Origin of the sequence: Acidisoma sp. L85 (assembly GCF_009765865.1) — a bacterium.
Lineage (GTDB): Bacteria > Pseudomonadota > Alphaproteobacteria > Acetobacterales > Acetobacteraceae > Acidisoma.
Genome location: NZ_LMUQ01000006.1, coordinates 1 through 57,671, shown reverse-complemented (window position 1 = coordinate 57,671; position 57,671 = coordinate 1). Strand labels below are relative to the sequence as shown.

Here is a 57,671-nt window from a genome sequence, read left to right as displayed (position 1 = left end):
CCAAACCGATAAAGCGGCAACTCATGCCAGATGCCGCGCATCACCGCCGCGCTGAAGGCTGTATAGACGACCAGGATCACTGAGCCGCGATCGGTGAACTTTAAGATTTCGCGGTTCCGCGCCGCCCAGCCGCCGATCCATGGCCGCAACAGCTGGCCCAGGACGAAGGGCAACAGCAGCTCCAGGAAAATGCTGCCGACAGACTCCAGCCCGCTGCTGCCTCCGGTGCCGTGCGTCTTGAGCAGCAGCGTGGTCAGTAGCGGCGTCACCACCACGCCAAGCAGGGTCGAGGCGGTCGCCGCACAGATCGCCGCCGGGACATTGCCATGCCCGATCGAGGTGAAGGCGATCGAGGATTGCACCGTCGACGGCAGCAGGCAGACATAAAGCAAACCGATCAGGATCGTCGGGCTCAGCGCGTGCGGAAACAGCGCCTGGAAACCAAAGCCGAGCAACGGGAACAGCAGAAAGGTCGAAGCCAGGATCAGCACATGCACGCGCCACTGCGCGATGCCCGCGATCACCGCCTCGCGCGACAGCCGCGCGCCCTGAAGGAAAAACATGATGGCGATCGCCAGCGTGGTCAGCGCATTGAAGATCCGCGCGCCGACCCCGTGGCAGGGCAACACTGAGGCAACCCCCACGCTCGCGACAATCGCGAGGGTAAAGCCGTCGGGAAGGTATCCAAAAACACGACGCATGCGCGAGCGTATCGCAGCGCGAGACAGAGGGCGATCCCACCATCCGCGCATCTTCCCTTCGCCCGTCGCTTGTCGGCCAAGCCCCCTTCGGATACCGTTGAAATCCAAAAAAAGAGGCTAGCGATCGTGGTCCTTAGTCGCCGCTCCGCGCTGCTCATCCCCGTCCTCGGAGCAGCCAGCGCGCTGCTCTCACCGGCCTTCGCACAATCCGCCGGGACAGCGCCCTCGCCGGTCGCAAGCTGGCCGCATTCCATGACTGTGCACGGCGCCACCATCACCATCTACGAGCCGCAGGCCATCGAATGGCCCGACCGGACGATGCTGCGGGCGCGTGCGGCGATTTCCATCACGCCGCCAGGCGCCACCCAGGCAATCATCGGCACGATCGAATTCCAGGGTGCGACCCAGGTCGATCTCGACACGCAGCTCGTGACCTTCTCCTCCCCGACAGTGCTCTCGTCGAAATTCCCCTCGCTCGACACCGATCAGGCCGTCCAGCTGGAAGCGCGCATCAAGGCTTTCGTCTCCACGATGCCGGTGAAGGAAGTGCCGCTGAACACCATCCTGCTCAGCCTCAACGAGAAGCCGGTGGATGTGCCGGTCGACAACACGCCACCGCAGATCTTCTACAGCGCACGTCCCGCGAGCCTCGTGGTCTTTGACGGCTCGCCGACCTTGGCGCCAATCGGCTCGACCGGCCTCTCCTTCGCCGTCAATACGAATTGGGACGTGGTGTACGACGCCGACGCGGGCGGCACCTGGTATCTCCTGAACAACGGCAGCTGGCTCATCGCGCCCGCCGCGACCGGACCCTATGAGCCCGCCGGTGCGCTCCCCGCCGCCTTTTCCCAAATCCCGTCCGATGAAAACTTCGCAACCCTGCGCAAGAACGTTCCCGGCCGCCCCTTCACGGGCACCAGCATTCCGACCATTTTCGTCTCGACCAAGCCGGCGGAGATCATCGTCACGGCCGGGGCGCCAGCTTTCAAACCGATACCCGGCACGGCGCTGCAAGCGGTGACGAATACCGGCGCCACGCTGATCAAGGACACGGCCGACGGGAATCTCTACTACCTCGTCTCAGGCCGCTGGTTTTCGGCCCCCTCGCTCTACGGTCCCTGGACCTTCGCGACACCCAATCTGCCGACCGATTTCTCGCTGCTGCCGCCGGACAGCGCCTATGGCAATCTGCTGCCTTCGGTTCCCGGCACGGCGGCGGCCCAGGCGGCGGTGCTGAAGGCGCAGATCCCGGTGCAGGCCTCGCTGTCGCGTCAGACGGCGAAAGTGACAGTGACCTACGTCGGCGCCCCGCAGTTCAAGCCGATCCCCGGCACGGCGCTGCAATATGCCGTCAACACGACCTTCCAGGTCATCCAGACCGGCGGCCGCTATTACGTCTGCTACCAGGGCGCCTGGTTTACCTCGGCCAGTCCGACCGGTCCCTGGGTGCTGGCGAGCAGCGTGCCGAACGAGATCTACACGATCCCGCCCTCGAGCCCGCTGTACAACGTCACTTACGTGAAGGTTTACAGCTCGACGCCGGCGGCAGTGACCTACGGCTACACGGCCGGCTATCTGATGGGCTTCGTGACCGCTGGCGTCCTGGCTTACGGCACCGGCTATTACTACCCGCCGGTCGTCGTCGCAGCCCGTATTCCGGCCTATCTGCCATATCCCTATTCCTACGGCGGCAACGTCTATTACAGCTCCGCCACCGGCACCTGGGCGCGCGGCGGCACTGTCTACGGCCCGTATGGAAGAGCGGCCACCGGCGGCACCGCCTACAATCCAGCGACCGGAGCCTATGCGCGGGGCGGCGCGGTCTATGGCCCCTATGGCGGCGCGGGGGCTTGGTCCGCCTATAATCCCAGCACCGGAACCTATGCCCATGGCAGCGCCGCCTGGAATGGCAGCAGCGGCACGGCGCATGCGTCCTTCGCCAATCCGCGCTACGGCGTCGCGGGCAGCACGACGCAGAACGCCAACGCCTATGGGCGCTGGGGATCGAGCACGGTGTCAGGCCCGAACGGCACGGTGAACACGGCGAGCGCCAGCAACAGCCGAGGCTCGGCCGGCGCCTTCAACGCCAGCAATGGCGCTCAGGGCGCGGCGGTCCATGGCGCCAACGGCAACAACGCGGCCGTCGTGAAGGGTTCGGGCGGCAACGTCTATGCCGGGGCAAACGGCAATGCCTACAAGAAGACCAACAGCGGCTGGCAGACTTACAACAATGGGTCCTGGCAGTCGGTCAACACGCCCAAGACCAACTCCACGGCCACGCGCAGCCAGACGACTCAGCGCAGCACCACCTACAACCAGACATCCACCTCGGCGCGCCAGTACCACGCCCAGGCCCCGGCGACGCGCCAGAACTACGCCAGCACCGCGAGCCGCCCCACCATGGGCACCCAGGAATACGGCCAGCTCAACCGCGACTATCAGGCGCGCCAGTTTGGCGGCGGCTACAATCGCGGCGGCGGTGGTTATGGCGGCGGCGGTGCACGCAGGCGCTGGTAGTTTCAGCACCAGCCCTCAGGCCGCCTTCGCCTCTCCCGCGAGCCGCGCCAGATTGCCCAGCACGTCCTTCGCGACCTTGATCCGCCGCCCGACATCCATCTCGCCCGGCACGACCAGCTTGTGATCCGGCCGCAGCTTCATCGTGCTGCCGCGTGACCCCATCCACGGAATGAGCCCCGCCGGATTGCGGAAGGAATTGCCCCGGAAGGTCAGCACCATCCCCTTCGGCCCAGCCTCCAGCTTCTCCACCCCGGCCTCCCGGCAAACCCGCTTGAGCGTCATCACCTGGAGCAGGTTCTCGACCTCCTCGGGCAGCGGCCCGAAGCGGTCCACTAGCTCCGCCGCCATCGCCTCGGTTTCCTCGGGCGAGGACAGCGCGCCGATGCGGCGATACAGCCCAAGCCGGACCGGCAGATCCTTCACGAAGGTCTCGGGGATGAGCACCGGCAGCCCCAGCCCAATCGTCGGCGTCCAATCCCGCTCGGACGCCCGCCGCTTGCCGCGCTCGGCCCGCAGGTCGGCGACCGCATCCTCCAGCATCTGCTGATACAGCTCGATGCCGACCTCGCGGATATGTCCGCTCTGCTCGTCGCCCAGCAGATTGCCGGCGCCGCGAATGTCGAGGTCGTGGGAAGCGAGGGTAAAGCCCGCGCCTAGCGTATCCAGCGTCTGCATCACATCCAGCCGCTTCTCCGCCGCCGGCGACAGCCGGTGGTTCGCTGGCCAGGTCAGATAAGCGTAGCCGCGCTGCTTCCCGCGCCCGACGCGCCCGCGTAGCTGATATAGCTGGCCGAGCCCGAACATGTCCGCGCGATGAATGATCAGCGTATTGACCGCCGGCATATCGAGTCCGCTCTCGACGATATTGGTCGAGAGCAGCACGTCATACTTGCCGTCGCCGAACTCGGTCATGACGCGTTCGAGTTCGGTGGGCGCCAGCCGCCCATGCGCCATCGCGACCCGGACATCCGGCACGATTTCCGACAAGCGCTTACCCATGCGGTCGAGATCCTCGACGCGCGGAACCACGCAGAAGATCTGGCCGCCACGGAACCGCTCGCGCTGGATCGCTTCGCGGATCACCAGCCCGTCGAACGGCATGATGAAGGTCCGCACCGCCAGCCTATCCACGGGCGGCGTCGCGATGATGCTCATCTCGCGCACCCCGGTAAGGGCAAGCTGCAGCGTGCGCGGAATAGGCGTCGCGGTCAGCGTCAACACATGCACGTCGGCTTTCAGCGACTTAAGCCGTTCCTTATGCGCGACGCCGAAATGCTGTTCCTCATCGACGATGACCAGGCCGAGATCGTTGAAGGTGATCGACTTGGCGAGCAGCGCGTGGGTGCCCACCACGATATCGATCGAGCCATCGGCCACACCGGCCCGCACCACCGCCGCTTCCTTGGCCGTCACCATCCGCGAGATCTGCGCGACCTTCACCGGCAGCCCGGCGAAGCGCGCCGAGAACACGCGGAAATGCTGGCGCGCGAGCAAAGTCGTCGGCACCACGACCGCGACCTGACTGCCCGACAGGGCCGCGACGAAAGCGGCCCGCAGCGCCACTTCCGTCTTGCCGAAGCCGACATCGCCGCAGATCAGGCGATCCATCGGCCGGCCGGCGGCCATATCCTCCAGCACATCGGCAATGGCGCGGCTCTGGTCCTCGGTCTCCATGAAGGGAAAGCGGGCGCAGAATTCGTCCCACATGCCCTCGGCCGGGGCGAGGCTGGCGGCCTCGTGCAACCGCCGTTCGGCGGCAATGCGGATGAGACCGGCCGCCATGTCGCGGATCCGGCTCTTGGCCTTGGCCTTGCGATTCTGCCAGGACACGCCGCCGAGCTTGTCGAGCGCCACGCCGCCGGTCTCGGCGCCGAAGCGCGACAGGATCTCGATATTCTCGACCGGCAGGAACAGCTTGTCGCCGCCATCGTACAGCAGCCGCAGACAGTCATGCGGCGCCTCGTTCACCTTGATGGTGACGAGCCCGTCATAGCGTCCGATGCCGTGATCCTCATGCACCACCAGATCGCCCTCGGCGATGTCGGTGGCTTCCGCGATGAACTGGTCAGCGCGCTTGCGCTTGCGCGGCGGACGGCTGATGCGCCGGCCGAGCAAATCCTGTTCGCCCACCACCGCGATGCGGTCGCCGATGAAACCACGCTCGAGCCCAAGCGTGACAAGCGCCACCGTGCCCTGCGGCAAGGCACGCACCGCATCGGCATCGGCGGCGACGCCCACGCGATCGAAGCCATGCTCGCGCAGCAGCGCGCCGAGGCGCTCGCGCGAGCCGTCCGTCCAGGCCGCGACGACCAGCCGCTTCTTGTCCTTCGCCCATTTCTCCTGGCTCTCACGCAGCTTGTCGAAGAGATCGGGCTGCAACTCGCCACCCGGCGCGAAGATCGGAGCGGGACGGCCGCCGCCATCGACGCCGGCGGCGCTGCCGTCCGGTTTGGCGAACGGGCTGAAGGCGAAGGCGGTGGTCTGCGCCAGCATCCCGTCCCATTCGGCACGGTCGAGGTAAAGCCGCTCGGAGGGCAGGGGACGATACGGCGTCTCGCCATCCCGTGGCGGCACCTGCCGCGCCTGGAAGTGGTCGGCGATCATCTCCAGCCGGGACTCCAGCACCTCCTCCGCCTGATGGTCGAGCGAGATGGTGGCGCCGGGCAGGTAGTCGAGCAGCGTTTCCATGGCGTCATGGAACAACGGCACCCAATGCTCCATGCCCGGATGCCGCCGCCGGTCGGAGATCGAGTGGTAGAGCGGGTCGTCCGCCGCCGCCTGGCCGAAGATCTCGCGCCAGGCCGTGCGGAACCGCGCGACGCTCTCGGGATCCAGCGGCACCTCGGACACGGGATGCAGTTCGAGGCCCTTCACCGCCTCGCCGCTGCGCTGCGTATTGGGGTCGAAGCGCCGCATGCTCTCGATGCTGTCGCCGAACAGGTCGAGCCGGATCGGCTCGGGCTCGCCGGCGGGGAACAGGTCGACGATGCCCCCGCGCATGGCGAACTCGCCCGGCTCCATCACCGTCGCCGCCCGCGCATAACCATGCGCTTCGAGATAGGTCGCGAGCACCTCGGGCTGCACGACGCCCCCCGGCTTCAGCGAAAGGCTGGAGCCGCGAAACATCCCGCGCGGCGGCACCCGCTGCACCAGCGCATTGACCGTGGTGAGCACCACGCCCTGACCCAGCCCGCCCGCCGCCAGCCGCGCCAGCGTCGCGATACGCTCGGAGACGATGGCGGGATTGGGCGAAACCCGGTCGTAGGGCAGGCAGTCCCAGGCCGGAAAACGCAGCACCGGGCGCTCGGGCGCGAAGAAGGCGAGGGCGTCTGCCATCCGCGCCAGTCGGGCGTCATCGCGCGCGACATGGATCAGCGGCGCGTCGCTTTCCAGCAGCCGGCGGATGAGCAGGGCGGCATCCCATCCCTCGGGCGCGCCATAGACGGTGAGGAGGCTCATTTCCCGGCGGCTTCCACCATGGCGCGGAGCATGGGATGATCATGCGCCACGGGGATGGGTTGACGCCGCGTCAGCCACTCGGCCAGATCGGGATCGGGCAGGTCGAGTAGAGTCTCCAGCGCGCTCACCTCGGCCTCCGAGAAGCCGGCGAGCCGGGGCGCCACGAAACCGCCGATCAACAGATCGTTCTCATGGGTTCCACGATGAGTGGCGCGAAACAGGAGCCGCCGGCGGCGCGTCTCGAGGTCAGGTTGAGGCTCGGTCATGGATAAGGCGTCCTATACTGACCGACCCGGCCGGTGTCAGCCGCCTGCCGCCCAGACGCTGGCACAAATTCGCGCGCCGCTGACCAGCCTCGCCGGCATAGGCCCGCGACTGGCCGATCCGCTGAAGCGTTTGCTGGGCGGCGCTGAGGTGCTGGATCTGCTCCTCCACATGCCCGACAGCTACATCGACCGCCGCGAACGGCCAAGCCTGAAGGCCGCGAGGCCGGGCAGGGTGGTGACCCTGGCTGTGCAGGTCATGCGGCACGACGCGCCGCAGGGCCGCAACCAGCCTTGGCGGGTCATCGTGACCGACGGTACCGCCTTCGCGGATATTGTGTTGTTTCACCAGGCGCGTCTGTCACAGATGCCGGTGGGCGCCAAGCTGGTGGTCTCCGGCAAGCTGGAAGCCTTCGGCAACAAGCTGACCCTGCCGCATCCCGATTATGTGCTGCCCGAGGAGCGCGCGGGGGAAATGCCGGCGATCGAGCCGGTCTGGCCGCTCACCGCCGGCGTCACCAACCGGGTGATCGGCCGCGCCATGAACGATGCCATGCGGCGTCTCCCGCAACTCCCCGAATGGATCGACCCGCCCCTCGTTGCCCGCGAGCGCTGGCCCGGTTTCGCGACCGCCCTCCGGCTGGTGCAATGCCCGTCCGCCGAGGACAAGGCGCCCGAGCGGGAAAGTGGCCGCCGCCGCCTCGCCTATGACGAGCTTTTCGCCGAACAGCTCTCGCTCGCCCTTGGCAGACAGGCAATGCGGGCGCGGCCCGGCCGCTCGCTGACCGGCGACGGTCACTGGCGAGCGGAGGCGCTGCGCCGCTTCGGCTTCGAGCCCACGCCCTCCCAGCACCAGGCCCTCGCCGAAATCGACCGCGACATGGGGGAGCGCCGCCCGATGCTGCGCCTGCTCCAAGGTGATGTCGGCTCCGGCAAGACGCTGGTAGCCCTGCTCGCCATGCTGCGCGCCGCCGAGGCCGGAACCCAATCCGCCATGATGGCCCCGACCGAGCTTCTGGCACAGCAACACTACCGCACCCTCTCGGCGCTATCCCCCGTCCCGGTCGGCTTGCTCACCGGCTCCGTCTCTCCCTCGGCGCGGCGAGAGGTGCTGGCGGGGCTGGCGGATGGCAGCCTGCCCATCGTCATCGGCACCCACGCGCTGTTTCAGGCATCGGTCACCTTCCAGGATCTCGGCCTCGCGGTGATCGACGAGCAGCACCGTTTCGGTGTCAAGCAGCGCATCAGCCTCGGCGACAAAGGCGACGGCACCGATGTCCTGGTGATGACCGCGACCCCCATACCCCGCACCTTGCTGCTGACCCAATGGGCCGAGATGGAAGTCAGCCGCCTCACCGAGAAGCCGCGCGGCCGTGGTCCGCTCCGAACCACCATACACCCGACCGCCGCCATGCCCGAGGTGATCCGCGCCCTCGCCCGCGCGCTGGACGGCACCGCCCGCATCTACTGGGTCTGCCCGCTGGTCTCCGAAAGCGAGGTGCTCGATGTCGCCGCCGCCGAGGAGCGCTTCGCCCTGCTGCGCTCCCGTTTCGGCGATGTGGTCGGCCTCGCCCATGGCCGGCAGGAGACGCGGGTGCGCGAGGCGGTGCTCGCCGATTTCGCGGCGGGACGCATCCGTCTGCTGGTGGCGACGACCGTGGTCGAGGTCGGCGTGGATGTGCCCGAGGCCACCGTCATGGTCATCGAACATGCCGAGCGCTTCGGCCTCGCCCAGCTCCATCAGCTGCGCGGCCGCGTCGGTCGCGGCACCGCCGATAGTTTCTGTCTTCTGCTGCATGAGGACGAGCTCAACCCCATCGCCCGTGAGCGCCTGACCTTGCTGCGCGACACGCAGGACGGCTTCCTCATCGCCGATGCCGACTTCCGGCTGCGCGGCTCCGGCGAGGCGACCGGCACGCGGCAGTCCGGCCTTCCCGGCTATCGTCTGGCCGATGTGCCGGGCGCGGATGATCTGCGCGAGATCGCCAACAAGGATGCCGCCGTGCTGCTGGAGCGCGACTCCCGGCTGGTCAGCGCGCGCGGCCTCGCCGCCGGCCGCCTGCTCGCGATCTTCGGCAAGGAGGACGGCCTGGCACGGCTGCACGCCGGATGAGCGGCCGCGAATACCCGGCCCGCCCGCTGGTCGGCATCGGCATCGTCGTTCTGAAGCCGCCGGACGAGGTGCTCCTCATCCGCCGAGGCCGCGCCCCGATGATGGGCGCCTGGGGCCTTCCCGGCGGCGGCCAGGAACTCGGCGAGACGGCGGAGGAGGCGGCAAGGCGGGAGCTGCTTGAGGAGACGGGCCTGACCGTGGGCGAGATGCGGCTCGCCGGCGCGGTGGACAGCATCCATCGCGATGAGGCGGGGCGGGTCCGCTACCACTACACCATCCTCGACTTCGCGACGCTCTGGACGGGCGGCGAGCCGGTTGCCCTGTCGGACGCGGCGGCGGTGGTTTGGGCGAGGCTCGATGCCCTGGAACCCTACGCCCTCTGGCACGAGGCGCATCGCATCATCGCGCTGGCGCGGCGGGATTGGGGCGTTTAGCCGCCGTGGTTGGAACGGGCGGGCGGCATCGTCGGCGGTCACGGCGAAGGGTATTGGTGCGAGAGGGGGGACTCGAACCCCCATGGCTTGCGCCGGTCGATTTTGAGCCGACTGCGTCTACCGTTCCGCCACTCTCGCGCCGCGCCGGCTCTAGCACGCGCCCGGCCTCGGGAGAAAGCGTCTTTGCCGTCTGTGGTGCGCCTGCGTCTAGACGGCGTTGCGCGCCCGAAGTTGCTCCGCTATAGACCGCGCGCCCGATGGTCCCGGATAGCTCAGTTGGTAGAGCAAGCGACTGTTAATCGCTCGGTCGTAGGTTCGAGTCCTACTCCGGGAGCCAGGGTTATCAACGGAATAGAGCACGTCATCGACGCTCCTCGATGCTTAGAGAAATCTCGGGCCAATATCTGGGGCAACAATCGACAAACTTCCGGTCGCGGGAGTTCTAGACGACTGGCAGCTGTCGGTCAGGGTTTATTCACCCATGGATAGGCGTCCCCGGTTTCCGATATCGCTTCGGGTGGGAGGCCGGTCCTGACAGCGGTCTATTGCGTCTATGCGCCGCAATGGCCGCGCTGCAGGATCGATGGAACCGGCCCGTCTGGCTGGACATCAGTGCTCGCTACTGGACGGGCGCCGGCGCGTTTATGGCCCTTCGCCCCCAGACGATCGATGGCCTTCAGATAAAGGTTCTCATCGCCCTCGACATGCTGATGAACGAGTCGGCGCGAGCTGGATAATCAGCGAGAAGGGCGTCGCTATGTGGGGTGGGTGCGTCAGCGTCGTTAGAGACGTTAACAGGGGGCGTCTCGGCATGACTAGCGTCGGGAGAGGAGGCGCTGGTTGATCCAGCGCTTGGGGCTACTCGCGGCGGCGGGCGTGCGCGCTTGTTGGCATTGAACCCAAGACGTTCCGCTATGCGAGCCGACGACCGGACGACACGCAGGTCCGGCAGCGGCAGCGGCAGCGGCTGCGGGCGTTGGCGGCAGAGCGGCGGCGGATCGGCTACCGGCGGCTGCGCATCCTGTTGGCGCGGGAAGGCATCGCGCTGAACCACAAGCGGCTGTTCCGGCTCCGCCGCCAGGAGAAGCTCGTCGTTCGCAAGCGCGGCGGCCGGAAGCGGGCGCTGGGCACGCGATCGCCGATGGTCTTGCCGAAGGCGCCAAACCAACGATGGTCGCTCGACTTCATGTCGGATGCCCTTAACAGCGGCCGCCGGCTTCGGTTGCTGGCGGTCGTCCTCAGACAACGTGCGTCGTCTTGGCGCAGCCGTGGAGCACTTGGCCCATAGCTCCTCCCTCCGCAATTTGTCGTATGATTAAGCACCACGATCCGGGACTAAACGGCCAGGTCATCCTGCGCGCTGGCCGCGACCAGCCGCCCAGCTACCGCCAATACGGACCTGGAGCGGGCATTCACTCGAAGCTCCGATTGCGGCAGCATGGCGCTATGAAGCAGGAACCTCGGCTAGCCACCTGCGGCGATCTCCTGGCCGTCGAGGAGATCGTCCAAACCGCATACTCTCATTACGTCTCCCGTATCGGTCGGGAGCCAGGACCGATGCTTGATGACTATCGCATTCTCATCGAAGAGGGCCGCGTCCACGTCGTGGAGCGTGATAGCGTCGTGCGCGGCATTCTCGTGCTCATCCCGCAAGATGATGCGGTGCTCCTGGACAACATCGCTGTTTGTCCTGGCGCGCAAGGTTCGGGCCTGGGTCGCAGGATGCTGGAGTTCGCCGAACGCACCGCGATTACTGCAGGCTTTCGTTCGATCAGGCTCTACACGAACGAGACCATGATCGAGAACATCGAGTTCTACTCCCGCTTAGGCTACTCCGAAACGCATAGGGCGGAGAAGAAAGGGTTGCGGCGGGTCTACATGGCCAAGCCTCTCGCCTGAGCCCGGCCCACGTCATGGTCAAAGTCCGAAAACTGGTGCGGACCGGCTTGCCGCAGCGCTCGAACACCATGTTTAGGGCTTCGGCCAGGATCTCCTGAATATCCCGGTCCTGCTCGACCGCGATCAGCTTGAGGGTTGGGCGACATCCGCCTTGGAACGCCCGGGCACTTGGCGCGTATCGGTCCTCGTCTGGGCGGTGCGGTAAGCCGGGGCGCCAGACTCTGCTACTTTGGCCGGTTCGATTGCGGCAGCAACGGGCGCGGGCGCAGACCGGTAGGCAAGGTCTTTTAGGGAGGCGCGGCTCATGCGGCGGTCTTTCTCTTGCGTTGTGGAGCTGTCGTTTTGTGATGTTGCTTCATTGTACCAACACAAGTTGTCCCGAACCCCATTTGTAGAGGACGGCGATCTCCTCGGTAGCGGCGCTATCCGGCTCGGTTTCCTGGACGGAGCGGGCAGTGATGCTGGCGGTCGCATAGGCAGCGCGGTTGTGCATAACCATCGGGGCGATATCCCGCGCCTAGTCAGCCAAAGCCTCGCGGGCGTCCTTTTCGGCGCGACTCGCCCCCCGACCTCATGACGTTCAGCAGCAGGCAGGGTCGCTTGCTAGCGAGGTGGCACATATCGAGGGTCCGGTTCAGCGCCCGAAAATCGCAGCCCCCGGTCCGCATGGGGATCAGGGCGAGCTCCGACGCCGGGGCAGCAAGGTAACCGGCATTGTGATTGTCCCGGCCGCAATCGCTTGCTGGCCGAGCCACGCGACCCCAGCCGAGCGCACCAGATGTTCGGCTAGGACAACGCTGTTTCCAGCGTCATAAACTCCAACAAGTCCTCGACCAGCACGACGATGTTGCGCGGCGGATCGGCTACCCGCGACACCAGCATGGCGGCGATCACCTACTACCATGTCGAACTGCCGCATCACGACCTGCTGCTGGCGGAGGGGGCAGCGGCTGAGAGCTGGCTCGATACGGGCAATCGGGGAATGTTCGCCAATGCTCCGGGCGCGGTCGATCTCCATGCGGATCTGGAGCCCGATCTCGCTTCCGAGGCGTGGCAGACGCAGGCTTGGGCGCCCCTGGTGGAAGGCGGCCCTAACCTCGCCGTCATTCGGGCGCGGCTGGAAGGCCGCGCGATCACCCTCGGTCACGGTGCGGCGGCCGCGTGGACTTTGTGGCTCGAAACCGAGGGTAAGCACTCCGCCGTGCTGCGGGCAGGCGGCGGTCTCCTCCGCCTGGCTTCGGTCGCCGCCAAGGCGCCCGGCGACCAGCGCCGATTGGGGGCGGTCGTCGCGGAGGTGACGCTCGACGGGGTGGCGCTGGATCTCGCGGATCATCGCCTGGCCTTGGGTTTCCACGCGATCGAGCGGCAGGGCGGCGCCTGCTGGCGCTGGACAGATGGGCAGGCGCTGCTGGACTTCGGACCGAGCGAGGTCGAGCGCGTGGTGACAGTAACGGTCACCGTCATCGCGGCCGCACAGGACTGGGCCGTCGCGGCTTGAAATGTGGCGGAGCGCTCCCTGGTCTGGACACGTCGAGAGGCCGGAGCCGACCGCAGTCACGCCGTCAAAGTCGATGCACAAGTCGGCAGTTTCGATCTTGGTGGGATGCTCCACTGGCGCAACAGGCTGCCTACTGGCCGGGGTCCGTGTGGCCCGCTTTACCGTATTTGCCGGCGCTATGGAGCATCGCTAGGGACTAACGAGCGGCAATCATTGTTATTCGCGCATGCGTTTGGGTTACGCGCGGTGTCGGACGGCTGAGGAGACGTTCGGCGAGTCCGCCGACGCGGGCAGCAGTCATGGCAATATGGAGATCATTGAAGACCAGCACGAAATCATTGACATGCGGCATCCAATGATTTGTGAGCGGCTGCCAGCGCGCGCCCACGTCGGCGCCCGCGAGTTCGAGCCGCCAAAGTTGAAAGGACAAATATGATGAGCGGCGAAACCGGCCCAAACGAGACGATGCCGGCCTGCATGGAAAACGTGATCCTCCCACGAGCCCACGATATCGGCGGATTCGAGGTGCGGCGCGCACTCCCGGCCAGGCAGCGGCAGATGGTCGCCCCTTCATCTTCTTCGACCAGATGGGGCCTGGCGAGTTCCTGACCGGCAAGGGGCTGGACGTGCGGCCGCACCCCCATATCGGGCTGTCCACCGTAACCTACTTATTCGATGGCGCGATCCAGCACCGCGACAGCCTTGGCTCCGACCAGTCGATCGTGCCCGGCGACGTCAATTGGATGACGGCGGGGCAAGGTATCGCCCATTCTGAGCGGACGGCGAAGAGCGCCCGGGGCATTCGAACCGGCTGTTCGGCATCCAGTCCTGGGTGGCCCTGCCACGGCAGCATAAGGAGGTGGCGCCTGGCTTTCTCCACCACGGGGCGGATGCCCTGCCAGTCATTGAGAATGGCGGTGCCAAGCTACGGCTGATCGCTGGCTATGGCTGGGGCCTGCGCGCGCCGGTCCTCACGCCGTCGGAATTGTTCTACGCCGATGCCGTGCTTGCAGCCGGGCGCAGTCCTGCCGATGCCGGACAGCCATGAGGAACGCGCGGCCTATGTCGTGGAGGGCGGCGTCGAAATCGCCGGCGTTTACTTCGACACCAGCCGCATGCCGTTGTTCCGAGCCAATGACAGCATCGCACTGCGCGCGGGGCTGAGGGGGGCCCGGCTGCTGTTGCTGGGTGGCGCGGTGATGGACGGGCCGCGCCATTTGTTCTGGAACTTTGTCCCTTCGTCGCGCGAACGGATTGAGCAGGGTAAAGCGGATTGGAAAGCAGGCCGCTTCGCGAAGGTCCCCGGTGGCGACAAGGATTTCATCCCGCTGCCGGAAGAGCGCGTCCTTCGGATCCGGTGCAGGCGCAAGCCGGATCTCCGACGAGCTGAGGCTTCCGGCGCAGGCTCTGGTGCAAATATCTGATGCTCAACCTGCGCAACGTCAAAGTGATTCTGGCGGTAGTCCCGTCGTGCGAATTTGCGCGAGGCGAAGAGATTGTGTAGTAAATGACCCGCGATTCTGATCCGGTTCGTCTGGAATTTAGCTCATCACGTTGCATTAGATCTCTCCAAGTCACAGTCGATCGATAGGATGTAACATGTGCTCACCGCAGATTGTTAACGAAGCCATGAAGCTAAAGATCGCGGCATGGAACGCGAGTTTTCGGCAAGTCTCGACGAGCCCTTTCGGGCCAACAGATGAAGTAGGGATGCTCAATCTCATCGATGGCGCGTCTCGTGATGCAATCATGCGGCGGGCGGATGCCTCCCATGTTTACGATCTTTCAGTAGATAACTTCGTCGGGATGCCGAGTTGGACGGCCGCTGGCGATCCTTCCTATCAGATCTGGATGACCCATACTCCACCCGGAGAAAATGTCTGGAATTCCATGAAGCAGGACGACGCTACAAACGATCTGGTAGCTTATTCAGGCGATGCGGTCTCCATGTATACCCATTGCGGCACCCATATTGATGCGCTCAACCATTTTGGGTTTAGGGGACGGATATGGAACAATTACACTATCGATGATAATCTTGGCAGCCGCGGCTGGAACAAATGCGGCGCGGAGAAACATCCTCCGGTAGTGGCGCGGGGGATCATGCTGGATATCGCAAGCATGCACGGACTCGACGTCCTCCCTCCTAGCTACGGCATCGGCGCGAAGGACTTGGAGAACTGCCTCAAGCATCAGAAGACAGAGCTACGTCCAGGAGATGTGGTGCTTCTCCGTACTGGACAGATGAAGCATTGGCTCGATGCTGCAGCGTTTTGCGCCAATACTCCTGGGCTCACGCGCGAAGGGGCGGAGTATCTTTGCAAAGGGGGCGCGGTTATGATCGGAGCGGATAATTTGACGTTGGAGCAAGTTCCGTCCACTGAGCCGGGAAACTATCTTCCGGTTCATTGTTATTTGTTAGCAGAGGCCGGGGTGCCTATCTTGGAGATGGCCCAGCTCGATGAATTGAGCGCCAATGCGGTCTTTGAATTTGCTTTTATTGGCGCTTGCATAAAGTTGGCGGGCGCTACCGGCTCGCCAATGCGGCCCATCGCGATGCCATTGCGCGAGTGACATTTCGCCTTTCAAACCAAGTCGGATGTGGTTGGGCAAACGCGAATCTTCAGGCTGGTCTCGTTTGCAGGTGTTCTTCTACTGAGGTGATGGACCTGCCCCGCGCAGAGGCGTAACTCTTCTCCTTCCGGAGCTTAGGCTGGTCGTCAACGTCCTCTCGATCCTCGCCCTATACGATCGGGGCTTCTGGTCAGGTGTGGTTCGCCGCCTCTATAAGGTGATGTTGACGAGGGAGGTCGTATGCCGCGGCCACTGGACATTTGGCGGTGCGCGATCGTGAAGCAGACGGCGGAGGAGATTGTCCGCGACGGCGTTAGCCCAGGCTCTGCAATCTGGTTTCCGGATACGCCCCCATTTACCTTCTGGGCGGACCCCTTCGCGCTATGGCGGGATGGGCGCCTCTATGTGTTTGCCGAGGCATTCGATTACCGGACCCGGATCGGCCATATTGATCTGCTCGTTTACGATGGCGATCTCAAATTTCTCGAAACCAGGCCGATTCTAAGAACGCCTTGGCACCTCTCTTATCCATTCGTCTTCGAGGCCGAGGGCGACACATGGATGCTGCCCGAGGCCTATAAATCGGGTACGCTGACCCTGTATCGCGCGCGTTCTTTTCCGGACGACTGGGAGGCGGTCTACTCAATCCCGCTCGACAGCCCGGCGATCGATGCAACGCCTCTTTGGCACGGCGGCAGGTGGTGGCTGTTCTATTCGCCCTCTCACGATGCTTTGGCTCGTCGCAGCAACCTTCACGTGGCGTGGTCCGATAGGCTGACCGGCCCCTGGCACCTTCATCCGCTCAATCCCGTGCGTGCCGATCTGGCGAGTGCTCGTCCGGGCGGCAGACCGATGGTTTGGGGCGGCGCGATCATTCTGCCCGTTCAGGACTGCCGATTAACCTATGGCGGCGCCATTCGCGTCCTTTCAATCGAGACTTTGGACGGGACAGGATTCGTGGCGACGGATCGTGCGGGTGTGAGTGCGCCCTCCTGGATGGCGCCGTTCACGGAGGGTTTGCATACGCTCGCCTCCGCGGGCCCGGTCACGCTGATCGACGTCAAGCGGACAGAGGCGTCTTTCTACGGGGAGGCGGTCCGCATTCAAGGCGTGTTGCGACGCCGATGGAGAGAGGCTCGGTCTCTAAAGCGGTCGGCTGGTTGAGATGAAGAAGATAGCGTTCGTCTTCGTAGCAGAACCCTACCAGTGCTATCATGGGGCCTCTGTGGCTTTTGCAATGGCCAAGATGGCCGATGTCCGAGTGGCGATCTACTATAACGACCCGGATTCTGTTTATCATCTGGACCGCATAAGGGTGCTGTACAGCGCGGCGCCCATGAACTATATTCGTATGAAGCGCAGTCTGTTTACGACATTTGTTCAGAGACTCAAGATCTTTGGATTTCTCAAATACACCGTCTACCGATCAAACGAACGTGCATTCGCACAGTATGACGCGGTCGTTTCGGTGGAAGACACCGCTTACAGACTATTCGAGACATCCAACGCTGCTGATCGACCCAGGAAGATCTACCTGCCGCATGGGGCGGGTGATGGAATTGTAGGATTTTCCGGCCGGGCAAAACACTTCGACCTGGTGCTCCTGCCCGGGCCGAAGTCGGCAACGCGCATGATGGAATCAGGTTACGTTCGTCCGGACAATCATCGCGCGATTGGTCTGGTGAAGCTCGAAACCGCTAATTTGCTCTACGACGCTCAAGACACCTTTTTCGCTGTGAAACGTCCGACCGTGCTCTATAATTCTCATATCACGCCTGGGTTGCGATCCTGGGACACCTTCATAGAACCGATGCTTGCGGAGTTTACGGCGTCCGATGACTACAATCTCATCGTGGCGCCGCATGTTAAATTCTTCCGGCGTCGCAGCCGGCGGCTCCGTGCGAAATGGGAAGCGCGAAGCTCGGCAAATGTCATCGTGGATACCGGATCCGACCATTCCGTCGATATGAGCTACACACGGGCCGCCGACATTTATGTGGCTGATATCAGTAGTCAAATCTACGAATTTCTCATCGAGCCGCGGCCTTGCATCTTCCTCAATCCTCACCGGATTGCGTGGGAGACTAACCCGAGCTACGCGCATTGGCATCTTGGCGATGTCATCACCGAGCCGGAGCAGCTCATGCCCGCGATCCGCGCGGCAAAGGCGCGGCACCCCATCTATCTGGAGAGGCAGGTGGCGATGGCGGCTGCGTCCCTGGGTGACCGCAGTCCGGGCGCGTCCCGCCGTGCCGCGAAGGCGATCATGGAGTTCCTGCGCGAGCATGAGCGCTTGTAGCCATGTCATCTTCGCTCGCCCTATAAGATGCCGATGCTCCGACCGATGGACATCTGGCGATGCGCGATCGTGAAGCAGCCCGCCGAGGTGATCCTGCGCGGCGGCATCGACGCGTCCTCGGTCGTCTGGCTTCCGGATATGCCACCGGGTTCCTTTCGAGCCGATCCCTTCGCATTGTGGCGTGGCGGACACCTCCACGTTTTTGCCGAGGCCTTCGACTACCGCGACCGTGTTGGGCATATCGATCTCCTTATTTTTGATCGTGACCTGAATTTGCTGGAATGCCGCACGGTTTTGAAAACGCCCTGGCATCTGTCCTATCCCTTCGTTTTTGAGGCGGATGGTGAAATCTGGATGCTTCCTGAGGCGTTCCAATCTGGGGCCTTGACTCTGTATCGAGCCCGGCGGTTTCCGTTCGAATGGGAACCCGTCTGCGAGGTTCCGCTGGATGGTCCGGCAATCGACGCGACACCATTTTTCTACGGGGAAAAGTGGTGGCTGTTCTATGCCCCCTCACATAGCAAGCTCGCCAAAAAGAGCCATCTTCATGTGGCGTGGTCGGATAGCTTGACGGGTCCATGGAAACTGCACCCGCTCAATCCAGTACGCATCGATCTTTCCAGCACCCGCCCCGGAGGTACGCCGTTCGCGAGGAACGGCGTCATCAATCTTCCCGTGCAGGATTGTCGCGCGACTTACGGCGCCGCGATTTGCATCCTGGAGATTGATTGTCTCGATGAAACGCAATTTTCGGCGACCGTTGGCGAAATGCTCGTCGCGCCACCATGGATGGCACCTTTCACGGAAGGCCTGCATACGCTCGCGACGGCTGGATCGGTGACCCTGATCGATGTCAAGCGCATGGACGTCTCGCTCCATGGCAAGCTGGGGCGCGTTGATGGAATCATACGGCAGCGTTTGAAACGTGCGAATGTCTTTCGGCGATGAGGATCGGCTTTCTATATAACCACGATGCAAGCCATCAGGTGCCGCATACCATTCCCATCGCGGCAGCACTTGCGAAGCGAGGCATCGATGTCGAGATTTTGACGTCGAGCGAGGCGCAACGTGCGGTAGCGCAAGCACTTATTCCGCCGAATGTAACTGTCCACTTCAGAAGTCTGCGGATCAGCGCGGCAAGCCGCGCGGCGGACCACCTTCTTCGTCATGTCGCACCCTTTAAGCGAATCGCAATCCTCCGGGAGAATCTCGACCTGTTCAGGCAATTCGATGCGCTGATTGTACCGGAGACGACCTCGACATTGCTGAAGACGCGGTTCGGGCTGACCGCTCCAAAATTAATTTATGTTCCGCATGGCGCGGGTGATGGTGCGGCCGGATTCCAGCCCGCGACCAAGAGCTTTGATTTAGTGCTTCTGTCTGGACGAAAGGTGCGGGGCCGGATGCTCGCCTTGGGGTTGGTGACGGAATCCAATCATGCGATCGTCGGATATCCGAAATTCGATCAGCTAAACCTCAGGCCGCCCGCGCGTTTCTTTGACAACGACAGGCCGACAGTCCTTTACAACCCACATTTCAACCCGCTGCTGTCGTCCTGGTATTCGCTAGGCAGAAAAGTGCTGGAATGGTTCGCAGTCCAGGATCGCTTCAATCTGATCTTCGCCCCCCATGTGATGCTGTTCAAGCGACTGCTTCACACCTCGATTATCCACCGAAAAGCGAGACTACGGCCCCGTTTGCCGAGGCACCTTCGCGATAACGCCGGGATGCTGATCGACACAGGAAGCGATCGGTTGATCGACATGAGCTATGTGCAGTCTGCCGACATCTATCTGGGTGACGTATCGAGTCAAATTTATGAATGGATTCAAAGGCCGCGACCTGCCATCTTTTTCAACACCCACAAGTCTGGCTGGCAGGCCTCACCGGACTACGGACACTGGGCCCTTGGAGAGGTGATCGGCGGGTTCGATGCTCTTCCCGCAGCGCTTGATCGGGTGATCGCCCATCCGGACGCGTTCAAGGAACGTCAGGAGGCCGCGGCGGCAGAAACGTTCTCGATGACGGACCGTCGAGCGGGAGAGCGGGCGGCTGACGCCATTTTGGCATTCATGCGGCCGGCCTGAGGCTCGCGCTGTGACCCATGACAGGCACATGGTAGGATAGAACTGGCACAGCGGAGGCCAAGATGCGCTTTTCGAATTGCAACATCCCTCTCGCAGTTGCGCTGGTGCTCGCCGCGACCGTTGACGCCTGCGGGACGCCGCCACCACCGGCAGTTGTGACCGCGTCTACAGCAAGCGTCTCCACCGGTAGCGGCTTCGACGGCACATATCGTGGCGAGGCTTTTCCGGACCAGATCATCGAAGGATGCGGAGAAGCCTCGCACGCGATCATACTCGAGGTGAAGGGCAATCGAATCTGGGTGCGACACAGCCATGCGCTCACCGGCACCGTCGACCCCGCGGGCGAAGTCTCCATGCAGAATAGCGATGCAACCAGCAACCTGACCGGATCGATCCAGGGCGGTGTGCTCAAGGCGACCGAGACGGCGACCAGGTCGCCCAAGAAGCTGCAAGGTTTCTATGTGGACTCAGAATCGACATGCACCTTCGCGATTCAGGCGACCAGGGAGTCAGGCGGTGATTCGGACGGCGCGCCATAAGGTGACGCCGAACACCACGAGGGTGACGCCCGACGCGATGATGGTGGCATCGGCCGCACCGATCGTGCCGAACCACGGCACCAGAACGGCGAGCGATCCGAACAGGCAGATGTTTGCGCAGACCCGACCGAGGAGGACCTGTCCGGGCTTTCCCATGGCGGTGAGTGCCGGTGCGCAGACGACGCTCGCAAGATCGAGGGCGGCGGCCACACCGAGCAGAAGAAGCAGGGGATAGATGCCGGCGTATTGCCGGCCCGCGATCAGCCCCAGCAGCGGATGCCCAAGTACCAGAAGAATGAGGGTGATGATGATGCCCGCGAGCGAGGCGAGCCCGGTCGCACGCATCAGGAGTCGCTTGAAGTCGCCGCCCGCATTGGCCGTGTGGGCGCGCGCGAGCTCCGGAAATATCGCGCGCGAGACCATTTCGGAAATCCGCGCCAGCGCTTGGGCAAGTTGATTGGCAAGCCGGTAGTGACCAGCCCCAACCGGCCCCACCATGAGGCCTACGAGCAGAACCACCATTTGCTTGCCGCCGTAGTCCAAGGTGACGTTGAGATTGGTCATCCAGGTGAAGCGCCATATGCCAGCGTTCTCACGTAGGGCGAAGCGGATCGTGCGCGCAGTGGGGAAGGTCAAGGACCCCGGTGCCACGGCCCTGACGCAGACCCAGTAGACGATGGCGGTCATGATTTCGCCGGCAGCCCAGGCGACCAGGAAGCCGCGCACCGTGGCACCGATCGCGACCACCGTCAGGGCGCCCACGAAGCGCATGATGGGTGTCACCGTGTCAGCTGAGGCGCCGACCCCGAAGCGATCATGCAGACGCAAGATGCCAACGGCGGTGGACCTTCCCGAGAGGAGAATCACGAAGCTGAAGGCGAGGCCCGCATGCGACAATTGAGCGGACCAGCCGAGCAGCGGGCCGAGCACCATGACGGAGAGCGCAGCGATAACGCAGCCGGTGACAGCGCCTGCCATGTCCAGGGAGAGACAGAAGCCGGCGAGGCGGGCGGCGGCGGCGGCACGACCCTCCTTCACATGAGGCAGGCCATAGCGCACAACAATTTGCCAGGTTTGACAGCTGACGAGGGCGGAAATCGCCTGTGCGCCACCCAGGACCAGAGCGAACTGGCCAAAACCCTCAGGGCCGAGGGAGCGGGCAGCCAGCGCCAGGTAGACCAGGCTTAGGGCCGCGCCCATCGCCTTGCCCCCCAAAAGCCACCCTAGATTGGTGAAGACGCGCCCGAGCGAACCCTCGCGCCGGTCTCTTTTCTTCAAGACCGTTTGCCAAGCAGCCCGGGCAGTCCGTAGATGTCCTGCAAGATGAACATTGCCTTCCTCTATATCGCCGAGGCCTACCAATGCTATCACGGAGCGTCCATCGCACTCGAACTTGCGGCGCGCCCGGGCGTCAATGTTGTCAGCTATTACAACGATCCTGAAACGCCGCGACACCTTGAGCGCATCCGTATGGCTTACGGAACGCCACCAGTGGCCTATCGCAGGCTTCGGCGATCGCCGCCGACCCGGTTGATGCAGTCGATCCGCATTCTCGGCATGTTCAAAGAAATGGTGATGCGCGACAACGCCTCGGAACTCGACCAGTACGACGCCATCTTCACGCTCGAAGACACGGTCGCCTCGGCACGGCGTCTTGGTATCAGGAGACCGAAGCTCATTTACAGCCCACATGGTTTCGGAGATAGGGCGCGCGGGTTTGATGCCCGCGCCGCAGCGTTCGACTTTGTACTTGTCGCGGGTGACAAGAGCGCCACGCGTTTGTTGAAGAGCGGGCTTGTAACGGCGGCCGACCATGCTGTGATCGGTCCGGTAAAACTCGAAGTCAGTGCGCGATTGCGCGTTCAGCACCGGCCCTTTTTCAAGCATCAACGCCCAACGGTGCTCTATAACGCGCATAAGGCGCCGCGGCTCACGTCCTGGCACAAATTCATCGAGCCGATGCTCGGCCAGTTCGGCCGGCAGACCAGATTCAACCTGATTGTCGCGCCGCATGTAAAGATGTTCCGGCGGCGGTCCGTGTCGGTCAGATCGATGTGGGAGGCACGTAGTACTGACACCATCATAATCGACACGAGTTCAGACCGATTGATGGATATGACTTACGCAGACGCAGCAGACATCTATGTCGGCGATGTCAGTGGCCAGGTCTATGAGTTTTTGGCGGTGCCGCGTCCCTGTGTCTTTCTGAACGCACGCGGTGTGCAGTGGCGTGACGACCCGAACTTCGCGCATTGGCATCTCGGGGATGTGGTTGATGACCCAAAGGATCTTTTGTCGGCCATAGGTTCGGCGCCCGAGCGGCATGATTTCTATCGAGCAAGGCAGGAGATCTTTGCGAAGGCGTCGCTCGGTGACCGCAGCGCAGGGGCGGCGGAGCGGGGCGCCGATGCGATACTCGATTTCATGGGGCGGTCCGCAAGTGTCAGATAAGGCGGAATCTCATCTCGCCCTAAACCCTCAGATACCCGGCTGATTTCCACCATGCGACGGTCTCGGCAATGCCTGACTGGAGGGTGATGTGTGGCGCCCAAAGAGCGTCGGGCAGCCGCATCTTGCGGTCAGGTGCCCAGTCCCGGTGCAGGATTTCGCGCAGTTTGGCGCGGCCGAAGATGGCGGGCTTGCCAGAGAGGGTGGCGAGACCGTCGCTTGCAGCACCTGCAGCACTCAGCAGCAGATCAGGCACGTGCAGCATGCGGGGCCTATTTCCGAGGGCATCACCGATCGTTGCGAGAAGTTCAGCCCAGCCGTAGCCGTCAATCCGCTCGTCCGAGATTTCGAACACGGCATGGCTGGGTCCGCCGGGGCTCAGCGCCGCGATGGCCGTCGCTGCGTCTCGCGCATGAATTAGGGCAATGCGTAGCTCGGGCTTTGTCATGGCAGGCGCGATCGAGCGTCGTGCCATGCGCATCATGGCGAGACCCTCGATATCCCAAGGTCCGTAGACGACGCAGGGCCGGAGGATGACCCAGGACGTGGTGCCAAGGATGGCGATTATCGCGTCTTCGCCCGCGCGCTTGCTGGCGGCATAGGCGGAAAGATGCGGATGCCGCGCCGCCTGTGACGAGATCAGGACAAACCGCGCGGCCACAGCGTTCCGCGCCATTGCCTCCGCCAATCTTCGGGTTCCGTCAGCGTTGATCGCGAAGAACTCTTGGGCGCTTCGTGCTTTGACCAGTCCTGCCGCGTGGATGATCACGGAGGCGCCGGTTACCAGCCGGCAGAGTGCGGAGGAATCACCCAGATCCCCGAGCACGAGTTCAAGCGGGATCTCGGACAGAAGGGGATGCAGCGGGGCGCGGCGCGTCAGCAGCCGGACCTTCCAGCCTGAGGCCGCGAGGGCCGCGACGATGTAGCGTCCTAGAAATCCCGTGCCACCCGTGACGGCAGCGACGAGCGGCGCCGTCACGCAGAGACGACAACGCGTGGAAGTGCTTCCGCCAGGTAATGCTGCCGCGTGAGAGAACGGCTCAGTTTGCCAGACGAAGTATAGCTAAGACTACCAGGTGTTAACAGGATCACGCGACAGTCGAGCCCGTGCTGCGCCCGAATCGTTCCACTAACGTCCTCGATCAGCCGGCGACTAGCTGCCGGATCGGTGATGCTGCGCGATTCGACGGCAAGAAGGAGAATTTCCTGGCCATCTTCTTCCACGGAAAACGCCGCGACGTCGCCGGTCCTGACCTCGGGGGAAGTTCGTTCGACCGTCCACTCCAGATCCTGCGGCCAGATGTTGCGCCCATTGATGATGATGAGGTCCTTGGCGCGCCCGGTAACCACCAGTGTTTTCCCGAGGTGGTAGCCGAGGTCGCCGGTGGCGAGCCATCCATCGGCCGAGAGATTGACGCCCGTCTCATCGGGTCGGCCGTTATATCCCTGCATCACACTGGCGCCGCGCGCGAAGATCCGTCCCACGCGGCGGTCCGCCAAAACGGCGCCGTCTGCATCACGAATTTCAATCTCATGATTCGGTAAGGCGACACCGCACAGCACGACTGTTCGGACGCGGGAATTTTCGTCGGCTGGGGCTTGGATGATGCCAACCTGCTCCATCAGGTCGAGGTCGATGGTGTCCATCTCTATCCCACGCCCGATCGGTGCGAAGCTGATCGCGAGGGTGGCTTCAGCCATGCCGTAGCTCGGCAAGAAGGCTTCTGGCCGAAATCCGCAAGCAGCGAATAGTTTTGCGAAACCGGACAATACGGCTGGTCGGATCATGTCGCCGCCGATACCGGCGATGCGCCAGCTCGAAAGATCCAGGTCGGCCCTGCTGATGGACTGCTCGCGCCGCGCGCAAAGGTCATAGCCGAAGCTCGGACTGTAGGAGATCGTGCCGCGGCCGTTGGAGATGAGTGACAACCAAAGTTGTGGGCGTCGCGCGAAATCCTGCGTGGCGAGCAAATCGACCGTCACCTGGCCCGACACAGGGGTAAGCAGGAAGCCGACCAGCCCCATGTCATGATACAGCGGCAGCCAGGATACGGCACGGTCGTCCGGCCGAATCTCCAGCCCATGGCTCAGCATCGCAGACACATTGGCCATGAGGGCGCGCTGCTTGATCACCACCCCGATGGGAAAGCGGGTGCTGCCGGAGGAAAATTGCAGATACGCGGTATCGTCAACCCCGATCACCGGCAGTGCCACATCAGCGTCGGGGGCCTCAGCCAGATCAGCAACCGTGCTGCAAAGGGCCAGCCCCTGATCCTCTGCAAAGGGAGAGAGCCATCCGATCAATGCCTTGGGTGCGAATAACGCGGTCGCTTTCGCCTCTATGATCAATCGTCCGATATGCGCGACATAGGCCTCACGTCCCCCAAAGGCGAACGGCAAGGGCAACGGGACAGGGATGAGGCCGGCATATTGGCAGGCAAAGAAGATGCGGACGAAGTCGGGCCGTGTCTCCGCGATGATCGCCACTGGATCCTGGCGCTTCAATCCCCGCGCTAGTAGCTTTCGGGCGAGTGCAATCGCCTCGACCCGCAAAGTGCGATAGGGAAGCGCCTCTGTCAGTTCGCCCCGAACGGAATAAAAGTTGAGACCTGTCTCGCCGCTCGCCGCGTAGTCGAGCGCTTCCGGCAAGGTTAGGAAGTTGCCGAGGCGCTGCTCGATGCCGCTGAAAGTTGGCGTCGGCCCGGAGATGTAATTGAAATCCAAGATTTGTGATCCAGAACATGGTCGTGGGTTAGGCTCGGGTGCTGATTACGCCGCTTTGCGTTTAGCAAAGGTTTTGTCGACGAGCAGCAGGTCCGATGGTTTATCGACGTCGACAGCGGCATCCGCGAATGGCAACTCGACGATTGCGAGCTTCGCTCCTACGCGACGACCCAAAAGCCGAACCGCGGCCTGCATCGTCAAGCTTTTGAACAAATAACGGAACAGCGCGGTCAAGCCGATGATCCGCACCATGGCGACTGGGCTCTTGCGCTGCTGTTCCAACCGTTGCCAGAAGTCCACGGCTCGGCTGGCACTCGGTGTGCGCAGGAGGAACAGGTTGCAGCCGCTAAAGTCGCCATCGCGCATGCGTAACCAGGTGCGGCGGGTAGTTGGATAGGCTACGCGTATCACATCCGATCGCGCCACGCCGGCCGTGGCATCGGCCTCATCGGGCGTTTGGGAAAGAAAGGACTGCAGGATTTCGGGCGTTAGCAATGCGTGATCCGCCGTCGTGACGAGCAGCGGAGTTCCAAATTCTAGCAAGGAAGCAGCAACGCTCCGGCTCGGCGACGCGGCGGAGGGACGGACCAGGATCGTGCGTGCCTCCGCAAATGCGGCCAGAATATCCGACGGCTCGGTCGAGACGATGATACGGTGGACGGCAGGGCAGGCCTGGAGCGCCCTGATGACGTGCAGGATCATCGGCGTCCCGTCCACGGGGAGCAGCGCCTTATGAGAGACGCCGGCCGCCGCCGCCATGGGGTCAATTCTACCCCTGCGGTTCCCGGCGAGAATCAGCGCTGTCAGTCCGTCACCTGGCGTCATCCGGCCAGCGACTTTTCATAGACGCGATAAGTCTTGTAGGCGCGTCCACCGACGGCTTCGGCCAGATGGCGCATCGGCATATTGTCTTCCAGGACCCACGACATCTCAACGGCTGTGATGCCCTTGGCCAACGCTTCGCGCCGCAATGCCTCCACGATGTGAAGCGAAAGAAGCCGCCCCAAAATGCCATTGCCGAAACGTTTGCGCACACCCATCAGAGGTACGCGGGCCGTCGTTACGCCCGATACCTTCAATCGCCACAACAGTTTGGCCCAGCCGAAGGGGAACAGCTTACCCGAAAGATCGCGGATGGCCGCGTTCAGGTTGGGGAGGCAGAGGCCGAAGGCCGCCGGTTCGCCATCGACCTCGGCAAACCAGATCAGGCGCTCATGGAGGAGCGGCCGCATGGCCTTCGCCATATGGTCTACCTCGGCCTGAGTGATGGGTACGAACCCCCAATGGCCGTCCCAGGCATCGTTATAGATATCGACGAGGGCGGCGATATCGCTCTTGAGGTCCTTCAAACGCATCGGCCGCAGGACGACGTTCGATGGCAAGCCGCGTGCCACCATGGCGGCCGAGGCGGGCGGCAAGGCCGCGGAGCTATCGCAAATATAAGCGTAGAGATCACGGACCTTACTGTAGCCATTCGCCTTGATGTGGTGATCCGCATAGGGCGGATCATATGGCATCATGAGCATGGGATCTGTATCGAAGCCATCGACCAGCAGGCCCGTTTCTTCGTTGACCGACAGGTTGAAGGGGCCCGTTACGCGTTTGAGGCCCTTTTCGATGAGCCATTGTTCAGCCGTCGAAAGGAGGGCGGCGAAGACAGCCGGCTCGTCGATCGAAACCAGCATGCCAAAGTTGCCGACCGGCTCGGCCGGATCGACTTTGGCCAGATGATCACGCTGGGCACTGATTCGGCCAATATCCACGCCGTTGCGGACGGCTAGCCAGAACGCGACGTCAGCATGGCCGAAGAAGGGATTGCCCTTGGGGGTCAGAGCCGCCTGACGCTCCGAATGGAGAGGCGGCACATAGTGCGGCTCGGCGCGAAAGAGTCTGTCGGGCAGGCGGATGAAACGCTTCAGTCCGGCGCTGCCGATGACGGGTATGATCTCGATCGCGTCCAGGCGTGAAGTCGAACCGTTCACATCCATTGCTCCCGGCGGGGAGGGCCATCGGGTGGAGGGCTGTCCGTGTATGGACGAGCGCGCTTGCAACGCACCTGGTCCGATGTTTGGCTTCCGTGGACGTTGGATAAATCCCGCAGAATCATTCGTTCGAGATCGAAGCTCTGTCCGTATTTACGCCGGCGCGGGTACATCAACTCTCCTTAGGGCGGTGATTGAAACTTAAAGAGATCGGCTGTCAAGCAACCGGGAGGGGAGGCGCTGGGCAGGGCCAGACCGCCTAGTCACCCTCAGCCTGGATCAGGCGCAGGCCGCCATAGCCTGAAAACAGCACGAGTGCGGCCCATCCGGCCAGCCAAGGCGGCAAGGTCCCGGCCTCTCCCAAAGCGCTGAGAAGGCCGGCAGAGGTGAGGTAACCGAGGCCGAGAATGAGGCTGCTAGCCATGTAGACGCCGCCGCCTGAGGCTCTCGGGGGCGCCAGCAGAACCGGCACAGCAAACAGTATCATGAGGAGGGGATCGAACAGGGAGGCGATCGTCCCATGCAATTGGGTGCGGTAGAAATCCATGCTTTGCGAGCCAGCCCAGCGGCCGCGAAGCGTGGCAATCAGCCGGCCGAGCGTCATGCTGTCGACCGGTTGGGCGAGGTCAATCATATTGGCGGGTGCAGGGCCGTGGGGCCAGCCAAGGGTCGGGAGAAATCGGGCTTCGGCATGGTTCTGTCGCGCGACGCGGACGGCAAAGAGCGTCCAATGCCCATGTTCATAAAGGGCCGAACCCGCGTCCAGCCGGACGAGCAAGTCGCCCTGGTCGGAGCGCTGGGCGATCATGATGCCTTCCAGGCGCCGGCCCTTCAACGACACCCTATCGATCGAGGCTATGTCCCCATGTGAGGCCAGCCAAAGGCGCGGTGGCGCTGGGTCCGTGTTGCTTGGAGGTATCTTCACGATCCACCAATCGGAGAAGGCCCGTTGCGCGCGAGGCGAGATCTCCGTCCGCAGTGCGAAATGCACGATGGTGATGGCGAGGCATATTGGCAGCAGAAGCCCAAGGATCTGCCCTAGGCTGAGGCCCGCCCCACGCAGCGTCGTAGCCTCCTGAGTGCCGGCCAGCTGGCGGAACGCCAGCAAGGCGCCGACCAGCGTCGCCAATGGGAGCATCTCAGCCAGGGTGGTCGGCAACCTAAGGCCGACGTAGTGGCCAATGTCGGCCAGGCCGCCATGCGCCAATATGGTGCCAGCCTTGTCCAGCAGGTCGAGCAGTTGCAGCAAGGCTGCCAGCCCGAAAAGGGCACCGAGCAGGCGCGTGAGCAACAGCACTGTCAGGTAGCGGCGGATTACCAGGCGCGGATCTTTCGTCGGCCCATTGGCACGGGGCGACGCCAGGCGCGCGCGATACGATCGGACGCCCGCTCGAGCAGATCGAAGATGCGGTCGAAAGGTCCCTCACTCGTATGACGAACGGCACGCCGGAACATCCACAGGCAGAAGACAGTGAACGTCAGGAAACATCCCCAAAGGGGCAATCGCGGATCCATCAGGCCCGCGGTTCCGATGGCCTGAGCCAGCTGGACGGCGTGGTCGTAGAGCACCAGGATGATGACGCCGACCACGATTCCGTATTGGCGGCGGGTTCGTTTGGCGGCGAGACCAATCGAAATGGCCAGCAAGGGCAGCACCACGAGTGAAAGCGAACGCACCAGCCGGCTGTGGAATTCGCCGTCGAGACGGCGGACGGGCTGAGGCGGATGCGGATGGTTCCGCGCGTGCCACAGCTCCCCCATCGTCATCTCCCGTTCATCGAAACCCCGTGCGCGGAAGTTCGCGAAGTGCAGCAGGAACGGATGGTGCATTGTCGTGCTGTCGGAAGACACGGAATCGATCCGATTGTCGGGCAAGACATTCATCTGCTCGCCGTTTTTCAGACTGAGCATGACCTGCGTTCCGTCATCGGAAAGGACGAGCGTGCCGCTGCGGCCCGTGGTGAGCTTCTCCTTTCCATCGGGCGCCCGCTGATAGACAAACACGTGGCTCAGCGCGCCGGTCGCCGGGTCAGAAGCATCTGCCGTGACGATGAGGTTCTTGGAGACCTGAATGATCTGGCCGGGCGGAATGACCCCATTCCAGGTGCCCTCCGTGGCAGTCTGGTAAGCCGCGCGATAGGCGTAGCGTGACAGCGGCTCCAGGTAGCCATAGAGGCCGAAGCCCCCGGCGGCGGCGATGGCGCCAAGGAGCAGAAACGGCCGGCTGATCCAGGCCAATGAAAGTCCGGCATTTTGCATCGCCTCAAGCTCGCTGCCCGCGCTCAGGCGGGCGATGACGAAATGAATGCCGATAAAGATCGCCGCGGGAAGGGCCAGACCGAGGTAATGCGGCACGAGATCGACCAGCATCCGGCCGACGGATCCGGCAGGCGCATCGGTCGACGCGATGAGGTCGAAAAGCCGTAGCAGCCTTTCGATCAAGAGGGCCGGTAACACGATGAGCAATGTCGCCGTAAATGGCCCGGCGGTGAGAACAAGCAGATAACGCGGGATCGTTCGGGCGGATCCGCGTCGGGGCTTGGCAGGGGTGGCCCTCAAATCATCGATCCCGACGCTTCGAAAGCCGTCCACGCTCTCCGCCTTCAATATGGCATTCCGCCGCAATCATGATCCGGTGGCCTACCACAGATTAGGTGCGAGCGCGCGAGGTGCGTCCTGCGCGCGGGACGTATGACTAGGAGATATCGTGTCGCCGTGGGTTGCAAGCGGTGCGGACGATGCAGATGCTCGGCGCCCAAGCGGAACATAGAGCGACCACGATGGCCAACCGTCCCTTAACGCCGATGCCTGACGAGCCGGTGCCAGATCTGAAGTGGCTTCGATGGCTTGCGATGGTGATGGTCTGCGCATTGGCGTTCGGCCAGTTCGGCTATGGGAAGGCCTATGCGGCCGAGGAAACCGCCACATCCTGCGCAGCGACCAATGCCCCCGCGGCAGGCCCGCGCCTCTATATCACCGCGACCGGCGCGAGGAGCGTCGCGGGAAATATCACCTTCACCCTTTATGGCGCGGATCCGGCCAGGTTTTTGGCTCATAAGGGAAAGCTCGCCCTGATGCACGTGCCGCTGTCCTCCACAGAGGCGGTCGGCTGTTTCGTCGTTTCGGCGCCGGGTGTCTACGCGGTGGCCATCTATCACGACGAGAACAACGATCATCACTTCGGTCGCACGTTGATCGGCATGCCAGCCGAGGGCTATGGCTTTTCCAATAACGCCCGGATTTTCCTGGCGCCACCGTCGTTCCGATCGGTTCAATTCCGGGTCGGTCCGGGGGAGACCCATATCGCCATCAAGTTGCGCTACTGAGCTAACGGCAAATCGATCGTCCATTCGGCGGCCTGCCGGAAGCTGTCCGATGCAGAATCATAGCGCCGCACGAGGGTGGTGAGTTGCCAGCAGGCATTGGTCCGCGAAATGCGATGAAGGTGCCAGCCAGCAATCTCGGGCTTTTCGGTGGTGGCGAGCGCGGCCGGAACTCCCATGGAAGGAATGGTGCCGTTCGGCCCGGAAAGACCAACAACACTCGTCACGTGATGATGACCGTGTAGGACAAGTTCGGCTCCCTGCCGCTTCAGCACCGCACAGAAGGCTGCACGGTCGCGCAACGCTTTCCGCTCGCCGCCACGGCTCATGACCGGGGGATGGTGGATCAGCACTACCCGGAACAGCCCTTCCCGACTTGTCTCCGCGAGCAGCTTGCCGAGGCGATCAAGCTGCGGGCGCCCAAGCTGGCCCGCTGCCGAGAAAACCCGTGTGGTCACGGCCGTGGAAAGGCCGATAAGGGCAAGGGGTCCGCGACGCCTGAGAAATGGAAAGCACTCGGCTCCGCCTCGGGCGCCGCCGGCATCGCCTCTCATCCAGGCGTCCCATTGGCCAAGGCCGTCCTGCCACGAAACCTGGGCGGTGAGGTCATGATTGCCGGGGATGACCGAGATATCGGTTGGCGCCCCGCGCTGATCGAGCCATTGCCGGACAGCCCTGAATTCCGCGGGAAGGGCGAAGTTCACGAGATCCCCTGTCAGCGCGATATGATCCGGCGCATAAGACGCAAGATCAGCGAGCAGCGCAGCCATTGGCTGGAACGTATGCACGCGATGCCGCTTGCGGCGCCACGATAGGAAAGCCAAGAACTGCTTTCCGTTCAGCCGTCGCCACGAAACATCCGTTTGGGTGGGCGGCAGATGCAGATCGGACAGATGGGCGAGGCTGAAACTCATTGCGCTACTCAAAATTCACCCCGGTCCACCTCCATCCCCACCCTAGCATGAGTCCCGCCGTCACGGATGTCCGCATTGAGAGTGTCCGGCAGTTGATGGCCGCGCACGAAACGAATGCGGCTGCATCGCGGCGGATCGGGCTTATCATCAATCCACGCAGCCATGCCAACAAAGCGGATCCGGTCCAAATGGACGCCGTCCTTGCACGGCACCCTGAGATAAGCCGCGCATCTCCGGCCAATGCCGCGGCGCTGCACGAGGTGCTTAGGACTTTCGCATCCGACAAGATCGAAATCCTTGTGATCAGCGGGGGAGATGGCACGGTGCGCGACGTTTTGAGTGCGCTTGCAACCAGCGACTTCTCGTCGCTGCCGGAAATTGCAATCCTTTCCGCCGGAAACACAAATCTGGCAGGACGCGTGTTGGGTAGCCCAGGACACGGCGAACGCGCGCTCGAAAAGCTTATCGCCGCAATCACAAACAATCTGACCCGAAGAAGGACCTGCCCGATTCTCCAGGTGTCCTGGATCGGTGAACCGGCGCGGCCTGCTGTATGCGGGTTCCTGTTCGGCGCCGCCGCCTTTACCGAAGCGAAGCGAATTGCCGCCGAAAGCATCGAGCGACGCGGGATTCATCAAGGTCTCGCGGTTGCCGTGGCTTTCGCGGCGACCGTCGTCAAAGCCCTGTTCGGTCGCAGCCGCACGATGTCGGGCGGAGTCCAGATGGAAGTCTGCATCGATGGCGGATCGCCGGATGGCGCGCGCAGATTCCTGATGTTGGCGACAACGCTCGACAGTCTGATGCTGGGACTCTGGCCGTTCTGGGGCCATGGTCGCGGCGGTATCCGTTGGCTCAATATCGATGCACCGCCGCTACGGCTGAGCGCTGCTTTGTGGGCGGTCCTTCTGCGACGGCCACGCGAGTGGATGGCGAGAAGCGGCTACAGATCGGGACGCGCCGATAGCCTCCGCATTCGCATGGAAAAGCCGTTCATCCTGGATGGGGAGGCTTTCGACGCAGGCTCTGACGGGATCCTGCTTTCGGCGCCGTTTAGCGTAACGGTCATCACCGCGTAATGCAGGCGGGCACGCATACGTCGATCGAAGATCTGGTGGCCGCGGAGCTGGCGAGACCGCCGCCCCCTGAGATTCAGGCACTCGCCGCTGAGATCATCCGCCGTCATGGAGACAGCGTGAACGCGGTTTTGTTTTATGGCTCCTGCCGGCGTACGGGCGATATGTCGGGCCTGCTCGATCTCTATGTTCTGCACAGTGGACACCGCGCGTTCCACGGCCGGCGCATCGCAGCTCTGCTCAACCGACTTCTGCCTCCGAATGTCGTTCTACTTACGCCGCCGCCCGGCCAGGAGGGCGTTCGCGCCAAAGTCGCCATCATGTCGGAGCGACAGTTCGGCGCCCGTGTGCGGCGGACGTCCTGGGACACCACGATTTGGGCACGCTTTTCCCAGCCGGCGTCGCTTCTCTATGCACGGGATGAGCCGACCCGGATTCGGATCGAATCGATCCTTAGTCAGGCCGTCCGGACCGCGGCTCTTTGGGCACTCAAGCTGAGCAGAGCATCGGATACGCCCGCAGATGCCTGGCAAGGGTTGTTCGCCCAAACCTATCGGGCGGAAATTCGACCCGAAAGGCACAGCCAGCCGGAACTTCTCTACGGCGCGAATGTCGAATGGTTTGAGAGCACACTGTCAGCGGTGCGTGCCGAGAGTCTGGCGCCATTCGTCCGTGAGGGGAAGCCGCAACCGCCGCTCGGCTGGGTTTTGCGACGCCTGTGGGGCAAACCGCTCAACCTGATGCGGATCATGAAGGCCATCTTCACGTTTGAAGGCGGCGTCGACTATGTAGTTTGGAAGATCCGGCGCCACAGCGGCATACACCTGACGGTAACGCCCTGGCAGCGACGCCATCCGATTTTGGCAGCGCCAAGTTTGCTTTGGCGTCTGCGCCGCTTAAGGATGCAACGCTAGCGCCTATTGCGCTGCCGGGAGAAAGGCTTCGCGAGCGTGCTGGACGACGCCGAGTTCGATTCCGACGGTCGTGATCGTTTTAATCGCAAACTCGATCTCGGCGCTGGTATGGGCAGCGCTGACGCTGCTCCGCAGCAACGATTGGCGTCCCGGCGTCGCCGGCGGCAGGGCTAGATTGGCATAGATCCCGAGAGCCAGAAGCTTGTTCCAGAAGACAACCGCGATCTCGGGGCTATCGAATCGTATCGATACGATTGGGCTAACGGTTGGGCCAAGTAGAAAGCCTGCTTTAGCAAGACCATCATAGAGACGCGCGGCATTCCGTTCCAGATCGCTGCGCAGGCCCGGCTTAGCCACAAGCACCTCAAGCGCCTGCGTGACGCTCGCGGTAACGGAAGGGGGAAGGGACGCGGTAAACATATACGCTCGCGACGCCAATCGCAAAACATCAAAGTCGGGCATATCTGAAACACAAAATCCCCCGATACTGCCGAGGCTTTTGCTGAATGTTCCGACAATGAAATCGACATCGTTTTCGACGCCGGCTTGCTCGGCGAGGCCGCGGCCATGCTCGCCCAGCACCCCCAAGGAATGCGCCTCATCTACGAGGAGATAAGCGCCGGTTTCGCGCTTGACCGCGGCGATTTCCTTCAGCGGCGCGATGTCGCCCAACATGCTGTAGATCCCCTCGACAACGATCAACTTGTCTCCTGGCAGGTCGGCTAGAATTCTAAGGCGGCGAAAGAGATCATCGGGATCGTTATGCCGAAAGCGAGTGACCGAGGCCTCGCTCAGTCGGGCCCCGTCATAGATGCTGGCATGGCTATCCGCGTCCAGTAGCAAATGGTCCTCGCGCCCCGCGAGCGCCGTGAGCATGCCCAGGTTGGCCTGATAGCCCGTTGTAAAGAGCATAGCTGCCGCGCGCCCGAAGAAGTCCGCGATCTTCTGCTCCAGCATCTTGTGACCGCTATAGGTGCCGTTGGCCGTGCGCGAGCCCGTGGTGCCCGTGCCCTCCAACCGAAGGGCTTCGGTCGCCTTGGCCACGCAGCTCGCATCGAAGGTCAGCCCGAGATAGTTATTCGTGCCAAGGAGAAGGACGGGCCGCCCGTTGACTATTCCCTGCGTTGGAGACGAGATCTTTTCGAAATGAACGTTGAACGGGTCCTGTCTTTCGTCGCGCACGCGCGCATAGGCTTGCTTAAGGTGCTCATACTTCGCAAGCATTTTACTGAGTGACCTGCGCCGATTGTGGTTCGAGCACGCGAGCCAAATCTCCTATCGTCTCGATACCGGCAACAATATCCAGCGAAATGACGGTATTGAACTTGACCTCAAGCTCCAGGATGAAATCCATCACAGCTATTGAATCAAGGTTGAGATCCCGGACGATATTTGTCTGAGGGGTCACCTTGGCCAGTACGTCCGGTGTCATTCCTTCCAAAGTCCGAATAACGTCAATAATTCTGCTAATTACGCGCTCATCATCGGCCACAGCCTAAACTCCGTTGCACAGGCAGCAAAACGCATTCCGAACGCCACGATCCGATGTGCCATCCGAACGGTTTAACAGGAACGACATTTTTTGGTAGCAAAAGTTTTTTATATCTCATACCCTGAAGTGTCCACACCTGAACATGCAAGTACGGGCGGCTAACGCGTGAGGTAATCCTCTCGTGTCTCGAACTTGGCTCGGCTTCGCTCGGCCGCCGTCACTCGCTCCGCAATGCCGTCGCTTCACTCTCCCTGATGCAACTCCATGCGAGCAATCACGACCACTGCGGACAATGCGCCCGCTCTGGTGAATGCGACCAAAGATCTGAGGTCGACGACGGTTGTTGAAGGGACGAATGCCGATCTGGCGGAGTGTGGACACGGGACTACGCGAGATTTGCGCTGCCTGCGTTACCGGCTATCCATCGTGACGATCGAATCCGCCAAGTCCTGTTTGTTGCGGAAGCGCCATAACTGCGGAGCCCAGACCTCATCGGGGGCGCCTCGTGTCACAACCGAGGTAGTGGAGTGATGGCTCAGGCTGATCCGACGAAGAAGAAGGCCAGACCGAGCAGCACATAGACCCCGACCAGAAGCAGTCCCTCGAACCAGGTCGTCTCGCCGTCGGCGGCGATCGCGCGGACGATGAAGGCGGTTCCGCCGATGGCGAACAGCTCCAGCGGATCGAAGACCAGGTTCATTGGGCTGCCGATCAGCCATGAGGCCAGAACCAAGATCGGCGCCACCACCAGCGCCATCTGGATGGCCGAGCCGATACAGATGCTGAAGACGATGCTCATGCGATCCTGCCGTGCAAAGGCCACCGCAGCGAAGAGATCAGCCGAAGTGCCGACCAGTGCCAGCACGATGATGCCGAGAAAGGCCGGGGCGACCTGGAGTGTTGTCGCCGTTGCCTCGACCGCATCCGAGACGAGTTCGGATTCGAGCGCGATGAAGACGGTGCCGACGACCAGCACCGCTAGCGAGCGGGACAGGCTCCAGGCGGGGGCGCCGCGCTGCTCATCCCCCGCGAAGACGTCCCGGTGCGTCACTAGGGTGAAGACGAGGTTGGCTCCGTAAAGCAGCAGAAGCACGATGGAGGCGCCGATGCTGACCCGTTCATCCACTGCCGCCGTGTCGGGCATGCCGGCATGAGCGCGCAAATCAAAGATCGCCGGCAGTAGCAGGGCGACCACGACCAGGATCAGCAAAGTCGACAACAGGCCGGTATTGGCGCGGTTAAAGGTCTGTCGTTGCCGCGAAAGGCCGCCTACCAGCATCGCCAACCCCAGGCCTAGCAGGCTGGTTCCGATGATCGATCCGGTGATCTGCGCCTTGACCACTGATGCCTGGCCGTGGGCGAGAACGAACAGCGCCAGCACCAGTTCGGCGATGCTGCCGAAACTGACGTTGAGCAGGCCGCCAATCGCGCTGCCCGCCCGCTCGGCCAGTTGCTCAGTTGCCTTGCGAACCCAATCTGCCAGGACGGCAACGGCGATCACGCCGCTGACGAAGAGCCAGATCGGGCCTGCACCGAGCGGATATTTCAGAGCTAGCGACAGCGGGATGAATAACAGAAGCGCCAAAGAGGTCATCGGTTGTCACGCACCCCTCGGCTGCCTGGAGGTTTCCTACTTGGTCGCGAGAGGCCAGTTGTCAAAACCTTGGAGCCAAGCCCCATCAGGTTCGGACGGTCGCGTGCTCTAGCGTCATCTGCCGGCTTTGCACGTCGCGCTCGATCGCGCGCAGGGTCTGCTCAAGGTGCGCGGCGGTCTTTGCCGCGGCTCCTGTCTCGTCCTGCAGCCGGTAGAGGCGCAGAAGTTCGATATGGTCCGCGTTGTTCAGGGTCATCAGTTCCGGCGTTGCATGCATCGAGAGGGACACGTAGGACCCTGCGGCCTCGGCAAGGCTGGCAACGATCCGCGGCAGCCGCCCTTCCGAGGCGCCGGCGTTCAGGAGCCGGTGGAAGTCGACGTTGAGCGCTGCCCAGCGTTCCGGGTCCTGCTCCTCGGATAGGCGTGCCTGGACGGTATCCGCCTCGTCGAGGTGTTCCATCGTCGCAAGCGCGATCGCGCGTTTGGCCAGCATCGGCTCCAACACGATCCGCAGTTCGTAGAGTTCGCGAACGTCTGCCAGGGTAAGACCACGCACCAAGGCGCCCCGATGGGTGTCCAGCCCGATCAATCCCTCGGCGAGCAAATCGCGGAAGGCCTCTCGCACCGGGGTCGTACTAACCCCAAGGCGGGACGCTACTCCCTCCTGCCTCAGGCGCGTACCGGCAAGGTGCTCGCCCTTCAGGATCTCCGCCCTCAAGGTGCCGACAACGTAGTCCCGCGCCGTCTTTGGTCGCCTATCCCCCATGTGATCGTCCTCGTTCATCACAGCGGCCCGCTGTGCACCGACCAAGAAAGTGCGTCCAGCCCTGTCCGATCCAGGATGCGCCGCCTTTCTGCCCTTTTCTACACATTGTGCACAATATCTGAACAGGCGCCTCGAGAGAGGAGACCGCTCGGCCGGCGTCGCACTCCGGTGCCCCGCATCGAGGAAGCCAGGGTTTTCCGCTCGTTATTCGAGGATAAATTTCTGATCGTCAGGCGTCACCTTCTGGCACGGGGCTTGCGAAGCTTGCTCGGCACACCCGACCTGGAGATTACCGATGACCGGCTCATTCGTAGGATCGTTTTCGGCGCGGCGCCTACAAAATCGCCGGAGCTGTGGCGGTCTCGGCCCTTGTGGCTCCCGGCCCGTCCGCGCGGCGAAGCCTGTGTCGAGACCATTGAACCCGGCGAGATCATCGAGATCGAATGCAACGCGTGCGTGATCACGTCGACCGACTCCAAGATCACGCCAGATGAGGTGCGTTTCCCTTTCGTCAATCCGGCGACCAATCCGCTCTTTGTTCAAGGCGAGAAAACCGTCGATAATTTCAGGAAAAAAGTGATGAACCCCGCTGCTAAATTCTCAGTCAGGTTCCGCCGTCGGCTTCTGACGGCGTCAGCGATCACCCTCGCGGCATTGCTGTCCACTGGCCTGTCGCCGGCCAAAGCCCAGGATGTCAAGATCGGCATTCCGATCGGCTTGAGCGGCGCCAACAGCGTCGTGGCGCCCTCGGTTGTGCAGGCCGCGAAGCTTGCAGTGGCGGAAATCAATGCCAAGGGCGGCATTCTAGGCAAACAAGTGGCACTTGATGTTGCCGATGACGGCAGCGGAGCGGATGGCGCCGTCAAGGCATTCAACTCATTGGTGCTGCAAAAGAATGTCAACGCCATCATCACGATGGAGACAAGTGCCGCCCGCAACGCCGGCCTTCCCATCGTGTCGCGTGGCAAGGTGCCGTTCATCTATACCTCGTCCTACGAGGGACGTTCGTGCAACCGCTTCCTGTATGTGGACGCTTGGGTTCCGGAACAGCAGGTTCCACCCATCGTCGATTACTTCCAGAAGGAGAAGGGCGCGAAAACCTTCTTCCTCGTTGGCAGCGACTATGCGTTCGGCCGCGGGATGCTGGCCTTCACGCGGAAATACATAGAAGCGCATGGCGGCAAGGTCATCGGTGAGGAGTATCTCCCTATGGATGCTTCCGACTGGACTCCCGTATTGAGTAAGCTTCGCACGGCGCATCCGGATGCGTTGATCAGTTCAACTGCCGGCGGCGCGCCCAACGTCACACTCACGAAGCAGTTGCGCGGCGCGGGCCTTCAGGTGCTTTTCGGCAACCTCGGGGTAGATGAAGGCACGGCGAAGACGATCGGCGCAGACGCCACGGGAACCTATATGTCGCAGTCCTACCTGACGACGCTGGACAACCCGGAAAACAAAGCCTTCGTTGGCGGCCTGCAAAAGATGTTCGGCACCGACATGAAGACTCCGAATGATTTGTCGGAGCCCGAATATGACGGCATCTATCTCTACAAGGCGGCGGTCGAGAAGGCCGGTACGTTCGATGCCGTCGCGGTTGCTCATGCGCTGCCGACGGTCAGCTTTACCGGTGCGCGCGGTCCCATCGCGATGGACAAGCAGCATCACGCGCCGCTGACCATGTATCTCGGCCAGGTCGCCGCGGATGGCAGCGTGCGCGTCATCCAGAGCTTTCCAAATGTCGATCCTGGCGAGCAGTGTCCGAAGCTGAAATCCTAGCTGGTCTCTCGACGGTCGCGACGAGGATCCTGTCACGTGAATAACCTGCTCCTGGACGTCGTTACGACGGCAGGGATTCTCTTCGTCGTGGCCGTCGGCCTGCTCGTGGTCTTCGGCGTGCTCAAGATCATCAACTTCGCGCATGGTGGTTTCCTCACGATCGGCGGATATGCGGCGCTGATCGTGACGCAACTCCATTGGAGCCCATGGGCCGCCCCGCCGGTGGCCTTGATACTCGGCATTCTGCTCGGCATGCTCGTTGAGCGGCTGATCGTGAGGCCGCTCTACAGCCGGCCGCTGGATGCCATTCTTGCGACCTGGGGGCTGAGCATCGTCGTCGTGCAGCTCATCACCATCGGCTTTGGGCGTGGCACGGAGTTCGTTTTGAGTCCCCTGCAGGGCGCGGTGGCACTACTCGGCACCAGCTATTCCCTCTATCGCCTGGCGATGCTGGTTGTGGCGCTCGTGATTGGCGGCGCGATCGCCGGTATCTTGCAGGGCACCCGTCTCGGTCTCGCGGCGCGCGCTGTCATCATGAACGAGACCCTGGCACAGAGCCTCGGCATCAACAGCGCACTGGTCCGTTTCGCGACCTTCAGCGTCGGCGCCGGTCTTGCCACGATGGCTGGATCGCTGATCACACCTTTGCTTAGCATCGATCCGCTGATGGGCGTGCCCTGGCTGCTCAATGCGTTCATGCTGGTGATGGTCTCCGGCACTTCGTTGGTCAGCCTGGCCGTGGCCTCGCTTGTTTTGGGCGGCGCTCAGGTGGTGGTCAGCACTTATGGCAATCCGGTGCTCGGCGCGCTGACAATTGTGGTGCTTGCAGCCTTGCTGCTGCGGATCAGGCCAACGGGTTTCGCCCGTGCGTGACGTCCGGCTGCCTTCGGAGCGCCTGAAGCGCGACCTCCGCCTTCTCGCAGTTCTTGTGGTCGTCGGCTTGGTTCTCGTCGCCGGCGGTCCGCTCGTTCTCGACCGCTACTCCGTCAGCATTCTCATCCGTTCGTTCTTGTATGGAAGCATCGCCGTCACCGTCGATATACTCTGGGGATTCACCGGGGTTCTCTCTTTCGGGCAATCGGCCTTCTTCGCGATCGGTGCCTATGCTTGCGGTCTCGCTTTTACCCATTACGAGATCTCGCCGGGTGTGGCCCTCGCGGCGCTGGCGGCAGCCTTGGTTGTCGCCTGTCTCGTCGCCATGCTGGTCGCCTGGCTCGCCTTCGGCGCTCGCGTCTCAGCGCTCTACGTTTCCGTTGTCACGCTGGTGCTGTCGATCGTCTTCGTGCAGGTGATCTACGCAGGCGGCGACTTCACCGGCTCCAGCAGCGGCCTTTCGGGATTCGACACCTTCGACCTTTCCGCCGGGGCGTGGTTTCGCATCGCGGGCGCCGGCCTCGTCGTGATAACCGCGCTCGGCTGGATCTTCGTGCGGAGCGATATGGGCTCTCTACTCGTCTCGATCCGCGAGAACGAGACACGCTGTCGCTACTTCGGCATCTCGGTCGCCTGGGTGAAGGGCGGCCTGCTGGTCGCTTCCGCCATGGTCGCATCGCTCGCGGGCTTCGCTTACGCGGGATACAATGATGTCGTGGCGCCGGATCTCGGCAATTTCCAGTTCGGCACCGAACTGGTCATCTGGGTAGCGCTTGGTGGGCGCGGCACCCTGATCGGGCCGGCGATCGTGGCTGTGCTGGTCGATTTCGTCAGCGCCTATCTCAGCGGCAGCCTGCCGTTCATCTGGGAACTGATCATCGGCGCCGTTTTCATCGTGGTGATCGTGGCGATGCCACAAGGCTTGGGGCCAGCGCTGGTATCGCTTATTCGCTGGATGGTGTCGCGACCCGCAGGGGCGATCGCTGTCGCCGCACGCCTGATACCGGCGCCTGTCCGGAGCACCGCTATCCTGCCCGAAACGCCGGCCATCGAACTCCACAAGGTCGCGCGGGCCTATGGCAGCCTACATGTCCTGGAGGACATTACCTTCACGGGGCGCCGCCGGGAGCTTATCAGCCTCGTGGGTCCGAACGGCGCCGGCAAGACGACGCTGATTCGCTGCATCAGCGATGGTCAGGAACGCAGTGGGGGCCAAGTGGTTCTGCAAGGCCGCGACATCGGGCGCAGGGCGCCGGAGCTTTGCGTGCACCTCGGCCTAGGCCGCAAATTCCAGGCGCCGACCGTATTCGATGCCCTCACCGTAGCGGAATCGCTACGTGTCGCCCGCTCGCGGATCGAGCCGCTGTCACCCTGGCGCCGCGCCGACGATATCCGGCTGCCGGAAGCCGCGTTGCGGGTCGTGCGGGCCACCGGCCTGGAGGCTCAGATGGCGACGACCGTGCGCCACCTCAGCCACGGCGCCAAGCAGGCGCTGGAACTCGCGATGGTGCTGGCGATGGAGCCGACCGTGCTGATGCTGGACGAGCCGACCGCGGGTCTCACCAAGCCCGAACGGACGGTGATCGGCGGCATTCTCATGGAACTGGTCGCCAAGCACGACCTTTGTATCCTGCTGATCGAGCACGACCTTGCCTTCGTGCGGGAAATCAGCTCGCGCATCATCGTTCTGCATCAAGGCCGGATCGTGCTCGACGGCGGCGTTGAGGAGGTGGTGTCTTCGGATCTCGTCCGGACCATCTACACGGGCGAGCCCCAGGCCCTTGGAGAACCGGCGTGATGGCCGAGGCCGCGCTGCAACTCGACGGCGTCACCAGCGGCTATGGGGAGGCCATGGTACTGCGCGGTGTCAATCTGACGCTCGCTCCTGGTGAGGTGCTGGCGGTGCTGGGTAAGAACGGCATGGGCAAGAGCACGCTGCTCAAAACCATCATGGGCTTCCTGCCGCCGCGAGATGGTCAGATTTATATTCACGGGCGCGACGTCACGCGCGTGGCGCCCTATCGCCGCGCCGCCCAGTCGGTCGCCTATAGCCCCCAGGAACAGGCGATCTTTCAGGATCTGACAGTGAGTGAGAACCTGCGGCTGGGCCTGCGATCCGATCGTCGGTCCGCCGCCGCCACGGAACGAGTGACGGCGTTCTTTCCGTTCCTCGGCAAACGCGGTCGTCAGCCGGCTGGCACGCTTAGCGGCGGCGAGCAGAAGATGCTGATCATGGCGCGCGCGCTGCTGTCCAACCCGCGCCTTTTACTGATTGACGAGATCTCCGAGGGGCTGCAACCGTCGGTAATCCTACGCTTGGGCGAGGTGCTTCGCCGCGAATGCGCGACCCGCGAGCTAACGATCCTGATCATCGAGCAAAACGTGCGGTTCGCCCTGTCCGTCGCGTCGCGCTATGCGGTACTGGCGCGGGGTGAGATCGTCGATGCCGGCGCGGTCGGGCCGGGGGCTGAGACGGCCATTCAAGATCATCTCGCGGTTTGAGGACGGCGCCATGCAGCTTAATACCTTCTCCATCGCCGCCCGCTGCCCGCGCACCGGCATGCTGGGCGTCACTGTCAGCACGGCGGTGCCAGCGGTGGGCTCGCTATGTCCCCATGTCAGGCCGGGCGTCGGCGCTGTCACGACGCAGGCCTGGGTCAACCCCTACCTTGGCTTCCAGGCGATCGAGACGCTCGCCAATGGTCAGGATGCGACGCAGACGCTCGACGCCATCCTTGAGAAGGACGCATCGCGGAACCTGCGCCAAATCGGCGTGGTTGATGCGCGCGGCATGTCGGCCAGCTGGACCGGCGCGGATTGCACGCCCTGGTGCGGCCATGTCACCGGCTCCGGTTACGCGATCCAGGGCAATATGTTGACCGGCCCCGAAGTGATTGCGGAGATGGAGCGCGCCTTCCTCGCCAGCGAGGCGTCCGAACTCGCGGAACGCCTGATGCTGGTGCTGGAGGCCGGTCAGGCCGTCGGCGGCGATAAGCGTGGCAAGCAGTCCGCCGCCATTCTGGTCTTCGACACGGAAGAATATCCCTGGGTCGATCTGCGGGTCGATGAGCACCACCATCCTGTATCCGAGCTACGCCGCATCTGGAGTATCTACCTCCAGCAGCTTCGGCCCTTCCTGACGGGGATGCCGCGAAAGGGTTTGCCGGCCGGGCCGACGCCGGAGGCCGTGACAAAGATGCTGTTGACACCACCGCCCTTCCGTCCAGGCGGCGGTGGAAGCTTTTGAGATGAGCGATCACGATGAGGCGGGGCGGGAACGCCCGGCCAGTGAGGCGGTGAGGCGAAGTCTCGCCCGGATCCTGGCGCGGGAAGAAACCATCCACGCATGGGCTGAGGTCGATACGGAAGGAGCCCAGGCGCAGGCGCGAGAGATCGATTCCGCGCCATCGCGACTTCCGCTGGCGGGTCTTACCCTCGGGGTCAAGGACATCATCGATGTCGGCGGATTGCGATGCGAGTTCGGTAGTCCGATCTACCGGGGGCGACTTGCATTCAGTGACGCGGCCTTGGTCGCCACGCTCAAGTCGCTCGGGATAGTGGTCGTGGGCAAGGCGGTCACGACCGAATTCGCCTTCCTGAATCCGCCACACACGCGCAATCCGCATAACTTGGCCTATTCGGCCGGCGGATCATCGAGCGGATCGGCCGCCGCCGTTGCGGACGGTCACGTTGATGCGGCGCTTGGCACGCAGACGGCCGGTTCGATCCTGAGGCCGGCATCATTTTGCGGCGTCGTCGGCTACAAGCCGACCTTCGGACGATTCAGCCGCGCCGGCGTGCTGTCGACCTCGCCATCGCTGGACACGGTCGGATGGCTGTCGAAAGACATGGATACGACAATCCGTGTGCACGACGCGCTGGGCGGCGAGCCATTGGGAAATGCTCAAGCGCGCTTTGGCTTTTTCCACGGCGTTCACGCGATGACGGCGGAGCCTGCCATGCGGCTTGGCATCGAGCGTCTCGCGGAAAGTCTCAAGGCTACAGAGGTTCCGTCGCCGCCAATGCTTCTCGATAACCTGCACGCGACGGTGATGAGATACGAATTGCGTCAGGAACTGGCCACTGAATTCCTTCAGCACCGCGACCAATTGAGCCCGCTGCTGAAATTGTATTTGGAAGATTCGCCGATACAGCGCGCCGACTATCTGGGCGCACTGGAACATCGCGACCGCTTCGACATCGAGCGGATGTTCGCGGGCGCTGATGTTCTTCTCACGCCAGCGGCACCGGGGGAAGCGGTGGAATACGGAACCACGGGCGATCCCTGTTTCAATCGGCTGGCGACTTTGCTCGGCCTTCCGGCCATCAGCCTGCCGTTCGGCCGCGGCCCCAAGGGCTTGCCGCTCGGCGTTCAATTGATCGCGCGGCGAAACCAGGACGACGTGCTTCTTGCCACAGCGAGGCGGCTCGACCTCCATCTTAGGACGCTGACCATCGACCCAACGCGCTAACTATCGCGAGAACCACTACTTTCGCGCAAGAGATCACGCGAAAGAACAAGCAGCATCAGATCCTTGATATGCGCGGCCGACCCAAGCAGAGAGCCGTAGCGGTCAAGATGCCTGGGCGAGGATGGCCTCCGATCCAGATCGGCGGCGGCCGATTGAGATCGCGAGGAGGGCAGCTAACAGGCAGAAGGCACCCGCGACATAGAGCGACGGAAGATAGGTCCCGGTGAGAGTGCGAATGGCGCCCGCCCCAAAGGCCGCCGTTGCCGCGCCTAGCTGGTGTCCTGCGAAGATCCAGCCGAAGGTGAGATTGGCGCGTTCGGTTCCGAAGCGATCAGCCGCCAGCCGGACGGTCGGCGGCACGGTCGCTACCCAGTCCAGACCGTAGAACATCAGGAACAGCGAGAGGCCGTAGAGCGAGAAGTCCGTGAAGGGCAAATATAGCAGCGACAATCCCCGCAGGCCATAATACCAGAACAGCAGCCAGCGGTTGTCGAAACGGTCGGACAGCCACCCCGACAGGATCGTGCCGATGAAATCGAACACGCCGATGACCGCCAGCATCCCGGCCGCTCCAACTGGAGCAACCCCGAAATCTCCACAGAGCGTGATCCAATGCGTTTGAATGAGGCCGTTGGTGCTTAGTCCGCATACGAAGAAGGTGCCGAACAATATCCAGAAGGTGCGGCTGCGCGCCGATTCGCGTAGCGCAGCGATTGGCGAGATCAACAATGTCCGAAGCCCGTGGACCGGTGCGGCTTCAGGCGCCCAGGCCGGCCCATCATCTCCGAAAGGTGCGAGTCCCACATCCGATGGCCGGTCGCGGATGAGGAGGAGTACGAGGCTCATCGCCGCCAGGAGCATGATGGCTACGACAAACAAGGCGGTTCGCCATCCGAACCGCGTGGTGAGTTCCGCGAGGAGTGGCAGGAACACCAGCTGACCGGTCGCGTTGCTCGCGGTCATGAGCCCGACGACGAGGCCTCGCCGTTTCGAGAACCAGCGTGTCGCGACTGTCGCGCCCAACACCAGCGCTGTCATGCCGGTGCCGATCCCGATGACGACGCCCCAGAAGAGCACTAGCTGCCACAACTGGGTCATCACGAAGGAGCCCAGGATGCCGCCCGCGATGAGAAGCAGCGCGACCGTGACGACGCGCTTTATCCCGAACCGATTCATCAACGCCGCCGCGAAGGGTCCCATGAGGCCGAACAGCAGCAACCGCACGGCCATCGCCGAGGAAATATCAGCGTTCTGCCAGCCGAACTCGTGTTGTAGTGGCGCAATCATGACACCCGGCGCACCCATGGCGCCCGAGGTTGCGAGCATCGCCAGGAAGGTCGTCCCGGCGACCACCCAGCCATAATGGATGCCGCGGTTCGCGAGATAGGCCGCCAGCCGGGTCGAGATCACGTCCGTGCCCCGCGGTGAGAGATTTCCAGCCGCATCAGCTGGCATGCCGCACCTGACCCTTGCCGAATGGGCTCTTCGTGATTTCCCGCCCAGACCGGCCCGTTCGCCGGTTGATCTTCTCTATCGGCATGGCCTCACTCCATTTAGGGTAGCTACCCGCATCAGTCCAAATGTTAGAGCGATTGGAGCGACGCCAGGAGATGCGCCGCGGTTGCCGGGCTGAGACTTGCCTCGATCTTCCTTTGCGCCCCAGCCCAAAGCGGCGCGCCAAAACGCAATACGTCATGCCCGGCGTCGTCCAGAGTGACGGTCGCCTCCCTTTGGTCGCTGCCAGCGGCGACCCTTACCAAGCCCATGCGCTCGAGCACTTTGACGTTACGGCCGACCGTCGAGCGGTCTAGGTCGGTCACCCGACCGAGTTCAGTCAGCGAAACAGCAGTCGCCCGCTTGATGCTGCGCAGAAGGCTGAATTGCGCGATGTTAACCCCGGTTGGCTCGAGCGCGGTATCGTAGATCGACGTCGCCTTTCGCGCTGCCGCCCTTAGGGCGATGCAATAACACTGATTGACCATAACGCGTGTATATACCCGCAAATCCGTTTGCGCAAGTGTTGGCGACAGCGCCGGAAAGGAGGGCGGAGGTAGGACGAAAAGCCTCTGCTTCAAGAGTCTCTGGTGCGATCGGTGAAAGAGGCGGTTGCCGCGAGCCTTAAAACTTGTGCGATGTACGTTCTTGCTGCGGAGAATTACGACGCCCTTGTTTTCTTCGCTATGCGCGGAAAAGCCATCGGTTTGCACCCGAGGGCAGAGGATGATGGCTCTGACTGGCGGAATCGCCAGAAGATCATGCTGCGGCGGCATGCCTTCACCGGCCGGGTGAAAACGCTATTCGACAGCATCGACCTGATGCTCGTCCCGGTCCAGAGCGTGGCCTCGCCGACCGTCGAATGGATGGGCCGCTTGGGCGGCAACGAAGCGGTGCTGCAAGGACTTCTGCAATTCACTTGCCCCTTCGACATGTCAGGTAATCCGACCATCACTCTTCCCGGTGGTTTTACGCCGGACGGTATGCCCATCGGCTTCCAGTTCGTATCGGCACACTGGGCCGAGTCACTTCTGGTGCGAGCGGGGGTCGCGTACCAAGGCGCGACAAATTGGCATCGCCAACACCCGCCGCGCCTAAGAAGTGCGTAAGACTAACATTCCCATCACGCGTACCCTTCGCGGCCTCTGGCGGCTCGGCATGCGAGACAGGTTCAGGGGCGGCTGAGCACTGGCGCGCGGCGGTGTTTGGTCGCGGACTCATAGGCGAAGGCATAGGCGAGCAGATCCGCTTCGCTCCACATGCGGCCCACGAAGATCAGGCAGAAGGGTGCGCCAGAGGCGTAATAACCTGCGGGCATCGTGACGCCCGGCAGGCCAGCGATATTGATCTCACTTACCGTCGTCTCGTCGATGCGCTGACCGCCATGCAGGGGCTTCAACGCATTGCGCATCTGCGGGAAGACCAGCGCATCCAGCTTATGTTCCGCAACGACGCTCTCGAAGATCTCCAGATAGGCCGTCTTCGCCGCGATAAATTCCGACAGATTGGGCGGCCGTGTCGGGTCGGCGAGGCAGTCGTTGAACTGCGGCAGGTTGGGCATGAAGCTAAGCACTCCGCCGGGCTCGAAGGCGTTCTCCTTCGCGGTCGCGGCCGCGAATTCGGCAAAGGTCTTCAGCGCCGCGTTTGGTCCCAGTCGCTCCAGGTATTTCGTCAGGTCGTAGGGCACGGATTCGAGACCACGAGCATCGTAGGTATCGTGCGGAACTGTCGATTGACGGATCTCGACGAAGCCGGTTCCCAGGAAGGGATCGTCCACCAGCACCGCACCCTGCGCGATCAACTCGCCCTTCGCCCGCTCATAGAGGCTGATGGTCTCGTCGGATAGCGGCATGTCTCGCCAGCCGGGACCGTAGAGACCGATGCGTTTGCCCTGCAGCGCTGTGGTGCTAAGCTTGGAACTATAGCCGCCACGGGGAATGTGGCCGACCCCAGCGACGGTTTTCGGGTCCTCGGTCGTGAAGCCGGCCAGCACGTCGAGTGTCAACGCCGCGTCGCGCACGCAGCGCGCGATCGGTCCCACGACGTCGCGGTAGCTCGACAGCGGCACGACACCCGTATTCGGCACCAATGCGAAACTTGGCTTGATTCCTACAAGGGCCTGCGCGGCCGCTGGATTCTGAATCGATCCGCCGGTTTCTTCCGCGAGGCCCAGAACGGCGAGGCTTGCTGCGACCGCGGTCGCAGTGCCTGCGCTGCTGCCGCCCGGCAGGAATTCGCGATTGACCGCATTGTAAGTCGGGCCCGCCCAGCTGTCATTCGCGTGGCTTCCAGTGTGGCTGAGGACGGGAATATTGGTCTTGCCCAGAATGATGGCTCCCGCTGCCCGCATCCGGGCAACCACGGGCGCATCGGTGGCGGGCATCAAGTCCACGCCGCCGGTTTTGCTGTGGAGCAGACGCCAGCCGGCGGTGGTAGGAAAACCCACCATGTCCATGGCGTCCTTCACCACAACGGGCACACCGGCGAGCGGGCCGAGGGTGTCGCCGGCCGCCCGGCGACGGTCGATCGCCCGCGCGTCATCCAACGCGTCCGGGTTCATGAAGCAAAGGGCATTGTAATGGGTGTTGTAGGTGGCGATGCGGTCCAGGAAAGCCTGCGTCAGCGCTTCGGAGGTGATCGCGCCACTTGCGAAAGCGGCTTGCGTCTGCTCCAGCGTGAGTTCGACCGGGTCAATTGCGGGGGACGCAACGTTGTTCATCACAGGCGCTCCAGTCGATTGGATTCGCAATTCCGGTTCCAGAAGCCAGCTTCGATGTAGTCGTTCCCCAGGTCAATATGGAGGCTGCTTGCGGAGCGCTATCGGCAGGCTACCGTGACGGTTGGTCTCGAGCGAGACATGTTCCAGCTTATGCTGTCTCGCATGGCTCAAAGGGCGTCTTCTCGATTGCTGTTCTGAGTGTTGAGAGGGAAATCATGTGCTCTCGCGCTGAATGACGTGAAACGGCACGAGCATGACTTCCGGTGCTATGGGTGTCTGCCTGCGCCGGCCTTCGATGGCTCTGAGAAGCAGCTCGGCTGCGGCATGGCCGATGCCGAAACCGTCGATGGAGACCGTGGTGATCCGCGGGTGGCAGCAGCGCGAAACCTCGAAGTCGCCGAATCCCGCGATGCCGATCCGTCCCGGTACGGACCATCCTCGCCGGTGACATTCCATGACGGCGCCAAACGCCGAGAGGTCTGAAACGCAGACGGCCGCATCGACATCAGGCCATTGCGAGATGAGATGCACGATTGCTTGCCCGCCTTGCTCCATCGAGATCGGGGGCTTGCCGAAGGAAATGACGCGGCTGCGCGGCAGCCCAAGCTCGGCGATCGCGCGTGTATAGCCAAGGCGGCGGTCGGCGCCACGCGTGTCGCGATTGCTGCTGCCTCCGATGAAGCCGATATTGCGATAGCCGCGGGCGTGCAGATCATGCACCAGCTTGCCCGCCGCATCCGCATTGGAGAAGCCGACGACATGTCCGACGGGATCGGCCGGTATGTCCCAGGTCTCGACGACTGGAATGTCAGCATCGAGCAGCAGGCGTCGCGTGCGTTCGGTATGGCGACCACCCGTGACGATGATTCCCTCGGGCCGGCGCCGGAGCATAGACTCCACGAGCCTTTCCTCCTTCTGCACCAGATAGTCGGTGTAGCCGAGGAGAAGCTGCAAATCCCTCCCCTCGACAGCCTCGGTGACGCCACGCGCCGTATCAGAGAAATTCGAGTTGTTGATTGAGGGAATCAAAGCGGCAATGAAGCCAGATCGCTTCGACGACAGCGTTCCGGCTGTTTGATCGAGAACATATCCAAGCTCATCGACAGCGGCGATAATCCGGCGCTGGGTCTCCGCCGCGATCGAGCCGCCCTTTCGCAAGGCGCGAGACACGGTCATGGTCGAGACCCCGGCGCGCTCGGCCACGTCGGCCATGGTCGGCTGAGACCGGCGCGGCTTGCCCGCCGGATGCATCCTAGCCAGTCCGCCCGTAACGAAAGCAGGGGCGGCCGGTGCTTCTACCAGCGTTGGTGTACATAAGGCTTCACGTCGTGATCGTAGATCGCCTTCAGCTCCGCCATGATCTCCGGCGATAGAGGCGGCAGATCGTCGGCTTCGGCATTGCCGCGTGACTGGGCGACAGTCCGCGCGCCGGGGATCACGACCGTGACTGCCTCGTGCATGAGGATCCAGCGCAGTGCAAACTGCGCCATCGTGGCCTTGTCACCGACCAGCGGGCGGATCCGCTCGACGATCTCCAAGCCTTTCTCAAACGGAACGCCCGAGAAGGTCTCACCCACGTCGAAGGCCTGGCCATCGCGGTTGAAGTTGCGGTGATCGGCGGGATCGAAGCGGGACTGGCTATTGAATTTGCCCGACAGCAACCCGCTCGCAAGCGGCACGCGGGCGATGACCGCGACTTTCTTCTTTCTTGCCAGCTCGAAAAACAATTCGGCGGGTCGCTGCCGCAGAATGTTGAAGATGATCTGCACGCTGGCGACGTTGGGATATTCGATCGCCTTGATGGCCTCCTCGATCTTCTCGACGCTGACGCCGTAGTTTCGAATCTTGCCGTCCTTCACCAGGTCATCGAGGGCAGCGAAGACCTCCGGATGATAAAATAGGTCGGTGGGCGGGCAGTGGAGTTGCACCAGATCCAGCGTCTCGGCCTCGAGGTTTTGCAGGCTCCGCTCAATCCAGATCCGCAAATTCTCGGGCGTATAACCGGCCACCTCCTGCGCGGGCAGGCGTTTGCCGGCCTTGGTGGCAACGAAGGGGCGCGGCCCGCCGCGTTCTCTCAAGACCTGCGCGATCAGCTTCTCGGACCGGCCGTCGCCATAGACATCTGCGGTATCGATGAAGGTGACGCCGAGGTCGAGCGCCGCATGCAATGCGCCGAGCGCCTCACCGTCTTCGACGTCAACCCATTGGCCGCCGCCGATGCCCCAGGAACCGAAACCGATTTCGCTGACCTGTTGGTCGGTACGACCGAATTCCCTTGTCCGCATGTGTCGCCCTCCAGAATGATCGCAGCGTGAGCGATTCGTCACGCATCCCTTGATATCGATAACAGATTTGCGAGCCGGTCAACAATGGCGGATCGGTTAACGCCAGGGGAACCCGTGCGGACCTTCCTCGCCTCTTGATAAGATATCGATAACATGCATTGATGAACCGGGACTGCGGAGAGCAAATTCCTGCGCACCCCGATCGTCGGAGGGTAGATGCAGGTCGTCTGGGACGCGCGAGCAGCGTGACACTATAAGCCTGCGAGCAGTACGGACGGGTCTGACAAAACAAAGAATAAAGGGAAACGTTTGATGGCCAGCAAAGCTATTCGAGCCCTGATCATCGGTGCAGCAACCGCCGCGGCGTTGCTCCCGGCCTGGCTGCTGTCGCCTAAAGCGCAAGCGGACGACTTCCAGCTCGCCATGGTGATCAAGTCCAGCACAAATCCATATTACAAGGCGACTTTGGCTGGCGCCGAGATCGCCGCCAAGGAAATCGGCGGCAGTGTGAAGAATTACGGCCCGACGGAATCGAGCGCGCAAGCCCAGGTCGATATCATCAACAACCTTGCCGATCGCCACATCCCGGCGATCGCTGTGGCGCCCAGCGATCCGGATGCCGTCGTTCCCGCGATGAAGCGTGCCGAGCGGCTCGGCGCCAAGGTTCTCACCTTCGATGCGGATTCCTCGGGCGGGCGCCCCTTCTTCGTCAACCAGGCGACCAGCGATGCCATCGGCCGCTTCGGCGCCGTCCTGCTGATCAAATCCCTCGGACCAAATCCGCAGGGCCAGGTTGCCATCGTCTCCGCCCAGCCGACTGCCGCGAACCAAAATCTCTGGATTGCCGCGTTCAAGGACGAGATCAGCAAATATAAGGGCCTGACGGTCGTCGATACTGTCTACGGCTACGACAATGAGCAGAAAGCCTTCGACGCCACTGTGGCGCTGACCACGAAATATCCGCATCTCGCCGGCATCTTCGCGCCGACCTGTCCGGGCCTTCCCGCTGTCGCGCGGGCGCTTGAATCGGTCAACAAAGGCCATGGCGCGATCAAGGTGTCCGGCAATTGTGTCCCGAGTATCACAGCTAAATACATGCTCGACGGCACGATCGACGGTTTCTATCTGTGGAACCCGATCAAGCTCGGCTACGTGACCTATTACGCTGCGAAAGCTCTGGTTGACGGCAAGATCCAGGGCAAGCCCGGCGAGTCCATCACGATCACTCAGGGCAAGTGGCCCGGGAAATACGTGATTGGTGCTAACGGACAAATTGTCACCGGCGAGCCTGTGCAATTCACCGCCGAAAACTACAAGGACTTCAACTTCTGAGGGCTCGCGAAGAATCGCGGCGAGCACGTGTCCCGTCGGATCTTGATGTCATCGACGCTGCCCGGGGCGCGCGGCAACGTGGCTCCCGGGTATTTTGCTGTTAGGGGCGGCTAGATGCCTCCTGTTGTGGAACTGCACGGAGTCACGAAGCGCTTCGGCGCGATCGAGGTGCTCGGCGGCGTCGATCTCACGCTAGACGCAGGACGGGTTCACGCCTTGGCAGGCGAGAACGGTGCCGGCAAAAGCACCTTGGTCAAGATGCTGGGCGGCATTCACCAGCCTGACGCCGGACAGATTCTGAAGGATGGCGTGCCCATCAAAATGCTCGGCGCCGCCGACAGCCAACGCCAAGGCATTGCCGTCGTCCATCAGCATCCTGCGTTGTTTCCGGATCTCTCCGTTGCGGAAAACGTGTTCATCGGGAGGCAGCCGCGCCGGATGGGGCGAATCGATTGGCCCGGCATGATCAGCCGCGCGAATGAGTTGCTCCTGCGTCTCGGCGTCGCTCTCGATGTTCTGACACCCGTAAAGGCTCTCGGTGTCGCGGAACGCCAGGCCATCGAGATTGCCAGGGCACTCTCAATCAACGCACGCGTGCTGGTCCTGGACGAACCAACTTCTGCACTCTCTCGTCGTGAAGTGGACCGTCTGTTTGAGTTGGTCGGCAGGTTGAAGGTGGAAGGCGTCGCGATACTTTTCATCACGCATTTCATAGACGAAATCCTAGGCTTCAGCGATGACGTGACGGTGCTTCGCTCCGGCCGGCACGTCATTACGGCACCGGTGGAGGAGTTCACGCCGGAATTGATCGTCCGCGCCATGATCGGAACCAGGCTCGAGGCGTTCTTTCCCAAGCAGCAGGCGAAAATCGGCGCGCCCGTCATCGGGGTTCGCGGACTCTCCGGCGCTGGCTTCGTCGAAGATGTGAATTTCGAAGTATGCGCCGGCGAGATCCTCGGCTTCTTCGGCCTTGTCGGTGCAGGCCGTTCCGAGGTTGCGAGCATGCTGTTTGGCATCGTTCGGCCAGACGAAGGCGAAATAGAGATTGCCGGCGCGTCCGTCAGACCCCACTCGCCGCGAGACGCCATGCGACTGGGTATTTCGCTCGTGCCTGAAGACCGGCACAATCAGGGCCTCGTGCTTCCCTTCACCAACCGCGCCAACGAGACTTTGCCCGTGCTGCGACGGCTCTGCGGCCATTTCGGCTTGATGCGTCGCGACGAAGAGAAAAAGATTGCTACCGACTATTCCGCGCGGATGCGAGTCGTGGCGACCGGGATCGAGCAGGTAACCGGCACGCTTTCCGGTGGCAACCAGCAAAAAGTCCTATTGGCGAAGTGGCTGATTCCGGGTCCGCGTCTTCTCATCCTCGATCAACCAACCCGTGGCATCGACGTCGGGGCCAAGTCGGAAATCCATCGCGTCATCTCGCAGCTGGCGACGGAGGGCCTATCGATCATCATGATTAGCGATGACGCTGAGGAACTGATGGGAATGGCCGACCGCATCCTCGTCTTCCGCAACGGTCGCATCGCCATGGAATCCAGGCGCGGTGCTTTCGACCGCGAGGCGCTGCTCCTCGCTGCGGCCCACGCGCCACGTTCATCGGACGCTCAGCCGCCGCGTGCTGCGTGACCGGCATCGGATCCGGGCCGGGTCGGCTTGCGCGCTCGCGCCAGGGCGGAGTTCTTGCGCGGTTGCTGCGTGTCAGGGAGCTGGCGTTGATTTTCGCGCTTGCCATCATCTGCGCCGCGGTCACCCTGCGCGAGCCGCGCTTTCTGGAAAGCGCCAACCTCGAACAGGTCGCCCTCTCCGCGACGCTCGTCTGCATCGTCGCACTAGGGCAGGCGCTCATCATCATCGCCCGGCAGATCGACCTGTCCGTCGGCGCCATGGTCGCCACGGGTGCCTTCGTCTCCGCCGACTGGCTATCTGTCCACCCGCATGCTTCCATCCTCTGGGTGGCGCTGATCGGCTGCGTGGTCGGCGGCCTGCTAGGAGCCGGCAACGCGCTGCTGGTCGCGGGGCTGCGCATCCCGGCGATCGTCGCGACGCTCGGAACCCTGGCGATCTATCGCGGTGGCATCATAGCGCTGGCCGGAGGGCGCCAGATCTCCGCCACCGTGCTCCCCGACAGCTACGGCCATATCGCCGAGATCCATATCCTTGGCCTGTCGCTGCTCGTATGGCTCGCTATTGGCTTGACCTGCGCCCTGGGATGGATGGCGCGCTTCACCAGGTTTGGCCGCAACCTCTACGCCCTCGGCAGCAATCCGGAGGGCGCCCGTTTCGCCGGCATCGCCGTTCGGCGGCACATCGCGGGCGTCTTTATTCTGTCCGGTGTGCTCTGCGGTCTTGTCGGCGTGCTCTGGGGCGCGCGTTTCGGAACGGTGGATGCGGTGATCGCCCCGGATTTGCAACTTCAGACGATTTCTTCGGCGGTCGTCGGTGGCGTGAGCATCTTCGGCGGCAGCGGCTCGGTCTTTGGGGCGGCGCTCGGCTCGATCATCTTCGCGGTGCTGCAAAATGGAGTGCAGCTGATCGGTGTCAGCCAATTCTGGCTGCAAGCCATTATCGGCGCGGCGATCCTGGGAACGGTGATCTTCTACAGCCGGCTGGCCCGCCGGGCGGAGCGAAGCGAACGCCGGTCCCGGCTGGCCCGGTCGCGATCATGACGGGGGTGAGGTCGTGAGCTTCCCACTCAGGCTTTTCGTGCGATGGGAAACGTTCCTCCTGCTGGTTTTATGCGCGACCCTTATTTTAGGTACGCATGTTTCCCGGTATTTTGCCACGTCATCGAATATCTCGATCGCGCTGGCGAGCATAACGCCGGTCGCCATTGTGGCGCTGCCGATGACGCTGGTCATTGTCACCGGTGAAATCGACATCTCGGTCGGATCCATCGTCGGACTTTGCGCCACCAGCATGGCCGTCTGCCTGGAGCACAAGTTTTCGGTGGAGCTTGCCATGGTGGTGGGCCTCCTGGTCGGCACGCTGGCCGGTCTCGTCAATGGCCTGATCATCGTCGGTTTCGGGCTGCCATCCTTGGTCGTCACCATCGGAACGCTCGCGCTCTATCGCGGGATCGCGCAGATCATGCTCAAGGAACGCGGGGTCAGCAGCTTCCCGGACTGGTATCAATCGCTCGGCTTCGGAACCATCGGCAACGGCCCAGTCCCCTGGAGCAGCCTACTCTTTCTCGCCTTGTTCGGCGCATTCGCGATTTTCTTGCATGTGACCCGCTGGGGGCGCGCGATCTACGCGATCGGCAATAATCGAGAGGCGGCGCGGTATTCTGGGATCGACGTGCGCCGAACCATCCTCGGGGTCTTCGTCGCTTCCGGCGCTGTCTCGGCGGTGGCGGCGATAGTGCTGACCGCATATCTCGCCAGCGCACGCTCCGATACGGCCATGGGCCTCGAACTGCCGGTGATCACGGCGGTTGTTCTCGGCGGCGTCAACATCTTCGGTGGGTCCGGAACGCTGCCGGGTGTGCTCATCGGGCTACTGGTGCTGGCTTTCGTCCAGAACGCCTTCGGCCTGGCGGGCATGACGCCGGAGGAGCAGGAGATCGTAACGGGGTCGGTATTGGTCATGACTCTTGCGATCTTCGGCCTGTCCGGCGCGGTTCGCAGGCTGTGGCGCCGCTAGAGCGGGATGTTCACCTGAGAGAGAGGTGACCCGTTTCCCTGCGTGCAGGGTTTCGAGAAGGCGGCTCCGGAAGCAAGATGCCCCAGTAGATGCGGAAATTAAAATCTTGTCGCAAGATTATTGCGTTGTTACGGTCTGTGATTGGTCTAGAAATGACCGCACATCGGATCGCGAAAGAGAGACAGTGTCGACACAAATTTTAGATAAAATACGATTATCTGACTTCGACTCTGAGTATTGCTTCTACGAAGATGAGATCGGCTCCGATATCCTATTGATTATATTCGCCTACATAAATCAGCCACTGAGCATCAAGTCGCACTACCATTATCTCAGCGGCCTTCGATGCAGTAAATTGTTCTTAAATTCGGGCAGAAACGACTGGTATCAGGCCGGCGTCCCTTCGGTCGCTGGCTCATTTTCGGAATTGCTCGACTTCTGCAAACGCCTCAGCGATGAGGAACCCTAGAGGCGGCTCTTGTTCCTCGGTCATTCGATGGGCGGCTTCGCGGCCATCGGGGCCGGATTGGCGGTAGGCCATGCTCGTGTTTTGGCGTCGGTGCCTGAGATAGAGTTATTGCAGCCAGGATCCATGAGCCTCAGACACATGCAGCCAAGAAAACCTACTTATCCCTCCCTGATCGAGATGTTGGCGCAGAATCGCACAACCGCCATCGAGGCAATTCTCGGCGACAAAGATCCCTATGACGTTGCGGTGGCAGAGCGGCTGGGCGAGATGCCCAACACCGATGTCATAATGGTTCCATCTGACCACGGCGTGTTCTGGCACCTGAAAGAGCAGGGCACACTTCGGCCAACCCTGGCCGCCTTTGTTGCGGGCAATAGCGTTAGGAGCATCGTGTCCCCGAGTTAGACATACGGCCCTGACTTGCGGGTTAGGGGGACGGCGATGCGGCACGCGAAGCCCCAATAGAAAAAGCCGAGCACTCCTCCAGACCCTGGCACGGCTGGCATCCCCATGGCTCGCTCGTCATGCTTGTCTTCGCGATAATGGCCGCCATCCGCCATCCGCCATCAGACGAATAAGCCGATTCCCCCTCCAAAAAAAAGAACCTCGCGCAGCCAGAAACCGCCCGGCCTCGTCCGTGGTCGCTTCAGGAAATCGGGAGTGTCGCTCAGCGTCTTTCTCGACAAGGCGTCGATCCGCCAGCGTCATCGCGTGGTCACTCTGGCGACGGGCTCATCAGGCTGCCGCTCAAAAATAACGCATGACACGTGAGTCAAACTGCGGTGCTAGGCCGCGACGGCCCAGTCCTGTGCGGCCGCGATGACGGTGACCGTTACTGTCACCACGCGCTCGACCTCGCTCGGTCCGAAGTCGAACAGCGCCTGCCCATCCGTCCAGCGCCAGCAGGCGCCGCCCTGCCGCTCGATCGCGTGGAAACCCAAGGCCAGGCGATGATCCGCGAGATCCAGCGCCACCCCGTCGAGCGTC

General features: G+C 62.7%; 51 protein-coding genes, 2 tRNA genes and 3 pseudogenes (1 of these 56 running past the window's edge). 31 read left to right on the top strand and 25 right to left on the bottom strand.

Translation table 11 applies throughout. The features are described from left to right. Nucleotides 1-701, bottom strand: partial view of a bile acid:sodium symporter family protein gene (locus GSQ83_RS00820; RefSeq protein ID WP_158800819.1) — the 5' portion only. It extends 304 nt beyond the left edge of the window; 701 of the gene's 1,005 nt are visible here — the first part of the coding sequence; its start codon is at nt 699-701; its stop codon lies beyond the left edge, outside the window. Nucleotides 702-827: 126 nt separating this feature from the next. Here GSQ83_RS00820 and GSQ83_RS00815 point away from each other — a divergent pair, with 126 nt between their 5' ends. Then, the gene (locus GSQ83_RS00815) at nt 828-3,218 is read left to right on the top strand and encodes a hypothetical protein (RefSeq protein WP_158800818.1); all 2,391 of its coding nucleotides are present in this window, start codon (nt 828-830) and stop codon (nt 3,216-3,218) included. Nucleotides 3,219-3,233: 15 nt separating this feature from the next. On the opposite strand, the gene mfd is transcribed toward GSQ83_RS00815, so the two are convergent. Both mfd and GSQ83_RS00805 read right to left on the bottom strand, forming a co-directional pair. Next, a complete protein-coding gene (gene mfd / locus GSQ83_RS00810) occupies nt 3,234-6,677 on the bottom strand; it encodes a transcription-repair coupling factor (RefSeq protein WP_158800817.1) in 3,444 nt (1,147 codons plus the stop codon). Further along, nucleotides 6,674-6,943, bottom strand: a complete 270-nt coding sequence (locus tag GSQ83_RS00805) for a succinate dehydrogenase assembly factor 2 (RefSeq protein WP_158800816.1) — start codon at nt 6,941-6,943, stop codon at nt 6,674-6,676. The genes mfd and GSQ83_RS00805 overlap by 4 nt, the downstream gene beginning before the upstream one ends. Between GSQ83_RS00805 and recG the strand changes: the two genes are divergently transcribed. Next, complete coding sequence (recG, locus tag GSQ83_RS00800) at nt 6,942-9,053, top strand: ATP-dependent DNA helicase RecG (protein ID WP_158800815.1); 2,112 nt, start codon at nt 6,942-6,944, stop codon at nt 9,051-9,053. The two genes, GSQ83_RS00805 and recG, sit on opposite strands and share 2 nt — an antisense overlap. Beyond that, nucleotides 9,050-9,487 carry an NUDIX hydrolase gene (locus GSQ83_RS00795; RefSeq protein ID WP_158800814.1) on the top strand — a complete coding sequence of 146 codons (438 nt, stop codon included), beginning with the start codon at nt 9,050-9,052 and terminating at the stop codon, nt 9,485-9,487. The genes recG and GSQ83_RS00795 overlap by 4 nt, the downstream gene beginning before the upstream one ends. 54 nt (nt 9,488-9,541) lie before the next feature. On the opposite strand, the gene GSQ83_RS00790 is transcribed toward GSQ83_RS00795, so the two are convergent. Then, nucleotides 9,542-9,625, bottom strand: a tRNA-Leu gene (locus GSQ83_RS00790). Nucleotides 9,626-9,748: 123 nt separating this feature from the next. On the opposite strand from GSQ83_RS00790, the gene GSQ83_RS00785 reads away from it, so the two are divergent. The 4 genes and pseudogenes from GSQ83_RS00785 (at nt 9,749) to GSQ83_RS00770 (ending at nt 11,386) form a co-directional block, all read left to right on the top strand. Then, nucleotides 9,749-9,824, top strand: a tRNA-Asn gene (locus GSQ83_RS00785). A 226-nt stretch (nt 9,825-10,050) separates the two neighbouring features. Further along, the gene (locus tag GSQ83_RS00780; RefSeq protein ID WP_158800813.1) at nt 10,051-10,224 is read left to right on the top strand and encodes a hypothetical protein; all 174 of its coding nucleotides are present in this window, start codon (nt 10,051-10,053) and stop codon (nt 10,222-10,224) included. Nucleotides 10,225-10,343: 119 nt separating this feature from the next. Continuing rightward, nucleotides 10,344-10,724 (top strand): annotated as a pseudogene (locus GSQ83_RS00775) (IS3 family transposase); the annotation flags it as partial. 74 nt (nt 10,725-10,798) lie between these two features. Then, the gene (locus tag GSQ83_RS00770; RefSeq protein WP_216849852.1) at nt 10,799-11,386 is read left to right on the top strand and encodes a GNAT family N-acetyltransferase; all 588 of its coding nucleotides are present in this window, start codon (nt 10,799-10,801) and stop codon (nt 11,384-11,386) included. Nucleotides 11,387-11,441: 55 nt separating this feature from the next. Here GSQ83_RS00770 and GSQ83_RS30975 read toward each other — a convergent pair. Together GSQ83_RS30975 and GSQ83_RS00765 are read right to left on the bottom strand one after the other, a co-directional pair. Further along, nucleotides 11,442-11,735, bottom strand: a pseudogene (locus tag GSQ83_RS30975) (ribbon-helix-helix domain-containing protein); the annotation flags it as partial. Between the two features lie 6 nt (nt 11,736-11,741). Beyond that, nucleotides 11,742-11,885: a hypothetical protein gene (locus GSQ83_RS00765; protein ID WP_158800812.1), complete on the bottom strand. Its 144-nt coding sequence runs from the start codon at nt 11,883-11,885 to the stop codon at nt 11,742-11,744. 345 nt (nt 11,886-12,230) lie between these two features. Between GSQ83_RS00765 and GSQ83_RS00760 the strand changes: the two genes are divergently transcribed. Further along, entirely contained in the window at nt 12,231-12,884 is a 654-nt protein-coding gene (locus tag GSQ83_RS00760; protein ID WP_158800811.1) for a Hint domain-containing protein, read from the top strand. Nucleotides 12,885-13,080: 196 nt separating this feature from the next. On the opposite strand, the gene GSQ83_RS00755 is transcribed toward GSQ83_RS00760, so the two are convergent. Beyond that, entirely contained in the window at nt 13,081-13,314 is a 234-nt protein-coding gene (locus tag GSQ83_RS00755; protein ID WP_158800810.1) for a hypothetical protein, read from the bottom strand. A gap of 5 nt (nt 13,315-13,319) precedes the next feature. Here GSQ83_RS00755 and GSQ83_RS00750 point away from each other — a divergent pair. The 7 genes and pseudogenes from GSQ83_RS00750 (at nt 13,320) to GSQ83_RS00720 (ending at nt 20,383) form a co-directional block, all read left to right on the top strand. Next, nucleotides 13,320-14,308, top strand: a pseudogene (locus tag GSQ83_RS00750) (pirin family protein). Between the two features lie 205 nt (nt 14,309-14,513). Next, the gene (locus GSQ83_RS00745) at nt 14,514-15,458 is read left to right on the top strand and encodes a cyclase family protein (protein WP_216849851.1); all 945 of its coding nucleotides are present in this window, start codon (nt 14,514-14,516) and stop codon (nt 15,456-15,458) included. 276 nt (nt 15,459-15,734) lie between these two features. Further along, nucleotides 15,735-16,622: a formyl transferase gene (locus GSQ83_RS00740; RefSeq protein WP_254065428.1), complete on the top strand. Its 888-nt coding sequence runs from the start codon at nt 15,735-15,737 to the stop codon at nt 16,620-16,622. A gap of 1 nt (nt 16,623) precedes the next feature. Continuing rightward, nucleotides 16,624-17,757 carry a CDP-glycerol glycerophosphotransferase family protein gene (locus GSQ83_RS00735; RefSeq protein ID WP_158800807.1) on the top strand — a complete coding sequence of 378 codons (1,134 nt, stop codon included), beginning with the start codon at nt 16,624-16,626 and terminating at the stop codon, nt 17,755-17,757. 69 nt (nt 17,758-17,826) lie between these two features. Next, on the top strand, nt 17,827-18,705 hold the full coding sequence (locus tag GSQ83_RS00730; RefSeq protein ID WP_216849850.1) for a formyl transferase: 879 nt from the start codon (nt 17,827-17,829) through the stop codon (nt 18,703-18,705). After that, nucleotides 18,702-19,844 carry a hypothetical protein gene (locus GSQ83_RS00725; protein WP_158800806.1) on the top strand — a complete coding sequence of 381 codons (1,143 nt, stop codon included), beginning with the start codon at nt 18,702-18,704 and terminating at the stop codon, nt 19,842-19,844. Before GSQ83_RS00730 ends, GSQ83_RS00725 begins: the two co-directional genes overlap by 4 nt. 104 nt (nt 19,845-19,948) lie before the next feature. Next, nucleotides 19,949-20,383, top strand: a complete 435-nt coding sequence (locus tag GSQ83_RS00720; protein WP_158800805.1) for a hypothetical protein — start codon at nt 19,949-19,951, stop codon at nt 20,381-20,383. Here the strand turns inward: GSQ83_RS00720 and GSQ83_RS00715 are convergent. Continuing rightward, nucleotides 20,354-21,661 (bottom strand): lipopolysaccharide biosynthesis protein, encoded by a 1,308-nt coding sequence (locus GSQ83_RS00715; protein WP_254065427.1) that lies wholly within the window; start codon nt 21,659-21,661, stop codon nt 20,354-20,356. The two genes, GSQ83_RS00720 and GSQ83_RS00715, sit on opposite strands and share 30 nt — an antisense overlap. Before the next feature lie 33 nt (nt 21,662-21,694). Between GSQ83_RS00715 and GSQ83_RS00710 the strand changes: the two genes are divergently transcribed. Continuing rightward, nucleotides 21,695-22,834: a hypothetical protein gene (locus GSQ83_RS00710; protein ID WP_254065426.1), complete on the top strand. Its 1,140-nt coding sequence runs from the start codon at nt 21,695-21,697 to the stop codon at nt 22,832-22,834. Nucleotides 22,835-22,853: 19 nt separating this feature from the next. Here the strand turns inward: GSQ83_RS00710 and GSQ83_RS00705 are convergent, their stop codons facing one another. The 6 genes from GSQ83_RS00705 to GSQ83_RS00680 all read right to left on the bottom strand — a co-directional run bounded on the left by GSQ83_RS00705 (nt 22,854) and on the right by GSQ83_RS00680 (nt 30,129). Next, on the bottom strand, nt 22,854-23,810 hold the full coding sequence (locus tag GSQ83_RS00705; RefSeq protein WP_158800803.1) for an SDR family NAD(P)-dependent oxidoreductase: 957 nt from the start codon (nt 23,808-23,810) through the stop codon (nt 22,854-22,856). Then, nucleotides 23,807-25,555, bottom strand: coding sequence for a fatty acyl-AMP ligase (locus GSQ83_RS00700; RefSeq protein WP_254065425.1), 1,749 nt, complete (start codon nt 25,553-25,555; stop codon nt 23,807-23,809). Before GSQ83_RS00700 ends, GSQ83_RS00705 begins: the two co-directional genes overlap by 4 nt. A 45-nt stretch (nt 25,556-25,600) precedes the next feature. Continuing rightward, complete coding sequence (locus GSQ83_RS00695; RefSeq protein ID WP_158800802.1) at nt 25,601-26,380, bottom strand: nucleotidyltransferase family protein; 780 nt, start codon at nt 26,378-26,380, stop codon at nt 25,601-25,603. Next, nucleotides 26,377-27,537, bottom strand: coding sequence for a GNAT family N-acetyltransferase (locus GSQ83_RS00690; RefSeq protein ID WP_254065424.1), 1,161 nt, complete (start codon nt 27,535-27,537; stop codon nt 26,377-26,379). Before GSQ83_RS00690 ends, GSQ83_RS00695 begins: the two co-directional genes overlap by 4 nt. Nucleotides 27,538-27,796: 259 nt before the next feature. Then, a complete protein-coding gene (locus tag GSQ83_RS00685) occupies nt 27,797-28,834 on the bottom strand; it encodes an LptF/LptG family permease (RefSeq protein WP_158800800.1) in 1,038 nt (345 codons plus the stop codon). Between the two features lie 17 nt (nt 28,835-28,851). Next, nucleotides 28,852-30,129 (bottom strand): LptF/LptG family permease, encoded by a 1,278-nt coding sequence (locus GSQ83_RS00680; RefSeq protein WP_158800799.1) that lies wholly within the window; start codon nt 30,127-30,129, stop codon nt 28,852-28,854. A gap of 188 nt (nt 30,130-30,317) precedes the next feature. Between GSQ83_RS00680 and GSQ83_RS00675 the strand changes: the two genes are divergently transcribed. Next, on the top strand, nt 30,318-30,863 hold the full coding sequence (locus GSQ83_RS00675; RefSeq protein ID WP_158800798.1) for a DUF2141 domain-containing protein: 546 nt from the start codon (nt 30,318-30,320) through the stop codon (nt 30,861-30,863). Here GSQ83_RS00675 and GSQ83_RS00670 read toward each other — a convergent pair. After that, nucleotides 30,857-31,774 (bottom strand): metallophosphoesterase, encoded by a 918-nt coding sequence (locus GSQ83_RS00670; protein ID WP_158800797.1) that lies wholly within the window; start codon nt 31,772-31,774, stop codon nt 30,857-30,859. The genes GSQ83_RS00675 and GSQ83_RS00670 overlap by 7 nt on opposite strands. A 47-nt stretch (nt 31,775-31,821) precedes the next feature. Between GSQ83_RS00670 and GSQ83_RS00665 the strand changes: the two genes are divergently transcribed. Together GSQ83_RS00665 and GSQ83_RS00660 are read left to right on the top strand one after the other, a co-directional pair. Continuing rightward, nucleotides 31,822-32,850, top strand: a complete 1,029-nt coding sequence (locus tag GSQ83_RS00665) for an acylglycerol kinase family protein (protein ID WP_158800796.1) — start codon at nt 31,822-31,824, stop codon at nt 32,848-32,850. 35 nt (nt 32,851-32,885) lie between these two features. Further along, nucleotides 32,886-33,761 (top strand): hypothetical protein, encoded by an 876-nt coding sequence (locus tag GSQ83_RS00660; protein WP_158800795.1) that lies wholly within the window; start codon nt 32,886-32,888, stop codon nt 33,759-33,761. A gap of 3 nt (nt 33,762-33,764) precedes the next feature. On the opposite strand, the gene spt is transcribed toward GSQ83_RS00660, so the two are convergent. From spt to GSQ83_RS00640, 4 genes are all read right to left on the bottom strand, one after another. After that, nucleotides 33,765-34,985 carry a serine palmitoyltransferase gene (gene spt, locus GSQ83_RS00655; protein WP_158800794.1) on the bottom strand — a complete coding sequence of 407 codons (1,221 nt, stop codon included), beginning with the start codon at nt 34,983-34,985 and terminating at the stop codon, nt 33,765-33,767. Nucleotide 34,986: 1 nt separating this feature from the next. Continuing rightward, nucleotides 34,987-35,253, bottom strand: coding sequence for an acyl carrier protein (locus tag GSQ83_RS00650; protein ID WP_254065422.1), 267 nt, complete (start codon nt 35,251-35,253; stop codon nt 34,987-34,989). Nucleotides 35,254-35,788: 535 nt separating this feature from the next. Continuing rightward, nucleotides 35,789-36,847, bottom strand: a complete 1,059-nt coding sequence (gene cax / locus GSQ83_RS00645; RefSeq protein ID WP_158800793.1) for a calcium/proton exchanger — start codon at nt 36,845-36,847, stop codon at nt 35,789-35,791. An 85-nt stretch (nt 36,848-36,932) separates the two neighbouring features. Then, on the bottom strand, nt 36,933-37,613 hold the full coding sequence (locus tag GSQ83_RS00640) for a GntR family transcriptional regulator (protein ID WP_158800792.1): 681 nt from the start codon (nt 37,611-37,613) through the stop codon (nt 36,933-36,935). Nucleotides 37,614-37,982: 369 nt separating this feature from the next. On the opposite strand from GSQ83_RS00640, the gene GSQ83_RS00635 reads away from it, so the two are divergent. From GSQ83_RS00635 to GSQ83_RS00610, 6 genes are read left to right on the top strand one after another with little or no spacing between them, the layout of a single operon-like run. After that, the gene (locus tag GSQ83_RS00635; protein WP_216849849.1) at nt 37,983-39,389 is read left to right on the top strand and encodes a substrate-binding protein; all 1,407 of its coding nucleotides are present in this window, start codon (nt 37,983-37,985) and stop codon (nt 39,387-39,389) included. Nucleotides 39,390-39,425: 36 nt separating this feature from the next. Next, nucleotides 39,426-40,262 carry a branched-chain amino acid ABC transporter permease gene (locus GSQ83_RS00630; protein ID WP_158800791.1) on the top strand — a complete coding sequence of 279 codons (837 nt, stop codon included), beginning with the start codon at nt 39,426-39,428 and terminating at the stop codon, nt 40,260-40,262. Further along, entirely contained in the window at nt 40,255-42,060 is a 1,806-nt protein-coding gene (locus tag GSQ83_RS00625; protein WP_254065421.1) for an ABC transporter permease subunit, read from the top strand. The genes GSQ83_RS00630 and GSQ83_RS00625 overlap by 8 nt, the downstream gene beginning before the upstream one ends. Then, entirely contained in the window at nt 42,060-42,764 is a 705-nt protein-coding gene (locus tag GSQ83_RS00620; RefSeq protein WP_158800850.1) for an ABC transporter ATP-binding protein, read from the top strand. The genes GSQ83_RS00625 and GSQ83_RS00620 overlap by 1 nt, the downstream gene beginning before the upstream one ends. A 10-nt stretch (nt 42,765-42,774) precedes the next feature. After that, the gene (locus tag GSQ83_RS00615) at nt 42,775-43,509 is read left to right on the top strand and encodes a DUF1028 domain-containing protein (protein ID WP_158800790.1); all 735 of its coding nucleotides are present in this window, start codon (nt 42,775-42,777) and stop codon (nt 43,507-43,509) included. A gap of 1 nt (nt 43,510) precedes the next feature. Next, the gene (locus GSQ83_RS00610; RefSeq protein WP_158800789.1) at nt 43,511-44,734 is read left to right on the top strand and encodes an amidase; all 1,224 of its coding nucleotides are present in this window, start codon (nt 43,511-43,513) and stop codon (nt 44,732-44,734) included. Nucleotides 44,735-44,836: 102 nt separating this feature from the next. Here the strand turns inward: GSQ83_RS00610 and GSQ83_RS00605 are convergent, their stop codons facing one another. After that, on the bottom strand, nt 44,837-46,189 hold the full coding sequence (locus tag GSQ83_RS00605; protein WP_216849847.1) for an MFS transporter: 1,353 nt from the start codon (nt 46,187-46,189) through the stop codon (nt 44,837-44,839). Between the two features lie 128 nt (nt 46,190-46,317). Further along, nucleotides 46,318-46,809: a MarR family winged helix-turn-helix transcriptional regulator gene (locus GSQ83_RS00600; protein ID WP_254065420.1), complete on the bottom strand. Its 492-nt coding sequence runs from the start codon at nt 46,807-46,809 to the stop codon at nt 46,318-46,320. A gap of 18 nt (nt 46,810-46,827) precedes the next feature. On the opposite strand from GSQ83_RS00600, the gene GSQ83_RS00595 reads away from it, so the two are divergent. Then, the gene (locus GSQ83_RS00595; protein WP_254065419.1) at nt 46,828-47,337 is read left to right on the top strand and encodes an amidase family protein; all 510 of its coding nucleotides are present in this window, start codon (nt 46,828-46,830) and stop codon (nt 47,335-47,337) included. Between the two features lie 62 nt (nt 47,338-47,399). Here GSQ83_RS00595 and GSQ83_RS00590 read toward each other — a convergent pair whose 3' ends face one another. The 3 genes from GSQ83_RS00590 to GSQ83_RS00580 all read right to left on the bottom strand — a co-directional run bounded on the left by GSQ83_RS00590 (nt 47,400) and on the right by GSQ83_RS00580 (nt 51,232). Then, nucleotides 47,400-48,947, bottom strand: coding sequence for an amidase (locus GSQ83_RS00590; protein ID WP_158800788.1), 1,548 nt, complete (start codon nt 48,945-48,947; stop codon nt 47,400-47,402). A 213-nt stretch (nt 48,948-49,160) separates the two neighbouring features. After that, nucleotides 49,161-50,159, bottom strand: a complete 999-nt coding sequence (locus GSQ83_RS00585) for a LacI family DNA-binding transcriptional regulator (RefSeq protein WP_158800846.1) — start codon at nt 50,157-50,159, stop codon at nt 49,161-49,163. An 83-nt stretch (nt 50,160-50,242) separates the two neighbouring features. Continuing rightward, a complete protein-coding gene (locus tag GSQ83_RS00580) occupies nt 50,243-51,232 on the bottom strand; it encodes an aldo/keto reductase (protein ID WP_158800787.1) in 990 nt (329 codons plus the stop codon). 312 nt (nt 51,233-51,544) lie between these two features. On the opposite strand from GSQ83_RS00580, the gene GSQ83_RS00575 reads away from it, so the two are divergent. From GSQ83_RS00575 to GSQ83_RS00555, 5 genes are all read left to right on the top strand, one after another. After that, nucleotides 51,545-52,564 carry a substrate-binding domain-containing protein gene (locus GSQ83_RS00575; RefSeq protein WP_158800786.1) on the top strand — a complete coding sequence of 340 codons (1,020 nt, stop codon included), beginning with the start codon at nt 51,545-51,547 and terminating at the stop codon, nt 52,562-52,564. Nucleotides 52,565-52,678: 114 nt separating this feature from the next. Next, nucleotides 52,679-54,199, top strand: coding sequence for a sugar ABC transporter ATP-binding protein (locus GSQ83_RS00570; protein WP_158800785.1), 1,521 nt, complete (start codon nt 52,679-52,681; stop codon nt 54,197-54,199). 86 nt (nt 54,200-54,285) lie between these two features. Next, nucleotides 54,286-55,239 carry an ABC transporter permease gene (locus GSQ83_RS00565; RefSeq protein ID WP_158800784.1) on the top strand — a complete coding sequence of 318 codons (954 nt, stop codon included), beginning with the start codon at nt 54,286-54,288 and terminating at the stop codon, nt 55,237-55,239. Nucleotides 55,240-55,252: 13 nt separating this feature from the next. After that, entirely contained in the window at nt 55,253-56,215 is a 963-nt protein-coding gene (locus tag GSQ83_RS00560; RefSeq protein ID WP_158800783.1) for an ABC transporter permease, read from the top strand. Nucleotides 56,216-56,693: 478 nt separating this feature from the next. Beyond that, nucleotides 56,694-57,089 (top strand): hypothetical protein, encoded by a 396-nt coding sequence (locus GSQ83_RS00555; RefSeq protein ID WP_158800782.1) that lies wholly within the window; start codon nt 56,694-56,696, stop codon nt 57,087-57,089. Between the two features lie 380 nt (nt 57,090-57,469). Here the strand turns inward: GSQ83_RS00555 and GSQ83_RS00550 are convergent. After that, the coding region (locus GSQ83_RS00550; RefSeq protein WP_158800781.1) for a hypothetical protein at nt 57,470-57,671 on the bottom strand (202 nt) is incomplete at its 5' end.

What these genes read in the sequence shown, in the direction of transcription:
- GSQ83_RS00735 (WP_158800807.1), top strand. Translation starts at nt 16,624, where the DNA reads ATGAAGAAGATAGCGTTCGTCTTCGTAGCAGAACCCTACCAGTGCTAT.
- GSQ83_RS00615 (WP_158800790.1), top strand. Translation starts at nt 42,775, where the DNA reads ATGCAGCTTAATACCTTCTCCATCGCCGCCCGCTGCCCGCGCACCGGC.
- GSQ83_RS00620 (WP_158800850.1), top strand. Translation starts at nt 42,060, where the DNA reads ATGGCCGAGGCCGCGCTGCAACTCGACGGCGTCACCAGCGGCTATGGG.
- recG (WP_158800815.1), top strand. Translation starts at nt 6,942, where the DNA reads ATGGATAAGGCGTCCTATACTGACCGACCCGGCCGGTGTCAGCCGCCT.
- GSQ83_RS00570 (WP_158800785.1), top strand. Translation starts at nt 52,679, where the DNA reads ATGCCTCCTGTTGTGGAACTGCACGGAGTCACGAAGCGCTTCGGCGCG.
- GSQ83_RS00575 (WP_158800786.1), top strand. Translation starts at nt 51,545, where the DNA reads ATGGCCAGCAAAGCTATTCGAGCCCTGATCATCGGTGCAGCAACCGCC.
- GSQ83_RS00670 (WP_158800797.1), bottom strand. Translation starts at nt 31,774, where the DNA reads ATGAGTTTCAGCCTCGCCCATCTGTCCGATCTGCATCTGCCGCCCACC.
- GSQ83_RS00640 (WP_158800792.1), bottom strand. Translation starts at nt 37,613, where the DNA reads ATGGGGGATAGGCGACCAAAGACGGCGCGGGACTACGTTGTCGGCACC.
- GSQ83_RS00710 (WP_254065426.1), top strand. Translation starts at nt 21,695, where the DNA reads ATGTCCTGCAAGATGAACATTGCCTTCCTCTATATCGCCGAGGCCTAC.
- GSQ83_RS00585 (WP_158800846.1), bottom strand. Translation starts at nt 50,159, where the DNA reads ATGGCCGACGTGGCCGAGCGCGCCGGGGTCTCGACCATGACCGTGTCT.
- GSQ83_RS00770 (WP_216849852.1), top strand. Translation starts at nt 10,799, where the DNA reads ATGATTAAGCACCACGATCCGGGACTAAACGGCCAGGTCATCCTGCGC.
- GSQ83_RS00580 (WP_158800787.1), bottom strand. Translation starts at nt 51,232, where the DNA reads ATGCGGACAAGGGAATTCGGTCGTACCGACCAACAGGTCAGCGAAATC.
- GSQ83_RS00765 (WP_158800812.1), bottom strand. Translation starts at nt 11,885, where the DNA reads ATGGTTATGCACAACCGCGCTGCCTATGCGACCGCCAGCATCACTGCC.
- GSQ83_RS00610 (WP_158800789.1), top strand. Translation starts at nt 43,511, where the DNA reads ATGAGCGATCACGATGAGGCGGGGCGGGAACGCCCGGCCAGTGAGGCG.
- GSQ83_RS00695 (WP_158800802.1), bottom strand. Translation starts at nt 26,380, where the DNA reads ATGACGCCAGGTGACGGACTGACAGCGCTGATTCTCGCCGGGAACCGC.
- GSQ83_RS00780 (WP_158800813.1), top strand. Translation starts at nt 10,051, where the DNA reads ATGGCCGCGCTGCAGGATCGATGGAACCGGCCCGTCTGGCTGGACATC.
- GSQ83_RS00675 (WP_158800798.1), top strand. Translation starts at nt 30,318, where the DNA reads ATGGCCAACCGTCCCTTAACGCCGATGCCTGACGAGCCGGTGCCAGAT.
- mfd (WP_158800817.1), bottom strand. Translation starts at nt 6,677, where the DNA reads ATGAGCCTCCTCACCGTCTATGGCGCGCCCGAGGGATGGGATGCCGCC.
- GSQ83_RS00805 (WP_158800816.1), bottom strand. Translation starts at nt 6,943, where the DNA reads ATGACCGAGCCTCAACCTGACCTCGAGACGCGCCGCCGGCGGCTCCTG.
- GSQ83_RS00605 (WP_216849847.1), bottom strand. Translation starts at nt 46,189, where the DNA reads ATGCCAGCTGATGCGGCTGGAAATCTCTCACCGCGGGGCACGGACGTG.
- GSQ83_RS00665 (WP_158800796.1), top strand. Translation starts at nt 31,822, where the DNA reads ATGAGTCCCGCCGTCACGGATGTCCGCATTGAGAGTGTCCGGCAGTTG.
- GSQ83_RS00590 (WP_158800788.1), bottom strand. Translation starts at nt 48,947, where the DNA reads ATGAACAACGTTGCGTCCCCCGCAATTGACCCGGTCGAACTCACGCTG.
- spt (WP_158800794.1), bottom strand. Translation starts at nt 34,985, where the DNA reads ATGCTTGCGAAGTATGAGCACCTTAAGCAAGCCTATGCGCGCGTGCGC.
- GSQ83_RS00760 (WP_158800811.1), top strand. Translation starts at nt 12,231, where the DNA reads ATGTTGCGCGGCGGATCGGCTACCCGCGACACCAGCATGGCGGCGATC.
- GSQ83_RS00795 (WP_158800814.1), top strand. Translation starts at nt 9,050, where the DNA reads ATGAGCGGCCGCGAATACCCGGCCCGCCCGCTGGTCGGCATCGGCATC.
- GSQ83_RS00745 (WP_216849851.1), top strand. Translation starts at nt 14,514, where the DNA reads ATGAAGCTAAAGATCGCGGCATGGAACGCGAGTTTTCGGCAAGTCTCG.
- cax (WP_158800793.1), bottom strand. Translation starts at nt 36,847, where the DNA reads ATGACCTCTTTGGCGCTTCTGTTATTCATCCCGCTGTCGCTAGCTCTG.
- GSQ83_RS00725 (WP_158800806.1), top strand. Translation starts at nt 18,702, where the DNA reads ATGAGGATCGGCTTTCTATATAACCACGATGCAAGCCATCAGGTGCCG.